Annotated in this window: 48 protein-coding genes (2 of these 48 running past the window's edge); 20 read left to right on the top strand and 28 right to left on the bottom strand. The window is 53.1% G+C overall.

The annotated features are described in order from the left end of the window. The 9 genes from kduI to araA all read left to right on the top strand — a co-directional run. On the top strand, positions 1-619 hold the 3' portion of the coding sequence (gene kduI, locus C0081_RS18655; protein WP_101535366.1) for a 5-dehydro-4-deoxy-D-glucuronate isomerase. It extends 206 nt beyond the left edge of the window; the window shows 619 of its 825 coding nt (coding positions 207-825); the start codon falls outside the window, past its left edge; its stop codon occupies positions 617-619. A 287-nt stretch (positions 620-906) separates the two neighbouring features. Then, on the top strand, positions 907-1,665 hold the full coding sequence (kduD, locus tag C0081_RS18660) for a 2-dehydro-3-deoxy-D-gluconate 5-dehydrogenase KduD (RefSeq protein WP_101535367.1): 759 nt from the start codon (positions 907-909) through the stop codon (positions 1,663-1,665). A gap of 150 nt (positions 1,666-1,815) precedes the next feature. Further along, positions 1,816-1,950, top strand: coding sequence for a hypothetical protein (locus C0081_RS23725; RefSeq protein WP_280952894.1), 135 nt, complete (start codon positions 1,816-1,818; stop codon positions 1,948-1,950). Positions 1,951-2,269: 319 nt separating this feature from the next. After that, positions 2,270-2,902 (top strand): bifunctional 4-hydroxy-2-oxoglutarate aldolase/2-dehydro-3-deoxy-phosphogluconate aldolase, encoded by a 633-nt coding sequence (gene eda / locus C0081_RS18675; protein ID WP_101535370.1) that lies wholly within the window; start codon positions 2,270-2,272, stop codon positions 2,900-2,902. Between the two features lie 906 nt (positions 2,903-3,808). After that, positions 3,809-4,858, top strand: coding sequence for a multiple monosaccharide ABC transporter substrate-binding protein (chvE, locus tag C0081_RS18680; RefSeq protein ID WP_101535449.1), 1,050 nt, complete (start codon positions 3,809-3,811; stop codon positions 4,856-4,858). Between the two features lie 88 nt (positions 4,859-4,946). Continuing rightward, positions 4,947-6,473, top strand: a complete 1,527-nt coding sequence (gene mmsA / locus C0081_RS18685; protein ID WP_101535371.1) for a multiple monosaccharide ABC transporter ATP-binding protein — start codon at positions 4,947-4,949, stop codon at positions 6,471-6,473. A gap of 13 nt (positions 6,474-6,486) precedes the next feature. Continuing rightward, positions 6,487-7,695, top strand: a complete 1,209-nt coding sequence (gene mmsB, locus C0081_RS18690) for a multiple monosaccharide ABC transporter permease (RefSeq protein WP_101535450.1) — start codon at positions 6,487-6,489, stop codon at positions 7,693-7,695. Between the two features lie 362 nt (positions 7,696-8,057). Next, complete coding sequence (gene araD, locus C0081_RS18695; RefSeq protein ID WP_101535372.1) at positions 8,058-8,747, top strand: L-ribulose-5-phosphate 4-epimerase AraD; 690 nt, start codon at positions 8,058-8,060, stop codon at positions 8,745-8,747. A 150-nt stretch (positions 8,748-8,897) separates the two neighbouring features. After that, the gene (gene araA, locus C0081_RS18700) at positions 8,898-10,406 is read left to right on the top strand and encodes an L-arabinose isomerase (protein WP_101535373.1); all 1,509 of its coding nucleotides are present in this window, start codon (positions 8,898-8,900) and stop codon (positions 10,404-10,406) included. Between the two features lie 113 nt (positions 10,407-10,519). Here the strand turns inward: araA and araC are convergent, their stop codons facing one another. Beyond that, positions 10,520-11,557 carry an arabinose operon transcriptional regulator AraC gene (araC, locus tag C0081_RS18705; RefSeq protein WP_180966962.1) on the bottom strand — a complete coding sequence of 346 codons (1,038 nt, stop codon included), beginning with the start codon at positions 11,555-11,557 and terminating at the stop codon, positions 10,520-10,522. 164 nt (positions 11,558-11,721) lie between these two features. On the opposite strand from araC, the gene C0081_RS18710 reads away from it, so the two are divergent. From C0081_RS18710 to lacZ, 4 genes are all read left to right on the top strand, one after another. Next, positions 11,722-13,359, top strand: coding sequence for a ribulokinase (locus C0081_RS18710; RefSeq protein WP_101535375.1), 1,638 nt, complete (start codon positions 11,722-11,724; stop codon positions 13,357-13,359). 236 nt (positions 13,360-13,595) lie between these two features. Next, on the top strand, positions 13,596-14,585 hold the full coding sequence (pyrC, locus tag C0081_RS18715) for a dihydroorotase (RefSeq protein WP_210200567.1): 990 nt from the start codon (positions 13,596-13,598) through the stop codon (positions 14,583-14,585). A gap of 38 nt (positions 14,586-14,623) precedes the next feature. Beyond that, positions 14,624-15,334 carry an orotate phosphoribosyltransferase gene (locus tag C0081_RS18720; RefSeq protein ID WP_101535377.1) on the top strand — a complete coding sequence of 237 codons (711 nt, stop codon included), beginning with the start codon at positions 14,624-14,626 and terminating at the stop codon, positions 15,332-15,334. 271 nt (positions 15,335-15,605) lie between these two features. Continuing rightward, positions 15,606-18,641: a beta-galactosidase, LacZ type gene (lacZ, locus tag C0081_RS18725; RefSeq protein ID WP_210200562.1), complete on the top strand. Its 3,036-nt coding sequence runs from the start codon at positions 15,606-15,608 to the stop codon at positions 18,639-18,641. An 88-nt stretch (positions 18,642-18,729) separates the two neighbouring features. Here the strand turns inward: lacZ and atzF are convergent, their stop codons facing one another. The 9 genes from atzF to C0081_RS18770 are packed head-to-tail and all read right to left on the bottom strand — an operon-like array spanning position 18,730 to position 28,001. Beyond that, complete coding sequence (atzF, locus tag C0081_RS18730; RefSeq protein WP_101535378.1) at positions 18,730-20,538, bottom strand: allophanate hydrolase; 1,809 nt, start codon at positions 20,536-20,538, stop codon at positions 18,730-18,732. A gap of 36 nt (positions 20,539-20,574) precedes the next feature. Then, positions 20,575-20,922 (bottom strand): cupin domain-containing protein, encoded by a 348-nt coding sequence (locus tag C0081_RS18735; RefSeq protein WP_101535379.1) that lies wholly within the window; start codon positions 20,920-20,922, stop codon positions 20,575-20,577. Beyond that, the gene (locus C0081_RS18740; protein ID WP_101535380.1) at positions 20,915-21,580 is read right to left on the bottom strand and encodes a cysteine hydrolase family protein; all 666 of its coding nucleotides are present in this window, start codon (positions 21,578-21,580) and stop codon (positions 20,915-20,917) included. The genes C0081_RS18735 and C0081_RS18740 overlap by 8 nt, the downstream gene beginning before the upstream one ends. Then, the gene (locus C0081_RS18745) at positions 21,577-23,106 is read right to left on the bottom strand and encodes an ABC transporter ATP-binding protein (RefSeq protein ID WP_101535381.1); all 1,530 of its coding nucleotides are present in this window, start codon (positions 23,104-23,106) and stop codon (positions 21,577-21,579) included. Before C0081_RS18745 ends, C0081_RS18740 begins: the two co-directional genes overlap by 4 nt. Next, a complete protein-coding gene (gene biuH, locus C0081_RS18750) occupies positions 23,103-23,783 on the bottom strand; it encodes a biuret amidohydrolase (protein WP_101535382.1) in 681 nt (226 codons plus the stop codon). Before biuH ends, C0081_RS18745 begins: the two co-directional genes overlap by 4 nt. Beyond that, positions 23,780-24,796 carry a formamidase gene (locus C0081_RS18755; protein ID WP_101535383.1) on the bottom strand — a complete coding sequence of 339 codons (1,017 nt, stop codon included), beginning with the start codon at positions 24,794-24,796 and terminating at the stop codon, positions 23,780-23,782. The genes biuH and C0081_RS18755 overlap by 4 nt, the downstream gene beginning before the upstream one ends. Before the next feature lie 10 nt (positions 24,797-24,806). Further along, the gene (locus C0081_RS18760) at positions 24,807-25,733 is read right to left on the bottom strand and encodes an ABC transporter permease (RefSeq protein WP_101535384.1); all 927 of its coding nucleotides are present in this window, start codon (positions 25,731-25,733) and stop codon (positions 24,807-24,809) included. Beyond that, positions 25,730-26,869: an ABC transporter permease gene (locus C0081_RS18765; RefSeq protein WP_101535385.1), complete on the bottom strand. Its 1,140-nt coding sequence runs from the start codon at positions 26,867-26,869 to the stop codon at positions 25,730-25,732. The genes C0081_RS18760 and C0081_RS18765 overlap by 4 nt, the downstream gene beginning before the upstream one ends. 7 nt (positions 26,870-26,876) lie before the next feature. After that, positions 26,877-28,001: a BMP family ABC transporter substrate-binding protein gene (locus C0081_RS18770; protein ID WP_101535386.1), complete on the bottom strand. Its 1,125-nt coding sequence runs from the start codon at positions 27,999-28,001 to the stop codon at positions 26,877-26,879. A 174-nt stretch (positions 28,002-28,175) separates the two neighbouring features. Here C0081_RS18770 and C0081_RS18775 point away from each other — a divergent pair, with 174 nt between their 5' ends. After that, complete coding sequence (locus tag C0081_RS18775; RefSeq protein WP_101535387.1) at positions 28,176-29,084, top strand: LysR family transcriptional regulator; 909 nt, start codon at positions 28,176-28,178, stop codon at positions 29,082-29,084. An 87-nt stretch (positions 29,085-29,171) separates the two neighbouring features. Here C0081_RS18775 and C0081_RS18780 read toward each other — a convergent pair whose 3' ends face one another. The 8 genes from C0081_RS18780 to hutI all read right to left on the bottom strand — a co-directional run bounded on the left by C0081_RS18780 (position 29,172) and on the right by hutI (position 37,521). Continuing rightward, positions 29,172-29,999: an amino acid ABC transporter ATP-binding protein gene (locus C0081_RS18780; protein WP_101535388.1), complete on the bottom strand. Its 828-nt coding sequence runs from the start codon at positions 29,997-29,999 to the stop codon at positions 29,172-29,174. A 31-nt stretch (positions 30,000-30,030) separates the two neighbouring features. Then, positions 30,031-30,690, bottom strand: a complete 660-nt coding sequence (locus C0081_RS18785) for an amino acid ABC transporter permease (protein WP_101535389.1) — start codon at positions 30,688-30,690, stop codon at positions 30,031-30,033. A 7-nt stretch (positions 30,691-30,697) separates the two neighbouring features. After that, positions 30,698-31,351 (bottom strand): amino acid ABC transporter permease, encoded by a 654-nt coding sequence (locus C0081_RS18790; protein ID WP_101535390.1) that lies wholly within the window; start codon positions 31,349-31,351, stop codon positions 30,698-30,700. An 81-nt stretch (positions 31,352-31,432) separates the two neighbouring features. Continuing rightward, complete coding sequence (locus C0081_RS18795; RefSeq protein WP_101535391.1) at positions 31,433-32,251, bottom strand: transporter substrate-binding domain-containing protein; 819 nt, start codon at positions 32,249-32,251, stop codon at positions 31,433-31,435. A gap of 59 nt (positions 32,252-32,310) precedes the next feature. Then, positions 32,311-33,987: a urocanate hydratase gene (gene hutU, locus C0081_RS18800; protein WP_101535392.1), complete on the bottom strand. Its 1,677-nt coding sequence runs from the start codon at positions 33,985-33,987 to the stop codon at positions 32,311-32,313. Between the two features lie 9 nt (positions 33,988-33,996). Continuing rightward, positions 33,997-34,815, bottom strand: a complete 819-nt coding sequence (gene hutG / locus C0081_RS18805) for an N-formylglutamate deformylase (RefSeq protein WP_101535393.1) — start codon at positions 34,813-34,815, stop codon at positions 33,997-33,999. Then, positions 34,802-36,358 (bottom strand): histidine ammonia-lyase, encoded by a 1,557-nt coding sequence (hutH, locus tag C0081_RS18810; RefSeq protein ID WP_101535394.1) that lies wholly within the window; start codon positions 36,356-36,358, stop codon positions 34,802-34,804. Before hutH ends, hutG begins: the two co-directional genes overlap by 14 nt. Next, positions 36,355-37,521 (bottom strand): imidazolonepropionase, encoded by a 1,167-nt coding sequence (gene hutI / locus C0081_RS18815; RefSeq protein ID WP_210200568.1) that lies wholly within the window; start codon positions 37,519-37,521, stop codon positions 36,355-36,357. The genes hutH and hutI overlap by 4 nt, the downstream gene beginning before the upstream one ends. Positions 37,522-37,697: 176 nt before the next feature. Here hutI and C0081_RS18820 point away from each other — a divergent pair, with 176 nt between their 5' ends. Together C0081_RS18820 and C0081_RS18825 are read left to right on the top strand one after the other, a co-directional pair. Continuing rightward, positions 37,698-39,077 carry a formimidoylglutamate deiminase gene (locus C0081_RS18820; RefSeq protein WP_101535396.1) on the top strand — a complete coding sequence of 460 codons (1,380 nt, stop codon included), beginning with the start codon at positions 37,698-37,700 and terminating at the stop codon, positions 39,075-39,077. Next, on the top strand, positions 39,074-39,775 hold the full coding sequence (locus C0081_RS18825) for a histidine utilization transcriptional repressor HutC (RefSeq protein WP_101535397.1): 702 nt from the start codon (positions 39,074-39,076) through the stop codon (positions 39,773-39,775). The genes C0081_RS18820 and C0081_RS18825 overlap by 4 nt, the downstream gene beginning before the upstream one ends. Positions 39,776-39,848: 73 nt before the next feature. Here the strand turns inward: C0081_RS18825 and C0081_RS18830 are convergent, their stop codons facing one another. The 8 genes from C0081_RS18830 to C0081_RS18865 form a co-directional block, all read right to left on the bottom strand. Next, positions 39,849-40,256 (bottom strand): universal stress protein, encoded by a 408-nt coding sequence (locus C0081_RS18830; protein WP_101535398.1) that lies wholly within the window; start codon positions 40,254-40,256, stop codon positions 39,849-39,851. Between the two features lie 164 nt (positions 40,257-40,420). Then, a complete protein-coding gene (locus tag C0081_RS18835) occupies positions 40,421-41,566 on the bottom strand; it encodes an iron-containing alcohol dehydrogenase (RefSeq protein ID WP_101535399.1) in 1,146 nt (381 codons plus the stop codon). Continuing rightward, positions 41,563-42,945 carry an aldehyde dehydrogenase family protein gene (locus C0081_RS18840; RefSeq protein ID WP_101535400.1) on the bottom strand — a complete coding sequence of 461 codons (1,383 nt, stop codon included), beginning with the start codon at positions 42,943-42,945 and terminating at the stop codon, positions 41,563-41,565. The genes C0081_RS18835 and C0081_RS18840 overlap by 4 nt, the downstream gene beginning before the upstream one ends. A gap of 12 nt (positions 42,946-42,957) precedes the next feature. Continuing rightward, a complete protein-coding gene (locus tag C0081_RS18845) occupies positions 42,958-44,319 on the bottom strand; it encodes a glutamine synthetase family protein (RefSeq protein WP_210200563.1) in 1,362 nt (453 codons plus the stop codon). Between the two features lie 54 nt (positions 44,320-44,373). Continuing rightward, positions 44,374-45,411, bottom strand: a complete 1,038-nt coding sequence (locus C0081_RS18850) for a TRAP transporter substrate-binding protein (protein ID WP_101535401.1) — start codon at positions 45,409-45,411, stop codon at positions 44,374-44,376. A 52-nt stretch (positions 45,412-45,463) separates the two neighbouring features. Beyond that, a complete protein-coding gene (locus tag C0081_RS18855) occupies positions 45,464-46,780 on the bottom strand; it encodes a TRAP transporter large permease (RefSeq protein WP_101535402.1) in 1,317 nt (438 codons plus the stop codon). After that, positions 46,777-47,358, bottom strand: coding sequence for a TRAP transporter small permease subunit (locus C0081_RS18860; protein ID WP_101535403.1), 582 nt, complete (start codon positions 47,356-47,358; stop codon positions 46,777-46,779). The genes C0081_RS18855 and C0081_RS18860 overlap by 4 nt, the downstream gene beginning before the upstream one ends. Then, on the bottom strand, positions 47,355-48,140 hold the full coding sequence (locus tag C0081_RS18865) for an N-formylglutamate amidohydrolase (protein WP_101535404.1): 786 nt from the start codon (positions 48,138-48,140) through the stop codon (positions 47,355-47,357). Before C0081_RS18865 ends, C0081_RS18860 begins: the two co-directional genes overlap by 4 nt. Before the next feature lie 102 nt (positions 48,141-48,242). Here C0081_RS18865 and C0081_RS18870 point away from each other — a divergent pair, with 102 nt between their 5' ends. Next, positions 48,243-49,124 (top strand): MurR/RpiR family transcriptional regulator, encoded by an 882-nt coding sequence (locus C0081_RS18870; protein ID WP_101535405.1) that lies wholly within the window; start codon positions 48,243-48,245, stop codon positions 49,122-49,124. A 24-nt stretch (positions 49,125-49,148) separates the two neighbouring features. Here C0081_RS18870 and C0081_RS18875 read toward each other — a convergent pair whose 3' ends face one another. Continuing rightward, complete coding sequence (locus C0081_RS18875; RefSeq protein ID WP_180966963.1) at positions 49,149-49,814, bottom strand: HAD-IA family hydrolase; 666 nt, start codon at positions 49,812-49,814, stop codon at positions 49,149-49,151. Between the two features lie 342 nt (positions 49,815-50,156). On the opposite strand from C0081_RS18875, the gene C0081_RS18880 reads away from it, so the two are divergent. The 3 genes from C0081_RS18880 to C0081_RS18890 all read left to right on the top strand — a co-directional run bounded on the left by C0081_RS18880 (position 50,157) and on the right by C0081_RS18890 (position 57,049). Next, entirely contained in the window at positions 50,157-51,425 is a 1,269-nt protein-coding gene (locus C0081_RS18880) for an exonuclease SbcCD subunit D (RefSeq protein ID WP_210200564.1), read from the top strand. Positions 51,426-51,428: 3 nt separating this feature from the next. Then, entirely contained in the window at positions 51,429-55,157 is a 3,729-nt protein-coding gene (locus tag C0081_RS18885) for an AAA family ATPase (RefSeq protein WP_101535407.1), read from the top strand. A 350-nt stretch (positions 55,158-55,507) separates the two neighbouring features. Beyond that, complete coding sequence (locus C0081_RS18890) at positions 55,508-57,049, top strand: bifunctional GNAT family N-acetyltransferase/carbon-nitrogen hydrolase family protein (RefSeq protein WP_101535408.1); 1,542 nt, start codon at positions 55,508-55,510, stop codon at positions 57,047-57,049. 126 nt (positions 57,050-57,175) lie between these two features. Here the strand turns inward: C0081_RS18890 and C0081_RS18895 are convergent, their stop codons facing one another. Then, a protein-coding gene (locus tag C0081_RS18895; protein WP_101535409.1) for a serine aminopeptidase domain-containing protein crosses the window boundary here: on the bottom strand, positions 57,176-57,671 show its end. The gene runs 1,280 nt beyond the window's last position; only the last 496 of its 1,776 coding nucleotides appear in the window; its start codon lies beyond the right edge, outside the window — the gene reads right to left on this strand; it ends in the stop codon at positions 57,176-57,178.

Here is a 57,671-nt window from a genome sequence, read left to right on the forward strand (position 1 = left end):
TACTCCTAGCATTCTGGATCGTCGCGAAATGGGTGTTGTCAATATTGGTGAAGCTGGCACAGTGTCTGCTGCTGGTACGGACTATGCCCTCAACCGTGGCGATGTTTTGTATCTGCCAAAAGGCGCTGGCGCCGTTACGTTCTCCGGTAAGGGGCGTTTTTACATCACCTCCGCTCCCGCGCACACCGCGTTGGCAGCAAAGCTGATTAAAATTGAAGATGCTGCCTGTGTTAAATTGGGTGCGCCAGAGACTGCCAACGAGCGCACTATCTATCAGTTCATTCATCCGTTGGTGATGGAATCCTGTCAGCTGGTTCTTGGGTATACCCAATTGCATGACGGTTCTATCTGGAACACAATGCCTGCCCATACGCACGACCGTCGCATGGAAGCTTATTGCTACTTTAATTTGGGTGACGATTCCCGTGTGTTCCACTTTATGGGTGATCCTGCCGAGACACGTCATTTGGTTGCCAAAAATGAAGACGTTGTTGTGTCTCCACCATGGTCTATCCATTGCGGTGCTGGCACCTCCAACTACACCTTTATCTGGGCAATGGCTGGTGACAATGTTGATTATACCGACATGGACTTTGTCGCCATGAAGGACCTGCGTTAGGCGGAATCAATAGCCTAGAGATGGGCTCGGAAGCTGGCTGTGCTTTAGCCAGCTCTCACTGAATTGGGTTGCCGGCAAATGATATCGTCGCGGTTTTGCCGGCAATACCTGTTCATACAGGGTGAGTCATTCCTCGTATGCCTGACTTGGCCGAGGTTTTGAAGCGTGATCCCCTTTGCTCAGGCCGACGAATTCCTAACCCATTCTCAAAGCGGTGAACCATTCTCCTTCGATCACCTTGATCAAGGGATTGCCGAATACTCAATTCTTTAAATGGAGCCAATGCTATGAATGAACAGTTTGATCTTACGGGCAAAATTGCCATCGTTACTGGTTGTGATACCGGACTTGGGCAGGGTATGGCTGTCGGCCTTGCCAAAGCTGGCTGTGATATTGCTGCTGTCAATATTGTTGAACCTGCCGAAACCAAAGCGCTCATCGAGGGCTTGGGACGCAAGTTTCTCGATATTCGTGCCAACCTGATGAAAATGGATGATATCCCTGATATCGTATCCAAAACTGTCGCTGAATATGGCCGCATTGATATTCTGGTCAATAACGCGGGCATTATTCGCCGTGAAGACGCCATTGAATTCTCAGAAAAGAACTGGGACGATGTGATGAACATCAACATTAAATCGTTGTTCTTCCTGTCTCAGGCGGTAGCCAAACAATTTGTGGCTCAGGGTGAAGGCGGCAATATTGTCAATATCGCTTCCATGCTTTCCTTCCAGGGCGGTATTCGTGTTCCTTCCTACACAGCCTCCAAAAGCGCTGTGATGGGTGTCACCAAATTGCTGGCCAATGAGTGGGCCAAGCATAACATCAATGTGAATGCGCTCGCTCCTGGTTACATGGCAACCAACAACACCGAGGCCCTGCGTGCGGATGCTGCGCGTAGTGCAGAAATTCTTGGCCGTATTCCTGCCGACCGTTGGGGACTGCCTGAAGATTTGGCTGGCCCTGTTGTCTTCTTGTGCTCGCCTGCATCGTCCTACGTCAATGGTTACACCATTGCGGTCGATGGCGGCTGGCTGGCTCGCTAAGTCACGACGCTTTAAATGTATCCCGGCGGCTCTTAGGCCGCCGGAGTGCTTTCGGTACAGGTTTTTGAGCCTTTGCCGCACCGACGCTGCTGCCAAGCAGGTGTTTGCCAGCCTGCCTTCTCGCAAACTGCATATTTGTGTGATTTTGCTTTGGCTACCCTTGATGATTTTGTGGCCGTTTGGCAAAATGCCGCTGCGCTGGACGTTGCCAAGCAATGGAAAGCTTATGGTGCCGGTGAAGTTGTTGACAAGGGGTGGTGTAAACCGTCTTTTGTTGACGGATAATGGTGTTCAGAATGTGCCGTCAGCTGCTAGGTTGAAACCCAAGGGAACCATCTGAGCCGGTGATTCCTTTGCTGCGGGATATTTCAATCGTCGCGCTTTTGGCGATCCACATGAAGGCGTTGCTTTGACAGCACATGGTGTTGCCGATCAGGTCATTATGCATCCGGGTGCTATAATCGACAAATCCGTCTGGACCCAAAGGAAATAGGGTGCTCTTTCTTCAACTTGGACCACCAAGGTGATGAGCTGACGTTTTGTCTCAATGGTTTGTTGCAATTCCTGCACTGACTGGAATTGCTTTTAGAAAAAAGGATTGATCATGCGTGATCAGATTTCCAGCATTTGTAAGGGTGTGAAGGTCATTCCCGTTGTTGTCATCGACGATGTTGAAGACGCTGTGCCATTGGCACGCTGCTTGGTCGACAATGGTCTGCCGGTTGTTGAAGTGACGCTGCGGACAGATGCTGCTCTGGACGCAATCAAGGCGATTGCTAAAGAGGTCAAGGATTGCATCATCGGGGTTGGTTCTATTGGTTCTCCTGAACAGTTGAATGCGGCTATCGAGGCTGGTGGGCATTTTGGTGTTTCTCCCGGCACATCTCCCAAGTTGCTGCGGGCACTGGAAAAAAGCGATTGGCCGTTTTTGCCCGGTTCTGGTTCCTTGAGCGAAATGATGGGGTTGCGCGAAGCAGGCTTCACCGAGCTCAAATTGTTTCCTGCTGAGATTGTGGGTGGTGTCGGCATGCTCAAGTCTGTTGCTGGGCCTGTTTCGGATATTTCTTTCTGCCCAACCGGTGGAGTGAAACCTGAAAATGCTGAAGAATATCTTGGGTTGGGCAACGTATTTGCCATTGGCGGCACGTGGATTGCTCCATTGCAAGATGTCAAAGACAAAAAATGGGACGTCATTGCCGCCCGCGCCAAAGCCGCGAGCACGCTTGGACAGGGTTGATAACCAGCCAATCTGGTAAAATAACACAATTCTGTAGGTCTTAAAGTGAGCCGAGATCGCCATATGTGCGGTCTCGGCTTTTTATTGTCCAGGTTTCAAATGGGCTCTATCCAAGTCAGAGCTTGTTGGGGCCTGTTACCCGTAAATAGATGAATCTAATCATAAGTGACCCATACAGGCAACTCGCCTATCCATGTTTGTGATGGCATAGCATGCCATGGCTGAGCAGGAGAATTTCGGCGAAACTTCACTCTTGGAAAGGGAGCCTCAAGGGCTTTGAGCCCTGCAGGAATAGGGTGGCATTGGTGGCTGGGCACAAATGTCGTTGATTTTTTGCGGTTGTTTTGCCGTCATTCGATCGCAAAATGAAATTTGGCTTGTTGTTCCGAGTGTGGGGCATGGGCCGAATAAAAAGCAATATCGTCCATATTTTTAACCAAATCCCGCCTTCCTTCTTGGTCCTATTCGATTGAGTATAGAAGGCGGAGGATTGGAAGAAACGCAAGGATCATTGTCGATGGTTCAGCGTTTTTGGGAGGAATGCTGGCTATTTAGCTGGTGCGGTGTTGTTTTGTCCGCTTCTTATTGCTCGATATTATGTCGGGGTTCCCCTTTGTTAGAGCGCTCGTTTTGTGCAGCTTCTTTCGATCTATATGGTGCGCTTAATGCGGTATCAACGCGCCATTTTTATTTTATCGCCCAAAATAAATGTCGCATTTGTTTTGGTTCTAAATCGATATTTCGCTGGCAAGGCATTGGAGAGGACTGCGCCGGTTTTGCAAAATTGGCGTTGTGTTTGGCTTGGAATTTGTCGTTGCGGGTGATGCGATCAACATCTTTTGGATGCTCATACAAGCAAGGGAGGACATCATGCTTGGACTTGGAAGATTCTTCAATACGGTAACAATGGGGGCTATGGCTTTGGCTCTTGGCGCTGCGTTTACCACGACGCCAACTGTCGCTGCAGACAAAGGCTTTGTCGGGATCGCGATGCCGACACAATCATCGGCCCGTTGGATTTCTGATGGTAGCAGTATGGTCAAGCAGTTCGAAGACGCTGGCTATAAGACTGATCTGCAATATGCAGAAGATGATATTGCCAATCAGCTGCGTCAGGTTGAAACCATGATCTTGAAAGGCGTTAACGTGCTCGTTATCGCGGCGATCGACGGCACGACCCTATCCAGCGCTTTGGACTTGGCTGCGGAAAGTGACATCAAGGTTATCGCTTATGACCGACTGATCCGCGACTCCGGCAACGTCAACTATTACGCAACATTCGACAATTTCCAGGTTGGTGTTCTTCAAGCAACGTCGTTGGTCACCGGTCTTGATCTTGAAAATGCAAAAGCGCCATTGAACATCGAATTGTTCGGTGGATCTCCTGATGATAACAACGCCTATTTCTTCTACAACGGCGCAATGTCTGTGCTGCAGCCATTGATTGACGACGGCAAGCTTATTGTTCAGTCTGGCCAAATGGGCATGGATCAAGTGGGTACCTTGCGTTGGGACGGTGCGGTTGCACAGGCGCGCATGGATAATCTGCTGAGCGCTTTCTACACCGACAAACGTCTCGATGGTGTGCTTGCTCCTTATGATGGTTTGTCCATCGGTATCCTGTCTTCGCTTAAAGGGGTTGGCTACGGTTCTGGCGATATGAAAATGCCCATCGTAACCGGTCAGGACGCTGAAATTCAGTCCATCAAGTCGATGATTGCCGGTGAGCAATATTCAACGGTCTTTAAAGACACCCGCGAGTTGGCGCGTGTGACTGTGGGTATGGTCTCTGCACTTCTGGAAGGCACAGAGCCTGAAATCAACGACACCAAAACATATGACAATGGCGTGAAAGTGATCCCTTCCTATCTGCTCAAACCAGTGGATGTGAACATTAGCAACTGGGAAAAAATCGTGATCGATAGTGGTTACTACACTATGGATCAGGTCAAATAATTTCCTCCAGAAGGAGGGGAGGAGGTTGTTGTCTTCTCCCCTCACTCTCCAAAATTGGGGTAGAGGCTGGATTGTTCCAGAGACAGATATGAGCATCATTCTTGAAATGCGAGGAATCACCAAGACCTTTCCCGGTGTGAAAGCCCTTAGTGATGTGAACATGGCCGTTGAGGAGGGAGAAATCCACGCACTCGTCGGTGAAAACGGTGCAGGTAAGTCAACTTTAATGAAAGTCCTTAGTGGCGTTTATCCGCACGGGGATTATGACGGCGAGATTGTTTATAAGGGAGACGTGCAGCGGTTTTCGGGCATCACTGACAGTGAAGAAAAAGGCATTATCATCATCCACCAGGAGTTGGCCTTGGTTCCTTTGCTTTCCATTGCAGAGAATATCTTTCTGGGCAATGAACGCGCCAAAAACGGTGTCATCAATTGGTCAATGGCACATGCAGAGTCAGAACAATTGCTCAAAATTGTTGGTTTGAAAGAGCCAACCAGCACGCTGATCACCAATCTGGGCGTAGGCCAGCAGCAATTGATCGAAATTGCCAAGGCTTTGTCCAAAGAAGTGAAATTGCTCATACTTGATGAGCCGACATCGTCTCTGAATGAGCAGGACAGTGCCGCTCTTCTTGAGTTGCTGCTGGAGTTCAAGCGGCAGGGAATTGCATCCATCCTCATTTCACACAAGCTGAATGAAGTGGTTAAAGTCGCGGACCGTATCACGGTTTTGCGCGACGGCCAGACCGTCAGCACGCTTGAGTGTGACAAAACTGAAGCGATGGAGAATAAGATCATTAAGGACATGGTCGGTCGTGAGCTGACCAATCGTTTTCCACCCCGCAAAGCCGAGATCGGCGAGCGCTTGATGGAGGTGACTGACTGGAATGTTCACCACCATATTCATGCAGACAAACATTTGATCAAAGATGTTAATTTCAATGTGCGCGCTGGAGAAATCGTCGGTATTGCGGGCCTGATGGGTGCAGGTCGGACCGAATTAGCAATGAGTATTTTTGGTCGCTCCTACGGCAAAAAAATCTCTGGAAATGTCAAATTGCACGGTCAGGCTATTGACGTCAGTACGATCAACAAAGCGGTAGAACAGGGCATTGCTTATGTCACCGAAGACCGTAAGCAATATGGCTTGGTGTTAGACAATACCATTAAATTCAACACCACCCTTTCAAATCTTGAAGCGGTGTCAAACGGTGTTGTCCTTGATGACAATGCCGAAATACGTGTGGGGCTGGACTATAAAGAAAAGCTCAATACGCGTTGCTCCGGTCTGCATCAAAAAGTGGTCAACCTGTCTGGCGGTAATCAGCAGAAGGTTGTTTTGAGTAAGTGGCTTTTCGCCAATCCGGAAGTGTTGATCCTCGACGAGCCGACCCGCGGCATCGATGTGAACGCGAAATACGAGATTTATACAATCATCAACCAGCTGGCCGAAGAAGGCAAAGGCGTTGTGTTTATTTCGTCCGAGATGCCGGAGTTGCTTGGCATGTGTGATCGCATCTACGTCATGAATGAGGGCAAGCTGGTTGGCGAGCTTCCTGCCGCCGAAGCCTCTCAGGAAAAGATCATGCGGATGATCATCAAGAACAATGGGTGATAAAATGGATAAGATGGTAAAATCCGCTTCGTCGGATGATACGCAATCGTCTGAAGGCAAAAGCAAAATTGGCGATTATTTCAAGGCTAACCTTCGTGAATACGGCCTTCTGCTTGCCTTGATTGTCGTGATGGTCTCGTTCCAGATCATGACAGGCGGCATTCTTATGAAGCCGCTGAATTTGACCAATCTGGTTTTGCAAAACAGCTATGTTGTCATCATGGCAATTGGCATGTTGCTGGTTATTGTTGCGGGGCATATTGACCTCTCGGTTGGTTCGGTCGTCGGCTTCATTGGCGCACTGGCCGCTGTGATGATCGTGAATTATGATATCAACTATATGGTCACGATTGTGGTGTGTTTGATTGTCGGCACAGCCATCGGTGCTGCTCAGGGGTTTTGGGTCGCCTATTACAAAATTCCGGCTTTTATCGTGACGTTGGCGGGCATGTTGGTGTTTCGCGGCCTGACGCTTGCTTTGTTGCAAGGGCAGTCGGTTGGCCCATTTCCTGTTCCCTTCCAGAAAATGAGCTCTGGCTTCATTCCCGATCTATTGGGCTCCGGTCGCCCGCATATTTTGACCATTGCTTTGAGCGTGGCTCTCAGTCTTTTTATTCTTTACTCAGCCTTCAAGAAGCGTCGGGAGCAGGCCAAATTCGGCACCGTTGATGAGCCTTATGCATTTTTCCTTGGTAAAAATATCCTGATCGTTTTTGCGATCAACTATCTGTCTTATGTGATGGCCGGTTACAAGGGGTACCCCAACGTTTTGATCGTGATGGCTGTCTTGATCAGCATCTACAGCTTTGTCACCACACGCACCACTATTGGTCGCCGCATCTATGCTCTGGGTGGGAATGAGAAAGCCGCCAAGCTGTCGGGTGTGAATACAGCAAAGCTGACATTTCTCACCTTTGCCAACATGGGCATGTTGGCGGCATTCGCTGGGCTGGTTTTTGCGGCCCGATTGAACACGGCGACCCCCAAAGGCGGGTTCACCTTTGAACTTGACGTGATTGCAGCGGTGTTCATCGGTGGGGCATCCATGTCGGGTGGGGTCGGTACGGTGATCGGTGCTGTGATTGGGGCGTTCCTGATGGGCGTTATGAACAATGGCATGTCGATTATGTCCATCGGTATCGATTATCAGCAGGTGATTAAGGGGCTCGTTTTGCTCGCTGCTGTGATTTTCGATGTCTACAACAAAAACAAAGCGCAGTAATCATCCGCGCTATCGCTCCCCTGTTGCTATAGGAGCGGGGCTGTGTCGGGGGCAGGATCTATCTGCCCCCGCTTTTCAGCAAAGTCATGAGCAGTGCCAGTTTTGATGTGCGCGTTAGAAATGCCGCAACAGCGTCGGCCTGTTTGGGCAAGAGAAAAATACATATGCGGTCAGGTGTTCGGGTTTTCATGATTAGCATTATTATCCATGTAATCGACCCGATAATCTCTAACTTTTTGCCGGCGATTAGCCAAATATCAGACACTACCGGCGGGGTCCCATGCGGCCCGTACCGAAGAAACAATGCCCTGTAAGAGCTATCAGATGCATCTCTATCGGGGCCAGTTTGGGAGGGTTCTGTCTTGCTGTCACACTTGCGAGAAGCGGTCTATCGGGCCAATATCGAACTGAATGACAGGGGCGTTGTCCTCTACACATGGGGCAATGTGAGCGCGATTGACCGTGAGCGAGGCCTTGTCGTGATCAAGCCTTCCGGTGTGCCTTACGAGACCATGACGGCCGACGATATGGTTGTTGTCGATCTGGAAAATAACGTGGTGTGGGGTGACAAGAAACCGTCATCCGACACCAAGACCCATACGGTTTTGTACAAAGCATTTTCCCAGATTGGTGGCATATCTCATACCCATTCTCGCCATGCGGTTGCATGGGCTCAAGCGCGCCGCGAAATTCCCTGTTTGGGAACCACGCAGGCTGACTATTGCGCCGGTGTTGTGCCCTGCACAGATCCATTGAGCATTGAGGATGTCACGCGCGATTATGAGGGCGCGACGGGCGAGGCAATTATACGCCGGTTTGAAGGCCTTGATCCTGTGGCTGTGCCGATGGTTCTTCTGGCTGGGCACGGGCCATTTGCCTGGGGCAAAGACGCGGACGAATCTGTGCGCAATGCGGTCATTTTGGAAGAGATCGCCCATATGGCGACGATTACGGCGACGGTCTCTAGTCCTTTGAAACCTCTGGAAAATTATGTGGTGGATTATCATTACCAGCGCAAACACGGGAAAGACGCTTGGTACGGCCAGCGTTGATTTTCATTTTGCATTTCGGTTCGGGAGGCACATTGGCCAACTGAAAATGCTGTTTGCACCATTGGGAGGATCTCTTGCCATGATCCACCGGTGCAGGACGCCTCGATTGCCGCGTGCAAGGCGAGGGATAGATTTAGAAAGGGCAAGACTATGTATGGATTGAAGCCGCTGAAATTTTGGTTCGTTTGCGGATCACAGCATCTTTATGGGCCGGAGGCTTTGGCGCAGGTTGGGGAGGGTGCCAAGACTGTGGCTGAAGGCTTGGCCAAGGACGGCCGATTGGTTCTTCCGGTCGAGTTTGCGGGTGTTGTTACTACATCCGATGACGTAACCGATGTTTGCCGGCGGGCGTCTGCCGACCCCGAATGTGGCGGTTTGATCATTTGGATGCATACATTCTCTCCTGCTAAAATGTGGATCCGCGGGCTCACTCAGCTGACCAAACCGTTGTTGCATTTGCATACCCAACTCAATGCGGCGCTGCCGTGGGAGTCCATTGATATGGACTATATGAATTTGCATCAGGCCGCCCATGGCGACCGTGAAGCCGGTTTCATGCACACCCGTATGCGTTTGCGACGCAAGGTTGTTGTGGGCCATTGGTCCGACAGTGATGTGCAAGACCGCATTGATGCGTGGATGCGTGCGGCGCGTGCTTGGCATGATTGGCAGGGCGCTCGTTTCTGTCGCTTCGGTGACAATATGCGCGATGTTGCGGTCACGGAAGGCGATAAAGTGGCAACCGAAATGGCCTTTGGATTTGGCGTTGACGGGTATGGTATTGGCGACTTGGTTGACCGTATGGCGGCGTTTACCGATGCAGAAGTCGAAGAGCGAGCTAATTCCTATAGTGAAGAGTATGTGCTTGTTCCAGAACTGGCTCCGGATGGAGCACAGCGCGCGGCATTGCTGGACGCAGCACGGCAAGACCTTGGCATTGAAGCATTTTTGCGTGAAGGTGGCTACAAGGGCTTTTCGCATAATTTTCAGGATTTGCACGGTCTGAATCAGCTTCCCGGTTTAGCACCACAGCGTATGATGGCGCAGGGCTTTGGTTTTGCTGGTGAAGGCGACTGGAAAACACCTGCTTTGTTGCGCGCCATGAAAGTCATGGGCCATGGTCTAACCGGCGCGTGTTCCTTCATGGAAGACTATACCTATGATATGACCCCAGGCGCAGAAGTTGTGTTGGGGTCGCATATGTTGGAGATTTGCCCAACCATTGCCGACGGTAAACCGCAACTTGAAATCCATCCTTTGGGTATTGGCGACAAGGCGGATCCTGTGCGCATGGTTTTCAATGCTCGAAAGGGTTCCGCGGTCAACGCCTGTTTCATTGATCTGGGCAACCGCTTCCGTTTGATCGCTAACACTGTAACATCGATTGATCATCCGGATCTTCCAAAGCTGCCTGTAGCGCGTGCTGTTTGGGAGTGCAATCCGGACTTTAAAACGGCCTGCACTGCTTGGATTTTGGCAGGTGGGGCGCATCATACGGCATACAGCTATGATGTGACGTCAGAAATGCTCGAAGATTTTGCCAATATCGCAGGCATGGAATTGGCGTTGATTGATGAAGAAACATCTCTTTCAAGCTTTAAACAAGATTTGCGGATGAATGAGGTCTACTGGCACTTGGCGAACGGTATCAAAGCTTAATTTGGAGCCAAATGCTTAAGCGGGTTTCGGCCCTGTCATGCAAATGGCAGGGCCGTTTTGATTGGGCAGTTGGTCTTGGGCGTCTATTCTAATTTTATCGCGCAGGCATGCACTTACGATTGGATGTCGAATTGCGGGATTTGAGCAGTGCCTTGTTGCGTCGGTTGGCTGAAACTGTCTTGCAACTTCTCGCCTTCAGCGCGGACAATCAACGCCAGACTGCGCTCGCGAAATGTGCGGGGGCTCATATTGGTGTGGCGGCGAAACACCCGGGAAAAATACAGTGGATCATCATAACCCACCATCTGCGACAGGGCTTTGATGGGCACGTTGGAAACCCGCAATACCTGCATTGCATATTGCATGCGCTGCCCGTCGCGCCATTGTACCACGCCTGTGCCGACATACTTGCGGAACAAATGAGACAAGCGGGAGGGGGAGAGGCAAACGTGGCTTGCTATTTCGTTGACGGTCAGTGGTTTGTCGAGGTTTTTTGAGATTAGCGAACAGGCCGAGAGCACGCGCTCATCAATCACCACTTCGGTTTTCTTAGATGCCCTGCTCATTCGGGCGCAGAATAGCAAAATATGTTCAAGCCGGTTAAAGGCGAGATCGACTGAAAGACCATCGGCCAGATCGGCCCATTTTTCCACCTCTACAAAGAGGCGGAACAACTCGCTAAATGGCACATCTTCACGGTGGCGCAAAATATAGACACCATTGGCTTGTTCTTCCCATTCGAGCCAAGGTTTCCAAAAAGCACGTGGCTGGAAATAGATCCATCGATGCCACCATTTGTCATGCCCCTCTTCGCGTCCATAAAGATGGCGGGCCTCGGGAGGGAAAAGGACCAGATCCCCCGGTTCGACAATGAAGGATTCGTCGCCCTCAAAGATGCGACCGGCACCATCTACTGTGAGATTGATAATCCAGCCTCGCATGCCGTTGGGGCGGTCAATGTTGAAATCGAGCGGCCCTCCGCGTTCTATGGGGGTGATGCCCGCGACAAGGCGGACGTCAAACTCAAAGCCGGGAAAGAGTGCCGCAACTTCGGTGTCGTAATTCTGAGGCGTTGTTCTGTAAGCCAGCTTGCTGAAGATCCGTTGAACTTGCGGGTCTTGCGCTGGGTCGAAATAAGAATGATCGTCCATGTCTCTAGCGGAATGCTGCATTGTGAAGTGTTAGGATCGTCCATAGTGTAGCTGATAAAATGCAGCAATGGAAGCGGTGTTAAAGGCGATGATTGAGGAGAATTATCCATAATATCCGCCTTGGTGTCGCAATGGCGTCGGCCATGAATAGGGGAGGGAATGTGATGAATGCAACGAAAGATGGCACTGTCTTAGGGCTTGATTTTGGCTCGGACAGCGTGCGTGCTGTGGTGGTCCGTGTCGTCGATGGGGAAGAGCTTTCTTCTGCCGTTGCCACCTATCCTCGCTGGGCAGAAGGTCGGTTTTGTGATGCCACACGCCAGCAATTTCGGCAGCATCCTTCAGATTATCTTGAAGCCATGACAACGGCGGTGCGTGATGCACTGGCGCAGCTTCCTTCCGATAAGGCCCCTGTTATCGGCATCGGGGTCGATACAACGGGATCGTCGCCACTACCGGTGACAGCAGACGGCACTGCCCTGGCGTTGAAAGACGGGTTCGGAACGGATCCGGACGCGATGTGTATTCTGTGGAAAGACCATACATCGGTTGCCGAGGCCAAAGAAATCAATGACCTTTGCCATTCGGGCCAGTTCCCGGATTATACCAAATATGTTGGTGGTATTTATTCGTCTGAGTGGTATTGGGCGAAAATTCTCAATGTGGGTCGCAAAAATCCAACGGTTTTCCGCGCTGCTGCCAATTGGGTTGAACTTTGCGACTGGGTGCCATCGGTTTTGTCCGGGGTCGATGATGCCGCCAAGATCGTTCGTGGCTGTTGTGCTGCTGGACATAAAGCGCTGTTTCATCCTGAATTTGATGGTCTGCCAAGCCGTGCATGGTTGCAGGCGCTTGATCCGTGTTTGGGTAACCTGACCACGCCGTTATTTTCGCAGACCCGCACCAGCGATCAGGTCGCAGGGTTTTTGACATCTGACTGGGCAGGGCGCTTTGGTCTCAATGCAGGTATTCCAATTGCCGTTGGCGCGTTTGACTGTCACATGGGGGCAGTCGGCGCGGGCATCCAGCCCTATTCGCTTGTACGCGTGATGGGGACATCCACCTGCGATATTCTGGTTGCGCCGCCTCAAGAGGTCAAAGACACCCTTGTTGGTGGCATTTGTGGGCAGGTGCCTGATAGTGTTTTACCCGGCTATACAGGGTTTGAAGCGGGACAATCATCTTTTGGCGATGTCTTTGCGTGGTTTGAACGTTTGCTTCAATGGGGTCATACGGGGCGTGGCCGGAGCGGCTCTCTGTTGTCTGAGCTGGAAAAAGAAGCCGCCGCTTTGCCGCCGGGAGCTTACGGGGAACGGGCATTGGACTGGTTGAACGGGCGTCGTACACCGGATGCAGATCAGACCGTTCGCGCCATGCTGTCCGGTTTGCATTTGGGGTCTACGGCACCGTCGATCTATCGTGCCTTGATCGAAGCGACGGCATTTGGCTCTCGGGCCATCGTTGAACGCTTTGAAGAGCAGGGCATACCGGTCAAAAGTGTCGTTGCCATTGGAGGCATCGCGCGTAAATCGGACTTTATTTCGCAGGTTTGCGCCGACGTTATGAACCGGAAAGTGGATGTGGTTCAATCGGATCAAGCCTGTGCACGTGGCGCAGCAATCTTTGCCGCGACCGCTGCTGGTGCCTATGAAGATATTCATGCGGCCAAGGATGCAATGCACAGCCCTGTTGAGAAGAGCTTTGAGCCCGATCCCGTGGCGCACGAAGCGTACAACGCCATTTATGCGGACTATCAACGCATGGGTGCTTTTGCCAATGACATTGCAGGCGGCCACGATTGAGCAACGAAACCTTGCTCAGCCGACAAGCCCGGATCGCTGTTGCGGTTCGGGTTTTGTTTGTTTGGTTGCCCCCGACTAGCAGAATGCATCCACAATGCGAACGAAGTGGGAGATTTCCTGTATGATAGCTGGTACAGATAGCCAAATCCCTACTAGATGGAGTTCGTCTCTTGAGCCTTTCAGACTTTGTCATCCGTCGTCCGGATGACTGGCATTTGCATCTCCGCGACGGCGAGATGTTAAAAGCTGTTTTGCCGCATACCAGTGCTGATTTTGCCCGTGCGATCATTATGCCTAATTTGGTGCCGCCCGTTGTCACATGCAGCGATGCAGAGGCTTACCGTGCGCGCATCCTTGAAGCCAAGCCTGAGTGTGATGTTTTTGAACCACTGATGACGCTGTATTTGACGGAAGGCACCGATCCTGCTGATGTGGAGCTGGGTGTAAAGTCTGGCCTCATCAAAGCGCTCAAATTATATCCCGCCGGAGCAACCACAAACTCTGACAGTGGTGTCAAAACAATCGAGAATATCTATCCGGTCTTGGAAAAAATGAGCGAGCTGGATGTGCCCTTGCTGGTGCATGGTGAAGTCACCGATGCGGACATCGATATTTTTGACCGGGAAGCTGTATTTATTGACCGTGTGCTGGACCCCATTCGCCAGCGGTTCCCCAAGTTACGCGTCGTTATGGAGCATATCACCACATCCAATGGTGTGGAGTATGTGAAAAGTGCCGGCGACAAAACGGCCGCGACGATTACCACGCATCATTTGATCATCAACCGCAATGCCTATCTGGTCGGGGGGATCAAGCCGCATTATTATTGCCTGCCTGTTGCCAAGCGCGAAAGCCACCGTTTGGCGCTGCGGGAGGCTGCGACCTCCGGCAATGGTAAGTTTTTTCTCGGTACAGACTCGGCCCCACATCCCGATACAGCCAAGGAATCCGCCTGTGGCTGTGCTGGTATTTATACGTCGATCAACACACTTAGTTGCCTTGCACATGTGTTCGAGCAGGACAATGCCCTTGATCAGTTTGAGGCTTTTGCGTCTCTCAATGGTCCGGCCTTTTATGGTCTAACTCCGAACGAACAAACCATTCGCTTCTACAAGACTGACGCGCCGTTGGACTTGCCAGCCAAGTTTGCTGTTCAAAAGGAACAGGTTTCTGTTTTTGACCCCGGTTTTGCGTTGTTTTGGCGTCATGAAGCCATTAACGCTTAGCCCGTTCGCCCGATTTTACCTTTGCAGAGGATAGCTCCATGACTCCCAGTTCTTTTCCTGATCGCGCTTTGATGGCCGAATTGACCGCAAAAATGCTGTTGGAAATCAAAGCCGTGCATTTCCGCACGGACGAGCCTTTCATGCTGGCGTCTGGATTGGCAAGTCCGGTCTATATTGATTGCCGCAAGCTGATCTCGTATCCGCGCATCCGCAACACCTTGATGGATTTTTGTGCGGCGACCATTATGCGCGACATTGGCTTTGAGAAGGTTGAGACGGTTGTGGGCGGGGAGACCGCCGGTATTCCTTTTGCTGCATGGATTGCGGACAAGCTTAGCCTGCCGATGAATTATGTGCGCAAAAAACCCAAAGGCTATGGCCGTGATGCACAGATCGAAGGCGCCCCAATTGCGGGCAAACGCGCTCTGCTGGTCGAAGATCTGACCACGGATGGTGGCAGTAAAATCACCTTTGTGGAAGCCATGCGCAAGGCTGAAGCCGAGGTGACGGACACCATCGTATTATTCTATTATGACATTTTCCCTGAAGCGTTGGAAAATCTCGCGAAGGTGGATCTCAATCTCCACTATCTGGCGACTTGGCGGGATGTGTTGGCTGTTGCCAAAGCGAACAATTATTTCGATAGCGAGACATTGGCTGGTGTTGAAAGTTTCTTGGATGATCCCCTTGCATGGTCTGGTGCCAATGGTGGCGTGACGCAGATCACGTCGGTGCCGACTAAAAGCTAAACAGTGGCTAGTCTAACTGATTGCATTGGAAGGGGCGGGGATTATTTCCTCCGCCCTTTTCTATGTCGGGTGTTAAAACTGTGCCTGAGCGCTTTGTAATTGGGCGGTAAATCCCCGTTGGCTGTCAGAAGCGTTGTTTGAACCGAATTTGCTTGAACGCAGTCGCATTCCATGAATAATTCCCATTGGAAAAACCATTGGCACGCTCATTTACTGATCGGTGGCATCGTGGGTGTTATCCGTCAGGCAGCATGATTTCGGGAGGAATAATTTGTCACAGGAACCTGATACACGCTGGCTTTCGGACCCTCGGGTTTTTGCTGTCAATCGAATGGACGCCCATTCAGATCATGTTGCGTTCCCTGATTTGCATGCCGCCAAGGCTGGTGAGCCGAGCACGTTGCGGCAAAGTCTCAATGGGCGCTGGGCGTTCCATTTGGCACAGAGCGTGGCTGCACGGCCGCAAGGCTTTTTCGCCACTGAGTATGACATGGCTGAGTGGGGTGACATCGAGGTGCCCGGCTATATGCAGCTTCAGGGGTATGGCTGCAATCAGTATGTGAATACCCAATATCCATGGGATGGCGTTGAAGAGTTGCGGCCGCCTCATATTCCTGAGGCCAATTTGGTTGGGTCATATCTTCGCGATTTTTCCTTCGAAAAATTGGACGGCACAGGACGGGTTGTGTTGACGTTCGATGGGGTGGAAACCGCCTTTTATGTCTGGCTGAACGGTGAGTTTATCGGTTTTAGTGAAGACAGCTTTACGCCAGCGCATTTCGATGTCACAGAGCAAGTGCGCGCAGGATCCAACCGATTGGCAGTACAGGTGTTCCAGCGTTCTTCGGCCAGCTGGATCGAGGATCAAGATTTTTGGCGCGCGACGGGTATTTTCCGCGATGTCTGGATTGAGCAGCAGCCCACCCTGCATGTGGAAGATCTGTTTGTCAAAACAGATTTCAATGATGATTTTTCCGCCGCTGTCCTGCGCCTTGATCTCAAGCTTTGGGGTGAGACCGCAGGGGCGACCGTCGATGTGTTTTTGGCTGATGCTTCGGGTGCGCAGATTGCTGCGCTGTCTGGTCTGAGCGCCCAAGCCGGGATGGATTTGGATCTCAAGGTTGAAGCTCCGGATTTGTGGAGCGCAGAGAAGCCCACTCTCTATGACCTGATGCTTGTGGTGCGAGACAAAGACGGAGCGGTCATCGAGGCGATCCCCCAACGGATCGGGTTTCGACATTTTGAAATCAAAGACAAACTTATGCTGCTCAATGGCAAACGCATCATCTTTAACGGTGTGAACCGGCATGAATTTGACGCGGTTCGCGGCCGGTCCGTCACCTATGAGCAGATGCTCTGGGATGTCCGTTTTTGCAAACAGAACAACATCAATGCAGTGCGGACGTCGCACTATCCCAACCAATCCACTTGGTATCGCCTCTGCGATGAATATGGATTGTATGTGATTGATGAAGCCAATCTGGAATCGCATGGTTCGTGGATGACTGATGGCAAGGTAGACCCTCGATGGCCCGTGCCGGATAGCCTGCCTGAATGGCGTGACTGTGTGTTGGATCGGGCAAAATCGATGCTTGAACGGGACAAAAACCATGCCTCCATTCTGATCTGGTCATGTGGCAACGAAAGCTATGGCGGGAAGAATATTTTCGATATGTCGGAATTTTTTCGTCAGCGAGATCCGTCTCGGCTGGTGCATTACGAGGGTATTTTCCATGACCGGCGCTACAATGATACATCGGATATGGAAAGCCAGATGTATACCAAGCCGCAGGACGTGGAGGCCTATCTGACAAATGATCCGCAGAAGCCATTCATTCTGTGTGAATATATGCATGCGATGGGCAATTCCTGCGGTGGTTTTCATCTCTATACGGACCTGATCGATAAATATGATTTGTATCAGGGGGGCTTTATTTGGGATTATATCGATCAGGCACTTGCCATCGATCCTGATAGTGGTAGCCGCGCTGTGGCCTATGGTGGCCAGTTTGGTGATCGTCCTCATGATGGGGAATTTTGTGGCGATGGCATCGTTACCGCTTGGCGCGAACCGTCCACCAAAGTGCAAGAAGTCAAAGGTCTTTATCAACCGTTTGATCTGTCGCCTGAGGCGGGTGGGGTTTCTATTCGCAACAAAAACCTGTTTGTCTCCAGCGCCGACTATAGGCTCGTTTATCGCCTGCTGTTGGATGGCGAGGAAATCTTGTCAGCCAGCCTCGATACCAATGTGGCGGCAGGGGACACCGCTTTCATCGCGCTTGATTTACCCAAGGCCACAAAGGCAGGAGAATATGTGCTTCAGTGCTCTTTATGCCTGAAAACGTCAACGCTTTGGGCCGATGCGGGCCATGAAATAGCCTTCGGTGAGACCGTTTGGTGCGTTGAAGGGGATGTCAAACTGGATGCGCCTGTGCCTCTGACATGTCAGAATGGTGATATCAATCTTGGTGTCGAGACCCCGCACTATCGGGCGATGTTCTCCCGTGTCTTTGGTGGATTATCTTCGATAAAGGTAGACCATAGTGATGCGTCTCTGGAGTTTATCCTTCGTCCGCCGAGATTGGTTTTCTGGCGGGCGCTGACCGACAATGATCGCGGCTGTCAGCTTGGCTTTGATCTTGCCGTCTGGAAATCAGCCAGCCATTGTTACAAACGAGCCGGTTTCGAGGTTGATGCCAACAGCGATGAACCGTCCATCACCCACCGCTTTGCGTTGCCGGGATTGAAGATTGAACCGACCGTCTCCTATCGGGTCGGGCGGGATGGTCTGATCCATGTGGAAGCAGACTTCGCCGGTGCTGAGGACTTGCCCGATTTGCCAATTTTTGGTCTGGAATTCACGGTGCCCGCCCGCCTTGATCGCTTCCGCTATTATGGCTTGGGACCGGATGAGAATTATATCGACAGGCTGAGGGGCGCACGCTTGGGTGTCTTTGAAAAGGGTGTTGAAGACAATGTTCCGGCCTATCTGGTGCCGCAAGAATGTGGCAATCGGGTCGGGGTGCGTTGGGCCGAGGTGACGGATGAAGCTGGCTTGGGGCTGCGATTTGCGTCAGAGGGTCAGCCTTTTGAATTTTCAGCTTTGCCCTACACCATGATGGAATTGGATGCAGCATATAGCCCAGAACAATTGCCTGCGGTGACACAAACTGTGGTCCGCATCGCTGCGCGGCAAATGGGGGTTGGTGGCGATGACAGCTGGGGGGCACCGGTGCATGATCGTTATCACATCAAGTCAAGCGAGGCTTTGTCGTTGAAATTCTCGCTTTGCCCGATCGGTGTTTGATCCCTTCAAGAAGGGTCAATCCTGCCAATGATAAAACCTCTAGAGAGGACCAAACGTGGATGCTCTCTAGAAGGCCGGATTGGTCGGGTTATGATTGCGCCAAAAAGGCGCGCCAATCACCCAGATCGGAGATGTCGGTGCCACCAGCTGCCCCAAATGCTTCGCAGATAAAGCCTTTGACAGAAGATCCATCTTCCAGCATGACCGAACCAATGCCCAAGGGGGATGGGATGCCAGCCATAAAACTTCCCAATTCTGACAATGGCAAGGCCCAAATTTCCAATTTTACCTTGCTGCCGCCGTCTGCTAAACGCACCATACCCGGCCGCATTGGTGGACCGCCAGCAAGAGCATAGAATTTGTAATCGGCTGCACTTTTGGCTTCGCGTAAGAAACGCCCGCCACGTGTGGTGAGCTGATGATTGAGGGGTAGGCCACTCATATGGGCGCCACAGACTGCAATCTCAATCTCGTCTTTTTGGGCTTGTGGCGCGGCCAATGGGGTCGCTTCATAGCTCCATGATGTTGCACCCAGCGTATGAGGCACCGCGCTTTCAAACACCTGTGCGATGGATGCCACTAGATCGTCTTGCCCCGCGCTCGCCAGAAGGGTAACACTACCCGGACGGCTGTCAGATCGCTTAACCGCAGGCACAGCAATGGCGCACATATCAAGCAGATTGACAAAATTTGTATAGGTACCGAAGTTTGAATTGGGCGTGACAGGATCGGCTTCCAGATCGGCAACGGTGTAGAAGGTCGGGATGGTCGGCACACATAGGATATCAACGGCCGCCATTATGGGTTCAGCGGCCCGTTTGAGGTCTTGCAAACGATACATGCCGCGGAAGGCATCCGCTGAACTGATGGTTTCTGCTTTGGAGACAATGGCTCTGGTGACAGGGTGCACCGCGTCAGGATTGGTTTTTAACAAGTCTTCAATGACGGTATAGCGCTCTGCCACCCATGCACCTTCATATAGCATTCTTGCGACGTCATAGAGGGGGGTGAAGTCGATCTCGATAATTTCTGCACCGGACTGGACCAGAATGTCGACGCTCTGTCGGAAAGAGGCTTTTTGAACGTTATCGCCGAAAAACTCAATGGAGTTTGCATCGGGAATGCCAACACGCATTTTTGACGGTGCGGCGGTCAGGGCGCCTGCTGTAAAGCGGCGGGCATAGGCGTCTTTGGCGTCATAAGCATTGGCAATTTCGAACACAGCATAAGCGTCGGAGACTGTGAGCGCGAAAATTGAGATGGTGTCCAGTGTTCTGCAGGCGGGAACAACACCGGTCGCCGAGAGCGTGCCAAGGGTTGGCTTCAGGCCGACAATATTGTTGAGCGCGGCGGGAACGCGGCCCGATCCGGCTGTGTCTGTGCCCAGCGAGAAGGTGGCGATGCCATGTCCAACCGCGACTGCCGAGCCGCTGGAAGAGCCGCCGGGGACAATGTCTGGATCAATGGAATTTTTGGGAAACCCGTAAGGTGATCGCACACCAACGAGGCCGGTGGCAAATTGATCAAGATTGGTCTTGCCAATCAACAGGGCACCAGCGGCGCGCAATTGTGCCACCACATAGGCGTCTTCAGTCGCTTCATATTCATAGGCCGGACAGGCGGCGGTGGTTGGTTTTCCGCCTGCGTCAATATTGTCCTTGATGACAAAGGGAATGCCCCAAAGAGGTTTGGCCGGATCAAAAGCCCCCAGATCTGCTGCGGCTTGACGCACTTCGGATTTGTCGAGCAAATGGATAAAAATTGCCGGATCGTTCACCTCCGCAATGCGCGCATACACCTGCTCGACGATGTCGGCCGGAGACGTGCCTGCTTGATAAGCAGCGTGTAGGCTTGGGATCGTCAGAGGTGTCTTGGATATCTGTGACATCTGGGACATGGAGGCTTTCCTTAGATTCTTTGGATAGATCAGCGATTACTTTGCGTCGATGAATTGCACAGGCTTGGACCAGATGATCAGGATGACACATCCCTCATCGGATCGGACAGAATGGGTTGTGCCGATCGGATTGATAACAAGCGCTCCCTCTTGATAGTGGCCGGTGTCATCGGTCTGGGCGCCTTCTAGCACCACGATGGTCTCAATGCCGGGGTGACTGTGGCGTGGCACGCTGGCGCCTTTAGCATAGCGCAGCAATGCAGCCGCAGAGCCATCAACTTCTTGATGGAGCCAGCATATTTCTACGCCGGGGTGGAAGGCCTCAAAGCTGCAATTGCGCCAGCCTCCAGCCATGAAGTCCGCATGCATGATAGAATTAGTCATGGATGGCCTCCACAATGGTGTCCGTTTTGGCCAACCAACCGACAATGGCACCTTGGGCTGCAATCATCTCTAGCGTGGCTTGCTTGAAGGCAGGGAAATAGCTTTCCGTTGCGTCTGTGGCGAGCAGGCAATCATAGCCGCGATCATTGGCTTCGCGCATGGTGGTTTGAACGCAGACTTCCGTGGTGACCCCTGCAAAAACCAGTTGTTTGATGCCGCGTTGTTGGAGAATGTCACCCAGATGTGTGGCGTAGAAGGCGCCCTTGCCGGGTTTGTCTATCACCACTTCGCCATTGATGGGGGCCAATGCGGGCACAATGGAAGCCCCGGGTTCACCAGCAATCAACACGCGGCCCATCGGACCAATATCGCCGATGCGCAAGGCAGGGTCGCCACGGTCGCGCTTGGCGGGCGGGCAGTCGGATAGATCGGTTTTGTGGCACTCACGGGTATGGATGACGGGCAATCCTGCCTTGCGAAACCCTGCAATTAATTTTGCAACGGTGGGTACAATGGCTTGTAGCAGGCTGACATCATTGCCAAGGCTGGCACCAAACCCGCCGGGCTCGATGAAATCACGTTGCATGTCGATGACGATGAGCGCCGTGCTTGACGGATCAAATGCAAAATCAAATGGTTCGGCTTTTATTATGTTCATGCGTGCCCTGCCATATATTGTCCGATTTCAGCTATGTCGGCGGTTCCAATAGGGGTTTCAAAAGCGACCTTGCCTTCCGACATGACGATGACGCGGTCAGAGAGTTCCAGAATTTCGTCTAGATCCTCGCTGATCAATAACACAGCGGTGCCGCCATTGCGCGCGGCCATGATACGGGCGCGAATTTCGGCAACAGCGGAGAAATCCAAACCAAAACAGGGGTTGGAAATGATCAAAAGATCAACATCGCCGGTCAGCTCTCGGGCCAATACGGCGCGCTGCACATTGCCGCCGGACAAATCTGCAATCGGGCTGTCGATTGATGTGGTTTTGACATTGTAATCGCCCACCAAATGATCGGCTTTGGCATTGATCTGTTTGTTGTTGAGCCAGAATGTCGGCTTCGCATTCTCTGCCACATCAAAATCGCGAAAGGATATATTTTGCGCCACGCTCATTTTGGGGGCGCAGGCATTGTTCAGTGGTTCTTCGGGCAAATAGCGCACGTTGGATTTTCGGGCTTCCTTGCGGGTGGCGGTGTAGGGTTCGCCTTTGACTTCAATGTTGCCGCGCTCATAAGGGCGCTGGCCGGCCAGCAATTCCATTAGCTCGGTCTGGCCGTTGCCGGATACGCCCGCAATGCCGACGATTTCACCGGCACGCACATTAAGGCGAGCGATCTGAATGGGCTTGAGGCCAGATCGGTCTATTGCCAAGATGTCGGACATGGCAAGCACCGTATCGCCCAACGCATCTTTGCGGGTGTCCTTTTTCGATAATTCTTTTTCGCCAATCATCATGGCCGCCATATCTGCATGGCTCATGTCTGCTACCTTGCCGCCGCCAACATATTGACCGCGCCGCAGCACCGATACGTCGTCGGCGTAGGCTGTCACCTCTCGGAATTTGTGGGTGATCATCAGAACGGTGAGGCCTTTGCTCAAGGTCATGTCTCGCACCATACCCAAAAGTTCGTCCGCCTCAGCTGGAGTGAGGACCGAGGTGGGCTCATCTAGGATCAGGAATTGCCTGCCCAGATATAGCTGTTTGAGCAATTCGAGTTTTTGTTTTTCCCCTGCGGCCAGGTTCTTGACCGGCACATGCAAGGGTACATCAAACGGCATGGTCTGCATGAAAGCTTCGAGTGTTTCTGCCTCTGTTGCCCAGTGAATGACCTGTGGAATATCACTGCGATTGATGACCAGATTCTCGGCACCCGTCAGCGAGGGAACGAGAGTGAAATGCTGATAGACCATGCCCAGTCCATGGGCGTGGGCGGCATTGGGATTTGGTATGGTGACCTCTCGGTCTTGGATTAGCAACTGACCGGAGGTGGGCCGATTAAAGCCCATGATGCATTTGACCAACGTTGATTTTCCGGCACCATTTTCGCCCAACAAAGCATGAAAACTGCCCGGTGTGATCTTGATCGAGACATTGTCCAGCGCAGTGAATGCGCCGAACTTCATGGTCATGCCCACGGTCTCGACGCCAAGAGGGCCTCGATCGGTTTGGGGGCGAGTCATGACAGGGCCTTTAGGACTTCGTCGCTGCTGGAAACCGAACCAAAAACCCCGCCTTGCATTTTGACCATATGGACTGCAGCATTGTGATTGCCCAGATCGGTGGCACCACAACAATCCTCTACCAACAAGCATTCAAAGCCGCGGTCGTTTGCTTCGCGCATGGTGGTATGCACGCACACGTCTGTGGTGATGCCGGTCAATAGGATGTTTTCAATGCCTTTGGTGCGCAGCAACAGCTCCAGATCGGTGGCGTAAAAGCTGCCTTTGCCAGGCTTGTCGATGATGGGCTCTCCGGGCCGTGGGTATAGCTCTTGGATGATGTCCCAGCCAGGTTCCCCGCGCACAAGGATCTTGCCGCAGGGGCCTGCGTCGCCAATGCCGGCTCCCATTTGGCGAGAGCGCCAGCGTTTGTTGGCGGGCAGGTCCGACAGGTCGGGGCGGTGGCCTTCACGGGTATGGATGATGTGATAACCTTTTTCGCGCATCACAGAGAGGACTGATTTGATCGGCTCAATGGGCGCGCGGGTCAGGCTGAGGTCATAGCCCATGCTGTCGACATACCCACCGATGCCGCAAAAATCGGTCTGCATGTCGATGATGATGAGGGCCGTGTTTTCGGGGCGCAGGTCGCCATTGTAGGGCCAATTGTAGGGATCGGCTGCAATCACTTTGCTCATTCTGCTGCACTCCGTTTTTTGTCGCCATAGCTGCGCGTCGGTTTATCAAAACCGCAGGAGGTTCCGTCCGTGATTTTGACGTCTTTTTCCCAAGGCAATTTGTAATTGCCAGCCGCCAGATCGGTCATGAATGTGTAGGGACAATCTTGCGCACCGCCTTTGACTGCGGTGAAACCACGATGCCCAAGCTGGTAAATATTGTTCTCGACACCCCAGTTTATACGGGCTTCGCGCACCAGATCGGGGCGGACTTCGGCGGTGATGATTTCGTCGGCGCGGCCACTGGTGCCGTGCGCAATGATGGAGCCGTCGAAATTGACAATCATGCCTTCACCCATGGAGTCAAAAGTACCGTCCGAGCCGCACATGCAGACATTGGCGGTAACCATCAGGTTGCAAAAGGCGTTGGATTGATTGGTGAAGCTCCAGCTTTCACGGATGGGTGCGGTGTAACCGGCGGTGCGCAGCATGATTTCTGCGCCTTTATAGGCGGCCTCGCGTGCCATTTCCGGGAACATGCCGTCATGGCAAATGATCAATGACAGCTTGCAGCCATTGGGGCCATCAATGACAGGAATTCCCAAGTCGCCCGGCTCCCAAGGCTCGACCGGCACCCACGGGTGCAGCTTGCGGTAATAGAGTTTGACCTCGCCCAGATTGTCGATGATCAGGCCGGTGTTCCACGGGTTGCCATCGGGATTATATTCCATAATGGAAAAGCATCCCCAGATGTCATTGTCGATGCACGCCTGTTTGAAGGCCGCAACTTCGGGGCCATCCATCGAGCACATGATCGCCGGATTGGTATCCATCGACAGGCCATGCAAGGCGTATTCCGGGAAAACAACCAAATCCATTGTCGCCATATTGCGACGGGCTTTGGCGACCATGTCGACGATTTTTTGTGTTTGCGCGGCCAGTTGCTCTGGCGTTTCAACGTGGGTGAGCTGTAGCTGCACCATGCCCAGAACGACGCCGTTGTCCGATTTGTTGAGACCACCCAATCCGTTCATTTTCTTGCTCCTATTTGGTAATGCTTAGCTCATCCGGCGCACCAGAGATGGCTTGCGTCGTGGAGCTTGTGGCGATCAAAAGACCCAATGTCAGCACATAGGGTGCCGCGAAAAAAAGATAATAGCCTTGCGAAATGCCTACCGATTGCAGGGCAGGCCCCAAGGCCCCCGCGCCACCAAACAATAGAGCGGCCCAGAAACAGTTGATGGGGTTCCAGCGGGCAAAAATGACCAGCGCGACGGCCATCAAACCCTGGCCGGATGAGATGCCTTCGTTCCAGCTGCCCGGATAGTACAGCGAGAGATAAGCCCCGCCGACACCGGCCAATGCGCCACCTGCCGCCGTAGACCATAGGCGGATGCGGTCGGGGTTCAGGCCCATGGCGCGGGCGGCATCGGTGCTGTCGCCGACAACGCGAATGATCAGGCCGATGCGGGTGGTTTTGAACATCCACGCCATTGCAAAGGCCAAAATGCCTCCGGCAATGAACAGCACATTGACGCGTAAGGCTGCTTCCAATTGGGGGGTATCTGTCCACCAGCCAAGCGGGATGGAGGGTAAGTCAGGGGCCACGGGCTGGATGTAGGGTTTGCCAAAGAAAAACGCTAAACCCATGCCGAACATCATCAGGGCGATGCCGACGGCGATGTCATTGACTTTTGGGAGTTTGCAAATCCAGCCATGCAACAAGCCAAACATTATACCGGCAAGAGCGGCTGCGAGCACACCCATCCATGCCGATCCGGTTTCATAAGCGATGGCATATCCAGACATGGCTCCAAAGACCAGCGTGCCTTCAAGGCCCAAATTGATGCGACCCGAGCGTTCGGTCAGGCATTCGCCAAGGGAAACAAAAATGAACGGGGTCGAGACGCGGATAGCGCCGCCAAGGATTGCGATGGGAACGCCCCAGAGTCCGATATCAGCACTGCTCATGATGGTTCCTCCTTGGTGCGAATCCATGTTTCCGGTTTAAACAGATCGATCCGCCCGACGAGGGATTCGCTAAGCAAAATGGCAACGAAAACAAACCCCTGAAGTACCAGAATGGTGGCGTCAGGTAGATCCAGACGTCTCTGCACCAAGCCGCTTGAGGCTTCAAAACCTGCCAATAGAATGGCAACGGGGATGATTGCCAGCGGATTGTGCCGTGCCAGAAAAGCAATCAGAATGCCGGTGTAACCGTAGCCAGCGATCAGGGCCGCATTGGCAGACCCATGCACGGCGCTGACTTCAATCATGCCTGCTATGCCTGCAAAAGCTCCGGCCAGAGCGGTGAATCCTACGATCAAAAGCCCCGTTGGCAGACCCTGAATTTGAGCGGCACGGACGTTGCCGCCAACAATGCGGGCGGCAAATCCCCACGTGGTGCGATCAATCAATATCCATGAGATCACACAGGCGATGATGCCGATGATCAGACCCCAATGGACGCTGAAACCTGGGATTTCGCCTAAACGGTAAGCGGCTTCCAGTGGCGCGGTGGAGGGTTTGTTGAGACTGTCAGGATCGCGAAAGACGCTCTCGACAAAATGGTTGAACAAGGCGATGGCGATATAGGCCATCAAAAGGCTGGCAATGGTTTCGTTGACGCCGCGTTTGGTGCGCAGCCACCCCACGGCACCGATCCAGAGGCCTCCAGCGACGGCGCCAGCCAAACCCATAAGGATCATGCCGAAGAGCCCGAGGCCGGGAAGCAATGCCCCCACCACACCAGCGGTCAAACCGCCAAGAACAATAGCACCTTCACCGCCAATGACCACAAGGCCAAGCCGGGCAGGCAGGGCGACGCACAATGCCGCGAGCAACAGCGGTGCGGTGCGCGACAGGGTGTTTTCCCACGAGAAAACAGACCCAAATCCTGCCTGATAAACATAGCCATAGAAGGCCAATGGTGATTTGCCGAGCATCAACAAAAAGATGCTGAAGCCGATGAGCCCAACCAGCAAGGCTGCCAGCGGCAACATTATTGCTTCAGAGCGCCGGATCAACGCACCGATGTTTGGCGGGGCAGTGGACTTTGTCCCCGCCCTGCCGACATTTGACACTATTTTACTGGTTTTTACTGTCATGGATTTATCAGATCGATCCGATCACGCCTTCAACCAGATAATTCATGCTTTCCAGTTTGACGTCATTTTCGAGATAGCTTTCGCCAGCGGCTGCAATGACATTGCCTTTGTTGTCTTTCAGCGGGCCTTTGATGGCCGAGAAGCCACCTTTCATGATGTCGGCTTTGATCGCTTCAAACTGATTGCGGGCGGTGTCGCTAACAGCTGGGCCGAGGGGGCTCATTTTCACAAAACCTTCTGCCAGTCCGCCACGCACGAAGTTATCAATGGGCTCGCCAGCCATGTGTTTCTTGACCATGTCGGTATAGACGGAAGCCCAGTTCCATTCCGCGCCGGTGAGGTATTTTTCCGGAGCCAGTGGGCTCTGGTTGGCGTGGTAGCCGCACAGATACATGTCACGACCGGCACCGGTTTCCATCACCACTTTGGGGCCATCGACATGGCAGGTGACGACATCGACGCCTTGATCGGCTAGTGCATTGGTGGCTTCGGCTTCTTTGACCGCCATCGACCATTCGCCGGTGAAGATGACCTGACAGGTGATGGACGGATCAACCGAACGAGCGCCAAGGAGGAAGGAGTTGATGTTGAGCAGAACCTGAGGGATTGGTTTGGCAGCCACAAAGCCGATTTTTTTGGTTTTGGTGGCGTGGGCTGCGGCGATGCCGTTGAGATATTGACCCATGCCGATGTAGCCAAAATAGGAACCGGCGTTGGTTGGGTGTTTGTCAGCGTTCCACAGGCCACCGCAATGCTCAAAGCGCACGTCTTTGTATTTTTTGGCAACGGTGACAACATGGGGATCAAAATAGCCAAAGGATGTTGGGAACATCAGGCCCGCACCATCAAAATTGATCATGCTTTCCATCGATTTTTGCACATCGACAGTCTCTGGCACATTCTCTTCTTCTACCACCGTCACGCCTTCGATGGTTTTGACGGCGGCGGCGCCTTCTGCATGGGCCTGATTGTAGCCGAAGTCATCTTTGGGGCCGACATAAATGAAGCCCACGGTGAGGGATGCAGCGTGGGCTATGGACATTGGCAAGAAGCTGCCCGCTGCGGCTACGCCCATCAGGCCTGCGCTGGATTTGAGGAAACTTCGGCGATTCAAGGTCCGGTCTTTGCTCATGATTTTGCTCCTGGATTGCGATTGGGATCGGCGAGCTTGATTGGTGTTGCGCCGTATCCTTGCCTGTTCGGTTAGTTCATATTGTCTTTTTGTTAGACTTTCAGATGAAAGCGGGCATGTCTTGTGCTAATAATTGGCAAGAACGATGCAAAAAATGCAGCAGTAGGAGCGGACATGCGATATCTGACGACGGCGCGTTACTTGGATATGGTGGCAAGAGCGGGTTCAATCAGGCAGGCCGCAGAGGCCCTTTCCATCACATCAACTGCTCTCAATCGGCGTATTTTGGCCTTTGAGGAGGAGCTGGGTGCCCCGATTTTTGAAAGACTGCCGAGGGGCGTGCGGCTCAATAGTGCGGGGGAAATCCTGATCCACCATATCAGAAACCAACTCAGTGATATGGATCGGGTGAAATCACAGATTGCAGATTTGTCTGGCGTTCGCCGTGGACATGTTTCGATTGCGTGCAGTCAGGCGATGGTGCCCTATTTTTTGCCTGCGCAAATATCCCAGTATCGTGTTGACCACCCCAATGTGACATTCGGGGTGAATGTGCGCGATCGGGCCGCTGCGGAGCAGGCGTTGACTGATCATATGGCCGATATTGCGATTGTATTCGAACCTGTGCGGATGGCTGAATTTCACACCATTATCAGCGTCAAACAGCCGGTGCATGCCGTGATGGCGGCGGACCATCCACTGGCGCGGCAGCAGGTTTTGCGTATGAGTGACTGTCTGGCCTATCCGATTGCGTTGCCGACATTGCCTTATGGTGTGCGGCATCTGCTTGAACATGCGGCTTTGAGCAGTTCTCAGACGTTGGTGCCGGATATCGAATCAGACAGCTTTGATTTTTTGCGCCACTATGCGGCCTCAGAGCATTTGATCTCTTTTCAAATCCCGATTGGCCTATCCGCTGAAAAAATGCAAGGCGAATTGGTGTCCTGCCCGATGGATACAAGGGATGTTCCGGCTGGGGTTTTGTATATGGGGCAACTGAAGGGCCGGACGCTGCCCGTGGCAGCAGCGCGCTTTGCGGCCCAACTGTCGAGCGCTTTTGCCGCTGAATATGAGGTGACCTAGTGGTGTGATACCGACGTTCCAATCCACTAGGTATTCTTTCTATCTTTGAGGGCCGAGATTGTTGCGGCCCTCGGTCAGCGTGAACGGTTAGACCACGTTGCGCTCGCGATAGGTCTGCAAGAAAGTTCTCACCCGAGGATCGTCAGGCTCTTGACCGAAAAGCTCGGCTGGTGGCACGCAGGTGACTAGACGGCCACTGTCCAGAAAGGCCACGCGGTCGGCCACATGGGCGGCAAAGCCCATTTCGTGGGTCACGACCACCATCGTCATGCCCTCGGCAGCCATTTCTTTCATGACGGTTAGAACTTCGCCGACCAGTTCGGGATCAAGCGCAGAAGTCGGCTCGTCAAACAACATCACACGGGGTTCCATTGCAATGGCTCGTGCTATGGCGACGCGTTGTTGCTGTCCGCCGGATAGGTTGGCGGGATAATTGTCGGCTTTATCGGACAGGTGTACTTTGGCCAAAGCCTCTCGGGCTTTGTCGCGGCCTTCGCTTCGAGACAGGCCTTTGACACTCACAAGAGCCTCGGCGACATTGTCCAGAGCGCTCATATGGGGCCAGAGATGGAAATGCTGGAACACCATGCCAATATGCTGGCGCTGGGTGCGCAATTTGTCATTCGAGAGGGGTCTGCGCGGATTGCTTATGGTGTCTTTCCAACCGATCAATTCACCATCCAGCCGGACCTCGCCGCCATCATAGGCCTCAAGGAAATTCAGACATCGTAAAAGCGTGCTTTTGCCCGAGCCGGACGGGCCTATCAGACACAAAACTTCAGAGCGGTTTACATCAAGGGTGATATTGCTCAGCGCCTCAAAGTCATCAAAGCGTTTGCTCATTTTTCGCACCGAGATGATTGCATCACTTGGCGTGTCTTCGGTGCTGCCGTTGGTTGCTTGCTGGTTGGACATCAGGTTCTCGCTTGCAATGGAATTTAAATCATCAGGCGCGTTTTAGGTGGCGTGTGACCCGAGCTTCGACCTTGGAGCCAAGCCAACTTGCGCCCACCACCATGAGCCAATAAAACAGCGACAAGACGAGAAACGGCTCCACAAAGGTGAAGGTTTCCGCTGCCATCGTTTGGGTTTCATAAAGCAGCTCAGGCACAGTCACGACTGATAAAATGGCTGTTTCCTTGGTCAGAATGATGAAGAAATTGGTGAGTGGTGCTGTGATCGGCACCAGCATTTGGGGCAGGATAACACGCCATAGAATGCGTTTTTCAGACAAGCCAACACAGCGTGCCGCTTCAATTTGGCCTTTTGGCACCGCATTGAAACCGCTGCGGAAAATTTCGGCAAAATAGGGGCTGCCATATACAATGAAGCTCAGAATGCCCGCCTGAATGGGAGACAGCACCAAGCCAACATAAGGGCCGCCATAATAGAGGATGAAGAGCTGAATCATAAAGGGAGTGCCGCGGATTACCTCGACATAGGCATAGATCAGCCAGCTCAAGGGACGTGGACCCCAGCGGTTGAGACACGCCAGCACAAAGCCAACGACGACCCCACCCATCGACCCAACAAGCCAGCATAGTATGGTGACACCAAACCCTGTCAGCAGGGCAGGGCCATAGCGAATGAATAGATCAAATTCCATAACGCACCTATCCGACCTGAAGTTTCTTTTCAACCAATCGGCCCATAACGGACAGGATCCAGTTGATGATGAAATAGATTGCGGCAGCCGCAAGGTAAATTTCCAGCGGCCGGTAGGTTTGCCCTGTGATGTTTTGAGAGATGCGGGTTAGCTCCCCAATACCAACCACAGAGGCCAGTGAAGAGACTTTGACCAGCAAGATCAACTCATTAACCAGAGACGGTAGGCCGATACGCACCGCTTGTGGCACCAGAATACGGCGCCAAAGAGAAAATCTCGGGATACCCAGAGCTTCGGCGGCTTCGGTCTGACCTGCAGGAATAGACTGGATCGCGCCTCGCAGGATTTCTGCGGTATAGGCGGCTGAACACAGGCCCACTGCAAGAATGGCAGCTTGAATGGCAGGGAGGTCAAGACCGATGAAAGGCAGCATGTAGTAGAACATCAACAGCTGTACCAGCAAAGGTACGCCGCGAAAAAAGCTGATATAGACCATCGCTGCCCGACGCGTAATCGCGCCTTGGGATAGTCTGGCTGCACACAGGAATGTGCCCCAGATCAGACTGATGGCCATGCCTGCAACTGAAATAAGGATCGTCCAGCGGGCCGCTGTCAACATATAGGGCAGATTCTGCCAAATGGTGTCGAACGAAAAGCTCATCTGTGCAATCTCCGTAGTGGGAGGAAGGCCGGAGAAGTAGGGCGCGCCCGAAAGACTCCGTCTTCGGACGCGCCTGACGCCTTACTTAACAGCAGGCATGGTGGTTGGCAATTCAGGAGCCGTACCAAGCCATTTTTCGTTGATGGCAGTCAAACGGCCATCTTCGTGCATTTTCAGGATCGCTTTGTTGATCGCAGCAACCAGAGATGCGCTGTCTTCACCCGCAGGAGCAACCCAACCGAAGTATTTGGGGTCGCCGAACGGAGGCATAACCATTTCGAACAGGCCTGGACGCTGAACAGCAGCATAGCCCATCAAAGGCATGGAGTTGGCAACAGCCTGGATGCGGCCGGCTGCCATATCGGCGAGGGCTTCGTCGATATTCACATATTCACGCACATCGGCAGGTGAAGCCAGTGTTTCGGAGAAGGCTTTCAACTGTGCCAACTGCGCGGAGCCTTTTTGGGAACCAACCGCTTTGCCTGCAATGTCTTCAGGTTTGCTGATGCTGGTGTCGCCGGCTTTTTTGGCCAGTGCTACGGTTGCATTGCCGATTGGCAAAGTGAAGCTGTAGCGCTTCATGCGTTCGGCAGTGATGGTGACGGGTGCATTGACAATATCGAATTTGCCAGCTTCCAAGCCGGGCAGAATCGACTGCCATGGCAGGTCGAGAAATTCGACTTCAACGCCTAATTCTTTAGCAACTTCGGTGAAGAGATCATAGCAAATGCCTTGATATTCACCATCCTTGAGAATGTCAAACGGCGCATAATGCATCTCGGTGGCAGCGACAATTTTGCCCTTTGCCTTGATGTCAGACAAGAGATCTGCCTGAGCCGTGCTAGCCAGACCAAGGCCGATACCAGCGGCGGCGATGAAGGATAGGATGTTGGATTTCATAGCGACTGTTCTCCGATAGATGTTGGAAAGGTGAAGGAAGGTAGTTTTTTTTATTTTATTTATTCTTTGATCAAAATTCCCGGAAGGTTCAAATGATTCTCTTTTGCACAGTCAATGGCAAGGTCATATCCGGCATCTGCGTGGCGCATTACGCCGGTTGCCGGATCATTCCACAGGACGCGACCAATGCGTTCATCTGCATCTTTCGTGCCATCAGCGCAAATAACCATGCCTGAGTGTTGTGAAAAGCCCATGCCGACCCCGCCGCCATGATGCAACGATACCCAAGTTGCTCCAGATGCGCAATTGAGCAGGGCATTGAGCAGGGGCCAATCAGACACTGCGTCCGAGCCATCTTTCATGGATTCGGTTTCGCGGTTTGGCGATGCGACAGAGCCGCTGTCCAGATGATCGCGGCCGATCACCACAGGGGCTTTTAGCTCGCCAGTGCGGACCATTTCATTGAAGGCCAGACCAAGGCGATGACGCTGGCCCAGACCAACCCAGCAAATGCGGGCAGGCAGGCCCTGAAAGGCGATGCGGTCACGGGCCATATCCAGCCATTTGTGCAGATGCGGATCATCGGGAATGAGCTCTTTGACCTTGGCGTCGGTCTTGTAAATATCTTCCGGATCGCCAGACAGCGCCGCCCAGCGGAACGGGCCGATGCCCTTGCAAAACAGGGGGCGAATGTAGGCAGGGACAAAGCCGGGGAAAGCGAAGGCATTTTCAAAACCGGCATCCTTGGCGACCTGACGAATGTTGTTGCCATAGTCCAGTGTCGGAATACCCATGTCCCAAAAGGCGACCATGGCTTCCACTTGCTCGCGCATGGAGGCACGGGCCGCTTTTTCGACGGCTTTGGGATCGCTTTCGCGTTTTTCGGTCCATTGCCCCATGGTCCAGCCCTTGGGCAGGTAGCCGTTGATAGGATCGTGGGCCGATGTCTGGTCGGTAACAATGTCAGGTTTAACACCACGTTTTACCAGCTCGGGGAAGATGTCTGCCGCATTGCCCAGCAAACCAACGGATTTTGCTTCGCCCGCTTTTGTCCAGCGGTCAATCATATCGAGCGCTTGGTCGAGCGATGTTGCTTTTTCATCGACATAGCCGGTGCGCAGACGAAAATCGATGCGGCTCTCATCGCATTCAACGGCGAGGCAACAGGCACCTGCCATGACGGCGGCCAGTGGCTGTGCGCCGCCCATGCCGCCAAGACCGCCGGTCAAGATCCATTTGCCTGTCAGGTCTCCGCCAAAATGCTGGCGACCAGCCTCGGCGAATGTTTCATAAGTGCCCTGTACAATGCCCTGTGTTCCGATATAGATCCAAGAACCAGCCGTCATCTGGCCATACATGGCCAAACCCTTTTTATCCAATTCGTTGAAATGGTCCCAATTGGCCCAGTGGGGCACGAGGTTGGAGTTGGCGATCAGAACGCGGGGGGCATCTTTGTGGGTTTTGAAGACGCCAACGGGCTTGCCGGACTGAACAAGCAGGGTTTCGGTGTCTTCCAACTGTTTCAGCGCTTCAACAATCAGATCAAAATCCTGCCATGTGCGTGCGGCGCGACCAATGCCGCCATAGACGACCAGTTCATGCGGTCGTTCTGCAACATCGGGATGCAGATTGTTCATCAGCATCCGCAAGGGTGCTTCTGTCAGCCATGATTTGGCATTCAGTTCCGTACCGGTCGGAGGGAAAATATCGCGAGTGTTGTGACGGCGGTCAACCATTACGGCCTCCTAGAAAGTGTTGTTGTCTGTTTTGGGCAAGCTTTTTGCCAAATTTTGCAAGTCACTGAGAATTGCGGCGAGATGCGCCCGCAAAGCATCGGATTTTTGTAGATCATAGGCAAAGGGTGGTGTTTCTGTGGTCAGGTGCGTGTCCTGCGCCAGTTCCATTTGGATGGCATGCACATTGTTTTGAGGCTTGCCATAGTGACGTGTGGTCCAGCCTCCTTTAAAACGGCCATTCAGTATGGCGGTATAGCCACTGGCGCGTTTGGCGCGGGCCAATACGGCTTGTTCAATGCGTGCATCGCAGGTGGTGGTGTTATTGGTGCCGATGTTGAAATCGGGCAATTTGCCTTCAAACAAAAAGGGGATATGGGACCGGATCGAATGGCAGTCATAGAGAATGGCTATGCCGTGGATGGTCTTGACGCGTTCTAACTCAGCAGCCAATGCTGCATGATAGGGGGCGTGCCATGCCAATCGTCTGGCTTCGATGTCTTGTGCTGTTGGCTCTTTGCCGTCCAGATAAATAGGGCGACCGTCAAAGTCTGTGGTTGGGCAAAGGCCGGTGGTGTTTTGGCCCGGATAGAGCGACTCGTCCGAAGGTGCCCGGTTGGCATCGATGACATAGCGATGGAAGTTAGCGCATACCATCGTGGCGCCGGGCAACAGGCCGCTGTAGAGCCGATCTACGTGCCAATCGGTGTCTGCCAAAATTTTGCCGGTGTCGTTCAGTGTCGCCAATATCTCATCGGGTATGTGGGTGCCCGTATGAGGAAGCCCCAGCACAATGGGACTGTTGCCTTGGATGATTTCAACAGGCTGCATGGGATACCTCGATGCCAACAAGATGATCGGTGGTCACTGCATCCAACAAAGCGCGGCTGGCGATCAGTTCGCAAGCTGCTTTGAGGTCTGGTGCCAAATAGCGGTCCGTTTCTAGCGCGGATACTTCTTGGCGGAGCCTTGTTATCGCATGCTGTAAGGGCTGGCTTGTTTTGAGAGGAGCGCGGTGTTCGACGCCAAGTGCTCCACACAGCAGTTCAACGCCCAGAATATTGGCGAGATTGTCTGTCATGCGTTTGAGACGGCGTGCGCCGTGGGCGGCCATAGAAACATGGTCTTCCTGATTGGCGCTGGTCGGGGTCGAGTCTGTTGAACAGGGATTGGCCAGATGTTTGTTTTCGCTCATCAAGGCAGCTGTTGTCACTTCGGCGATCATCAAGCCGGAATTGAGGCCAGGGTTTTTGGCCAAGAAGGGTGGAAGATCGTAGGACAATGTCGGGTCGACCATCAAGGCCACGCGACGCTGTGCAATGGCGCCTATTTCGGCGATGGCCAGAGCCAGCTGGTCTGCGGCAAAAGCAACCGGTTCTGCATGGAAGTTGCCGCCCGAGACAATGCGGTCTTCTTCGATCAAAACAAGCGGGTTGTCCGTGGCTGCATTGGCCTCGATTTCCAGTGTCGTTGCTGCCATGCGGATCATGTCGATACAGGCACCCACCACTTGCGGCTGGCAGCGGATGCAATAGGGATCTTGCACGCGGCTGTCGCTCTCCCGGTGGCTTTCGCGAATTTCCGAACCTTCCATCAGGCCACGCATGGCCGCTGCTGCATCAATCTGGCCGCGATGGCCGCGTAGCGCATGGATCTCTGGTAGAAGAGGGGCGGTTGAGCCCATGATGGCATCCGTGGAAAGACTGGCTGTGACCAAACATGCTTCGGCCATGCGGCGGGCTTCGAACAGACCAACCAAGGCAAAGGCAGTGGAGACCTGCGTGCCATTGATGAGGCCTAGTCCTTCTTTCGGGCCGAGCGTCACGGGTGTTAATCCCGCGCGCTGCAAGGCCTCTTTTCCGGACATACGCTCACCAGCGAAGCTTGCTTCCCCTTCTCCGATCAGTACTGCGGTCATGTGGGCCAAGGGAGCCAAATCACCGGAAGCACCAACCGAACCCTGTGCAGGAATGATGGGGGTAACGCCTTTTGCAAGGCAATTTTCAATCAATTCCAGGACGACCCAACGCACACCGGATGCCCCGCGGGCAAGGGACATGAGCTTGAGCGTCATCACCAGACGCACGGTGGCTTCATCCATTTCTTCGCCAACCCCACAACAGTGGGACAGGATGAGATTGCGCTGCAAAGTGGCGGTGTCTTCCGGCGCGATTTTGACACTGGCCAATTTTCCAAAGCCAGTGTTGACGCCGTAAACCGCTTCGCTGCCTGCGGCGGCCTGGCGGACACGGTCTTCGGCTTTATCAACGTCCGCTTTGGCCGCGCGATCAATGGTGACGGCAAGGCTGTCGCGATAAATTGCTTCAAGGGTTTTGAGGTCTACATTCCCCGGGATCAATGGCGCAAGGGTCATATTGCCCCTCCTACAATGCGTTCTTTTAAAGGATTAAAGCCGATGCGATAGGACAGCTCAGCGGGATGGTCGATAGCCCAAATGGCCAGATCCGCGCGCATGCCTTGTTGCAATATACCGCGATCTGTCAGACCCAAGGCGCGCGCTGCGTTGCATGTGACCCCTGCTAACGCTTCTTGCGGTGTCATGCGGAACAGTGTGCAGGCCATATTCATGGTCAACAGCAAAGATGTCAGTGGGGAGGTGCCGGGGTTGCAATCGGTGGCAATGGCGATGGGTACCTTGTGCGTGCGCAACAGCTTAACCGGCGGGAATTGTGTCTCATGCAGGGTATAAAAGGCGCCGGGCAGCAAAACCGCGACGGTGCCCGATTTTGCCATGGCCTCAACGCCAGCTTCGTCCAGATATTCCAGATGATCAGACGATAAAGCGTTATATTCAGCCGCCAAAACAGAGCCGCCCAGATTGGACAATTGCTCAGCGTGCAGTTTTACCGGTAGGCCGAGCGCCTTGGCTTTTTCAAACACCCTTTTGATCTGATCGGGAGAAAAGGCGATGCCCTCACAAAAGCCGTCAACGGCATCAACAAGTCCCTCAGCGTGGGCTTGCTCCAAAGTCGGCAGGCAAACTTCATCAAGATAGGCGTCGGGTTGGTCTTTATACTCGGCGGGAATGGCGTGCGCACCCAAATAGGTGGTGCGGACCGTAACATTGCGCACTTGGGCAATGCGTTTGGCCACGCGCAACATGCGCAATTCAGACGCGCCATCAAGACCATAACCGGATTTGATTTCCAGCGTCGTGACGCCTTCTGCCAACAGGGCATCGACACGGGGGAGCGCCGAGGTAAGCAAGTCTTCTTCACTTGCGGCACGGGTCGCGGTCACTGTTGAGACGATGCCTCCCCCAGCGCGGGCGATTTCTTCATAGCTGGCCCCTTGGAGGCGCATTTCAAACTCACGAGCGCGGTTGCCACCAAACACCACATGGGTGTGGCAATCTATCAGGGCGGGAGTCACCACAGCGCCGCCCAGATCACGGTCTGGCCATGTTTTGTACGCATCGGGTAGAGCATCGGCAGGGCCGCAATAGACGATCATGCCATGTTCTATGGCAAGGGCTCCATCGACAACCAAACCATAGGGCTCGGTGCCGCTTTGCATCGTTGCCAGCGTGGCATTTTTAAAAAGAAAATGTGTCACAGGGCTGATCCGCGCTTGATTAAATCGTGTTATATGGGAATATACATGCACATAATAATTGGACTGTCAACGCGAATTGGGCTAAAATTGCCGCTTAGTAAGGCAATGTTGGGGCGGATAATGTTGGAAGTAGAAGTATGATGAAAATTTATGCAGAAAAGGCGCTGATCTCACGTGGTTGGCAGGATGATGTTTTGGTGTCTGTTGATGATGCCGGTGTGATCCAAACCATTCAGGATAATGTTGATGTGGCGACGGTCGAGGGGGATGTTGCGCGCGTCGGAATTCTGTTGCCAGCACCAACCAATCTGCATAGTCATGCCTTTCAGCGCGCCATGGCGGGGATGAGCGAGCGGCGTGGACCGGAGCCGCGCGATACCTTTTGGACATGGCGACAGATCATGTATCGGTTCCTCGACATTCTGACCCCTGATGATATCGAAGCCATTGCTGCATTTGTGCAAATGGAAATGTTGGAGGCAGGGTATGCCTGTAATGCCGAGTTTCATTATGTCCACCATCAGCCATCTGGTGCTGCCTATGACAATTTGTGTGAATTATCTGATCGCATTGGTGCTGCGACAGTTACCAGCGGCATTGGCCTAACGCTGTTGCCGGTTCTTTATGAATATGGCGGGTGTGATCATCGACCGCTTGGCGCAGGTCAAATTCGCTTTGGTAACAATTTTGATCAATTTGCCCGTCTGCATGAGGGCGCAAGCGCGATGGTCGCGACATTGCCCGCGGACTGTACCATCGGTGTCGCGCCTCATTCCTTAAGGGCTGTCTCCATTGAGGCCTTGGCAGACTGTGTGGAGCTTGCCGGATCGGGGCCGTTGCACATGCATCTGGCCGAGCAAGTGAAAGAAGTGGAAGAAGTCCACGCCGCCTATGGCAAACGGCCGGTGGAATGGCTCTTGGATCGCCATCCGGTCGCTGACAATTGGTGTTTGATCCACTGTACACAGATGAATGACTTTGAGACCGATGCTTTGGCTGCGACGGGGGCGGTGGCAGGGCTCTGTCCGATTACCGAATCCAGCCTCGGGGACGGGATTTTTAATGGCGTGCGCTATTTGGGCGCCAAGGGGCGGATCGGGGTCGGCTCTGACTCCAATGTTCGTATTTCTTTAACCGAAGAATTGCGAACGCTGGAATATTCGCAACGCTTGCGGGATCGCTGTCGTGCTACGGTCGCAACGGACAGCCAGTCCACGGGGCGGGTTTTGTTTGATGCGGTTGCCCTTGGTGGTGCGCAGGCTGCAGGCAGACAGAGCGGAGTGATTGCCGAAGGGCAATTGGCCGATCTGATGGCGCTGGATAGTTCGGACGTGACGCTGGATGGCAGCAAAGGCGACGAGATCCTTGATACCTGGATTTTTGCCGGTGACGATAGAATGATAACGGATGTCTGGTCTGCGGGGCGGCATTTGGTTATACAGGGAACCCACATATCAAGTGATGCCATTCGGGCGCGCTACGGTCAGGTGATGAGAAGGCTGAGGCAAGCATTTTGACGGGAAAAGAGCCAAACAGTTGGACGCAAATCCGCGAGGAACTGCTCCGGCGGATCAATGAGCGCGTATGGCAGCCGGGCTCATTGATACCCAATGAGTCCGAATTGGCCGAAGAGTTTCAGTGTGCCAGAACGACCGTCAACCGGGCTTTGCGCGAGTTGGCCAGCGCAGGCATTGTGACGCGCAAACGCAAGGCGGGAACGCGCATTGCGATTAATCCGCCACACAAAGCCATTTTGACCATTCCGATTATCCGCGAAGAGGTGGAAGCCAAGGGCGCGCTGTATCGCCATACGATATTGCAACGGGTCAAGCGCTCGCTGCCAGCCTTTTTGTCAGGGGCCTTTCGTGTGTCAGAAGACACCACATTGCTTTATACCGAGACGATGCATTTTTCTGACAACCGTCCTTTCATCTTTGAAGAGCGGTACACTTCCCTTGCTGCTGTTCCATCCTTTGATGCTTTGGATCTGGATAGCATCAGCATCAATGAGTGGCTGGTGCAAAATGCGCCCTATTCGGGAGGGGAATTGAGCTTTTTTGCCACACAAGCCGACGCCAAACTGGCGCGGAATTTTGACATTGCTGAAGGAAGTGCGCTGTTTGCGACAGAACGCAGCACATGGAATCAGGATCAGCCCATTACGCATGTGCGCTTGGTTTATATGCCCGGCTATCGCATGCGTACCAGTTTTTGATGCATTGGGTATATTGGGATGCTTCCTGCGCTTCTAAAAGCGCAGGAGTTGGTCTCGATCTCGTAAGGCCGAATTATCGGATGACATGAACCGAACAAGGCGCGTGACGCACAACGCGTGCTGCCGTTGATCCCAGGAAATAGTCTTGCATTCCGGGACGATGGGATGCAACGACGATCAAGTCCACATCATGTTCTTCAGCATAGTCCACAATCACGGTGCCTGCGTTGCCATCGTCGGACGCCACTGTGGCGTTTGGAATGGTTTTTGCGATGGCTTCTAGCTCGTCCAATACATATTTACGGGCTTCTTTGCGGACATCGGGAGGGACTTGAGACGCAACATAGGCTGGCACAATATCAAACACATGCAAGAGAATAATATTGGCGGTGTCATCGGCCAAAGCCTTTACGGCTTCCAATGCGCCTGTTGGGCTGTGGTCATGATCAAGTGCAATGGGGACAAGGATGTTTTTATACATCTGGTACTCCTCCTACAGGACAGGCCTTAACACGGCTTGTTTGGGCACATTTGGGGCCCCTGTCCTTTGGCCGATAGTAAACAGTGCCGCGCCGATTTGATTTGAGTTTATTATACTCCAAACCGGCGCGGAAACACATGACTATTATCGGGCTGTGCCTATTTTTATAGCACTGCTTGGAAGAGCTTGCGCAGGTTGTCAGCGGTCAGCTCAATGGGGTTGCCACCACAGGACGGGTCTTTCAATGCACCTTCAACCAGCTTGTCGATGTCGGGGTTGGTGACACCCAGATCGCTCATGCGTTTTGGGATGCCCAGACTGTCATTGAAGCCATCCACAAAGGCGCAGAAGTCATCAAAGCCACCGCTCAGTCCAAGATATTGGGTGATGATATCAAAGCGTTTTTCGATAGCAGGGCGGTTGAATTGAAGTACTGCCGGCATGCAGATCGCATTGGTGGTGCCGTGGTGGGTGTGATACATCGCACCGAGTGGATGGCTCAGGGCATGGATGGCACCAAGGCCCTTTTGAAAGGCGGTAGCCCCCATTGCTCCAGCGGACATCATGTTGGCTCTGGCTTCAATGTCGGTTCCGTCTTTATAGGCGCGAGGCAGGTTCTCGACGACCAGCCGCATGCCTTCCAAGGCAATGCCCTGGCTCATAGGATGATAATGCGGGCTGCTGAAAGCTTCAACACAATGCGCAAAGGCATCAAGGCCTGTGCCTGCGGTGATCGCTGGTGGCATGCCTACAGTCAGCTCTGGGTCACAAATCACCACAGCAGGCAACACTTTGGGATGGAAGATGATTTTCTTCTCGTGAGTGACCGAATTGGTGATGACGCTGGCGCGGCCCACTTCAGAGCCGGTGCCTGCGGTGGTGGGCACTGCCACGATGGGCACAATGGCGTCGCTGTCGGCACGAGTCCACCAGTCTCCAATGTCTTCAAAATCCCAGATCGGGCGGATCTGGCCAGCCATAAAGGCAACCATTTTGCCAAGATCAAGGCCGGAACCGCCACCAAAGGCGATCACACCATCGTGGTTGCCTGCCTTGAACGCTTCAACGCCAGCGCTGAGGTTGATCTCATTGGGGTTGGGGTCAACATCGCTAAAAATAGCACGACCCAGCCCAGCAGCCTCGATGACATCCAGAGTTGAAATGGTGACGGGCAGGGATGCCAGACCACGATCGGTGACAAGCAATGGATGCTTGATACCGGCTTGGGCACATGCTGCGCCGATTTCTGCAATGCGGCCAGCGCCGAATTTAATTGCGGTCGGATAGGACCAGTTGCCTGTGAGGGTCATTGCGTCACCTTCTTGAGATGGTATGATTTTGGACGGGTCAGGTTCTGGTACCCGATAACAGACAAGCCGCCGCCGCGGCCGGTTTGCTTGCAGCCGGTCCAGCATAAGCCGGGGTCGAGATAGTCGGCACGATTCATGAAGACAGTGCCGGTTTCAATGCGGTCTCCCACAGCGATTGCACGGTCGATATCTTTGGTCCAAAGACTGGCTGTGAGGCCAAAGTCGCTGTCATTCATTAGCGCGATGGCTTCTTCGTCATCTTTCACAGACATGATGCCAACGACAGGCCCGAAGCTTTCTTCGCGCATGACCCGCATGTCATGGGTGACATTGGTCAGGATTTGTGGCGTCAGATAGGCACCGCCATCATCTTGCGCAAATGTCTCGATGTGGGCCTTGGCGCCGGCTTCAACGGCCTCGGCGATTTGGTCGCGGACTTCTTTGGCAAAGCGCACGTTGGCCATTGGACCGATGGTGGTCTCTTGGTTCAAAGGATTGCCAAGTTTGTAGCTATTGACGATGGCCACGGCTTTTTCGACAAAGGCATCGAACAGGCTCTCATGAACATAAATGCGCTCAATGCCACAACAGCACTGGCCGGAGTTGAACATGGCTCCGTCGATCAGAGTGTCGACCGCTGCGTCAAGGTCGGCGTCCGGCATAACATAACCGGGGTCTTTGCCGCCCAGCTCTGTGCTTACGCCGGTGAAGGTGCCAGCAGCCGCACGTTCCATCGTTTGGCCCCCACCGACCGAGCCGGTGAAATTGATAAAATCAAAGGCGTTGTCAGCGATGAGTGCAGAGGTGGTGTCATGGCTTAGGAACAGATTCTGGAAAACATCCTCAGGCACACCAGCGGCTTGGAAGGCTTTGACCATACGCTCGCCGACGAGAAGCGTTTGCGTGGAATGCTTCAACATCACTGTGTTGCCTGCGATCAGGGCAGGGGCCACAGTGTTGATGGCGGTCATATAGGGGTAATTCCATGGCGCAACCACCAAGACGACCCCATGCGGCAGGCGCTTGATGTAGCGTTTGAAGGTGGCGTCCTCACCGACCATGATATCGGCCAATGCTTCTTGCGCAATGGAGGCCATGTGGCTGGCCCGCTCGTTGAAGCCACCAAATTCACCGCCGTAGCGCACGGGGCGTCCCATCATTTGGGCTAGCTCTGGCACTATTTCATTGTTCATCTCGCCCACTTTGGCGACCCCGGCCATGACGAGCGCAATCCGCTCTTGCAGGGGCCTTGCAGCCCAAGCAGCCTGCGCTTTGCGTGCCGTCTTGGCGGCAGACTTGGCGTCTTGCAAAGACAGAACAGGGCGCTCTGCAAAAACCGACCCATCAATGGGGGAGATACATTTCAGCATCTGTGACATGGGAGTTCCTTATTATGCGCGCTCTAAACCGCGCGCGACTTCATAGTCGGTCACTATTTTGTTGAATTCGTCAATTTCCCACTCGGCCGCGCGGGCATAGTGGTCGATCACATCATCGCCCATGGCTTCGCGCAGCATGGAAGAATCTATCAGTGCCGCGCGCGCATCGCGCAAGGTCCGCGGAACGTGATGTTGGTCGTCATTTGCATATGCGTCCCCTGAATAGGCTTCAGGCAGGGGGAGCTTTTCTTCGATGCCTTTGAGGCCCGCTGCCAACAGTGCAGCTTGTGCCAGATAGGGGTTCATATCGGCGCCAGGGGTGCGGCATTCGATACGCACCGCTTTTGAACCTTCACCGCAAAGCCGATAGGCGGCGGTACGATTGTCGACCGACCAGACGATCTGGGTCGGTGCAAAGGTGCCTTTGGCAAAGCGTTTGTAGCTGTTGATATAGGGGGCCAAGAAATAGGTGTAATCGGCGGCATATTTCATCAGGCCTGCAACATAATGATCCATCAATTCTGATTTGCCCAGCGGCCTGTCCGGGTCGAAGAAAGCGTTTGTGTCGTCTTTCCAGAGTGATTGATGCACGTGGGAGGCGCTGCCGACACGGTCTTTGTGCCATTTGGGCAAAAAGGACGCGGCCAAACCATGCTGATGGGCAATTTCCTTGATGCCATGTTTGGCAAGCGTGTGGTGATCAGCGGTGGCCAGAGCATCTGAATATTTGATATTCAGCTCTTCCTGACCGGCTTCAGCTTCGCCTTTGGAGCCTTCAATCGGGATGCCCATTTCGCGCAAATGATTGCGGATCGGACGCATCACATATTCTTCCTTGGACGTTTGGAAGATGTGATAATCCTCGTTGTAGTTGGAAATAGGCTCCAGTTTGAAACCGCTTTTGGCGATGTCGTCATGGGTGCCTTTGAAGAGGAAAAATTCCAGCTCGGTCGCCATGATGGCTGTCAGGCCCAGAGCATTTGCGCGTGCGATCTGTTTTTTCAGCATCTCACGCGGGGAATGGGGAACAGGCGCGTGTGTGTGATGGTCCAGAACGTCGCACAGAACCATGGCCGTGCCTTCCAGCCATGGCACAGGCCGCAGGGTGGTCAGGTCTGGCTTCATGACATAATCGCCATAGCCGCTTTGCCAGCTGGTCGAGGCATAGCCCTCGGGCGTTGCCATCGTCAAATCGGTTGCAAGCAGATAGTTGCAGCAGTGGGTTTCGTCTTGTGCAATCTCAAGAAATGCTTCGGCATGAAAGCGCTTGCCCATGAGGCGCCCTTGCATGTCGATCATGCAAACCAGAACTGTGTCAATCAGTTTGCTGGCAATGGATTTTTTGAGAGTATCAACGGTCATGGCTTGGTTCATGGCGTATTTTCCAAAGAGGGCTGGAGACGGGAAACCCGCCTCCGGCTATCTGTATCAAGAGTAACGATATGGGCGACCTGCTTTTTGCATGTCGGCATTGTATTTCTTGATGATTTCGACAACTTTTGCTTTTGTCTCGGACTCTGCTGCCACTTCATCCCAGAAGACAACTGCTGCGTCTTCTACCTGTTTCCATTCCTCATCAGGAATAGATGTCAGTTTCATTTTGGTGCCGTCAACGCGCAGGCTGGCTTCTCCACCCCAATACCACCACTGGCGATAATAATGGGACTGATCACAACAAACGCGGAACAGCGCTTGCAGATCTTCAGGCAACTCGTTCCAGCGGCCCATATTAGCAAAGAAAGAGCCTGCCCATGCGCCGGAGATGTTGTTGGTGAGGAAGTAGTTGGTCACATCTGCCCAACCGACGGTGTAATCTTCGGTGATGCCGGACCATGCGACGCCGTCCAGCTCGCCGGTTTGCATGGCAACTTCAATGTCTTCCCATGGCAGGGTGACAGGCACAACGCCGAACTGGCTGAGGAAGCGACCAGCGGTTGGGAAGGTGAAGACTTTTTTGCCCTTCAGGTCGGCCAAAGAGTTGATCGGGTCTTTGGTGGCAAAGTGGCATGGATCCCAAGATCCGGCTGAGATGTGTTTGACGCCGACTTTGGAATATTCTTCATCCCAGATTTCATTCAGACCATATTGGTTGAACAGCACTGGTACATCGAGGGAATAACGGGAGGCAAACGGGAAGTAGCCACCGAAGACGGTGACATCGGTCGGAGATGCCATTGAATCGTCATCGGACTGAACCGCATCAATCGTGCCTTTTTGCAAGGCGCGGAACAACTCACCTGTTGGGACCAGCTGATCGGCATAAAACAGCTCGATCTGCATGCGATCACCTGCAATCTGGTTAAACAGTTTGATTGCAGGATCAATGACATGGGCGGCCAGAGCCGGGCCAGCATAAGTTTGCATGCGCCACTTGATGGTGCTTTGTGCAAGGGCTGGGGTCGCCAGAGGTGCAGCAGCAGCGCCAATCGCTGCTGTCTTTAAAAAATTACGTCTCGAAGTTGTCATTTGTGTTCTCCATTTGAGTGATTGCCGGTTTCTTTTGAAACTCTTGCATTTATTAATTGTAGATCGCTTCTGGAAGCCAAAGTGCGATCTGAGGAAAAAGCATAATGATGATCAATGTCAGAACCATCACACCAACGAAGGGCACGATGGATCGGTAGATATCACGCAAGCCGATTTCCGGAGGAGCCATGGCGCGCATGAGGAACAGATTGTAGCCAAAAGGCGGTGTCATATAGGCGATCTGGGTGGTGATGGTGTACAGCACGCCATACCAGATTAGATCGAAACCAAGAGCGCCGACAAGGGGAACATAGAGCGGAGCGACAATAACAAGCATCGCCGTATCATCCAGAAAGGTTCCCATGATGATGAAGCTGAGCTGCATCAGAATCAGGATCATCCATGGGGACAGTCCCATTTGCTCGGTGAAGAGATTTTCCATCGCCTTGACGGCACCCAGTCCATCAAACACAGCACCAAAGCCCAACGCCGCGACAATGATCCACATGAACATGCAAGAGATGCCCAGAGTCTGGCGGGTGCAGGTTTGAAAGATTTTCCAAGTCATTCGCCGTTTGAGAATCGACGCAGCAAGAGCTGTAAGGGCGCCAATGGCTGAACTTTCGACCAGAGATGTCCAGCCGTTGACAAACGGCACCATCATGGTTGCGAAAATGGCCAATGGCAGGATGCCTGCGCCCAATAGGCGGATTTTCTCTGAGCGTGGCACGTTTCCAGCTTCGTGGAGTGCAGGCCCCAATTTGGGGTTGATGCGACAGCGGATCCAGATGTAGAGAATGAACATGGCGGCCATCAGCAGGCCGGGAACGATACCAGCCAGCCAAAGCTGTCCAACGGGCTGACGGGCAATCATGGCATAGAGCACCAGAACCACCGATGGCGGCACCAGAATGCCAAGCGAAGACCCCGCCTGAATGACGCCGGTCACCATTATTTTGTCATAGCCACGTTTGAGCAGCTCGGGCAGGGCAATGGTGGCGCCAATCGCCATTCCGGCAACGGACAAGCCGTTCATCGCCGATATCAACACCATAAGGCCAATGGTGCCCATGGCAAGGCCGCCGCTGACATCGCCAAACCAGACATGGAACATGCGATAAAGATCATCGGCCAAACGGCTTTCGGACAATACATATCCCATGAAAATAAACATTGGCAGAGTGAGCAGAGGGTACCATTTCATGAGTTTCATGGCCGCAGAAAACGGAATGTCCTGCCCGCCTGTTCCCCATAAGGCCATGGCCGCAATGGCCGCAATGGCGCCAATTGCACCAAAGACCCGCTGACCTGAAAACAGCATCAGCATCATTGAGGCGAACATAAAGATTGCAATGTGCTCTTGGCTCATTCTTTCACCTCTGGAATGGAGTGGCCGGCAAGTCGGGCGATGTCTTTGCCCAACTCTGCGAGGGCCTGCAACAGCATCATCAGGACGCCTGTTACCATGATGGCTTTGATGGGCCAGACATAGGGTCGCCATGCGGTTGAAGACCGTTCTAACCGTCCCACTTCTTCGCTGCCGATGATTAGGCCAACAAAATAGCTGATAGGGTCAGATCCCCAGTATCCCAATGAGTAGGCCGTTGAACTAAGGCCGCCATAAAGCAGAACACCCAGATAATAGACCAAGAAAAGAACGGTGAAACAATCGACGGCTGCTTTTCGTCTTTTCGACCAGTCGCCATAAAATAGGTCCATGCGTACATTGGACCCCATCAGGAGCGAATAGGGACCACCAAGCATATAATAGGCGACCATGGCGAACTGGGCCATTTCCAAGGTCCACAGGGATGGGCTGAAGAATGTTTTGGAGACGGAAGACCACAGCAGGATCGCCATAAGCACAAATAGGCCATACATTACGACGCGTCCTACGCGAAGATTGAAGCCGTCAACCAAATCGATGAAGCGCAAAAGGGCCTTCATGAAGCGTTCGCCTTTCTCTGCCTATCTTGATGCAGGGTCTCGTGTGCCTGCAAAATGGATTGAGCGAGATGGTCGGCCATTTCTTTGGCTTTGTCCTGTGTGTTTATGAGGTCATTGCGAATTTCGATCATGGTCGCGTCCAGATCGAGATCTTCAGCGTGCTTTCGAAGGCTGTAGGTGACGCCGTCTGTCGCGTCATAAGGTTCGTTCAGCGCTGATTTGAAACGACCGCGCTCCTGCTCGATGGTCTGGATTGCGTCGCTGAAGCCTGAGTTTTTGTCAAATAGAAATCCAAGTTCAACCAGCCGTTGGCCACCATTGTAAACAGGGGTAAAGCTGTGAATTGTCAGGACGGTGACAGGCGTTTTGGATCTTTTGATTTGGGCGCGGATCAGGTCTTGGGCTGCGGAATGAAAGGGTTCGTGAACAAGTGCAAAGCGCAATTGTCTCTCATCATCGGTGAGATCTTTGTTGCCTGGAATCGAGAAGACCTCGCTCTTCACTGGCATGCAATCGGGGGCCTGAAGAGGGCGGTTGCAATCATAAACGAGGCGCGATACGCCGCCCGCAACCAAAGGCGCGTCTAGAAGCTGCGACAGTCCGGTTGCGACGTCCAATGCGCCAATGTCCCACGCCGCATGCGAAGCGCGCGCTTCGGGATCAAGTCCCAAGTTGCCCAACTCTTGCGGGATGTCTTTGGCCGCATGTTCACATAACAGCACAAACGGTGCTTTTCCGCTTGTTCCGTGAAATTGAATTGGGGACCATGTCCGTATGGTCATATTTTATTCTCCCCGGTTGCCTTTGTAAAGAAAACTACAGGCAGGGATGAAAAGTCAATTTTTTTCTGTATTTTTTTCTACATTATTCTTTATGGTGTAATTATGAAGCAAGGAATTGACAATGAAAAAATGCTTGTTCGCGATTTGATTGAACAGCATAAATCGGCCTTTACACCTGCTGAACGCCGGTTGGTCCCTTATTTGAAAGACGATTCACTGGCGATCGAATTGAAGTCGATTACCGAGCTGGCGATTGCTGCCGACGTGTCGACCCCCACGGTCATTCGGTTTGCACGTAAGCTGGGGTTTCACGGCTTTCCCGATATGCAGGGGGCGGTCCGTGCCGAGTTGGCTGAACGCATCAAACAGCCGTTGGCAAAAATTGATGGACATGTGTCTTCTGCCCACAATGACCACGTGGCCAATCGTTTTTCGTTTCAGGTGGTCGAGAATATCAATCGCACGATGAGTCAGTTGGACTATCGGATGTTTGATGATGTGGCGAACATGTTGGGCGATCCGAAAAACAAGGTCTATCTCCGCGGCGGTAAAATCTCGCAGTCGAGTGCCTATCATTTCTTCAATCACTTACAGATCATACGCCCCAACGTCTCCATGTTGGGGGCGTCTCCCAGTGTTTGGCCCCAAACCCTGCTGGATTTGGATTCGTCTTCCGTTTTGATCCTGTTTGATATCCGCCGCTATGAAAAAGAGCTTGAGAAACTGGCGCTGCTGGCAGCTTCTCAAGGTGCCAAAATTGTATTGTTTACCGACCAGTGGGGATCGCCCATTGAACGTATTGCCGACAATTGTTTTCGGGCGATGGTGGAAGCGCCTTCAAGCTGGGATTCGACAATCGCCATCAATCTGCTTGTTGAATGCATGATCGCCCATATTCAAAATTCAAATCCTGAACGAAGTGCCGATCGTATCAAAGAGATGGAAAAGATGATCGGCGTTGCTGAGATCTTCCGGAAGAGTTGATACAAGCCCTTGATGCTAGTGGGGCTATTGCGTGATTTCCAGATAGAATCCCTCATCCGATTGACGGATGGTCAGATGATCATAATTGTTGATGGACGGGACGCGTTCCGTGGGTGTGAAACCGGCTGCCGCACTGATGGCAATAACCGTGCTTTGTGCGGCGAGACCTGCAGTGATGCCCGCTGGAGCATCTTCAAAGACGATGCATTTTTGGGGATCGATTTTGATTTGCGCCGCACCCAGAAGATAGGGTTCGGGGTCGGGTTTGCCCTTTTTAATTTCATTTGCGGTGACAAGCACATCCGGCATGGGAATTCCGGCAGCTTTTATGCGTGGCCGCGCGATGGGCTGAGTGCCGGAGGTTACAATTCCCCACGGGATTTGCAAGGCGTCCAAACGCGCAAGAAAGCCAAGTGCGCCTGCAATGGGAATGACCCCATCGGTATCGGTGGCTTCCAGATTTTCAAGCCAGAGAAACTCTTCTTGAAGCGCTTCCTCATCCATAAAACTTAGGAGTTCTTTCAGGGATTCCGAAGCTGGTCTGCCATGAATGACATGAAGAACGTGTTCAGGGTCCTGACCGTGACGCAGAGCCAGTTTGGACCAGGCGCGCGTGACCGCTGCGATTGAATCGACCAACGTACCGTCCAGATCAAACAGGCAGGCTTCAAAAGGAAAAGATTTTGACAAGGGGATGCTCCAGACGGAATGAAAGAAGAGGCGCGTAGAAATCGGGACAGGCTTTGTGCAATCTATAACAAGGTAGCCCAAAAGACATGGCCTAAACTTGCATAGCGGGTCTGTTGTTGCATGGGTATACACCCTAAGGGAAACGGATCTCAATCCTATGTCGGTGTGGTATCGTCAAAAGTCTTCTCGAATGCGCGTATTTGAGTGAAACGGGATTGCTTGCAGCTGCCGCTTGTTCTCGCAACGGGGGTACATTAGTCTTGAGAATAACCGAAAAAAGCGTGGTGAGTTTTCTGTTTGGCCACGAGGATATAGAATGACCGAGCATTGGCGGATCAGAAAATGACAGGCGTGGACAACGGTGAAGATGTAGGCGCCAAAGGCAACGCTCTGCGTGTGCTTCATACTGCTGACTGGCACATTGGTCAGACCCTTAATGGCTGGTCGCGGCATGAAGAGCATCGGATCTGGTTTGAGCGGCTGGGGGATGTGATTGAACAGCAAGCGGTGGATGTGCTGATTGTCGCAGGCGACATATATGACGGCATCAACCCATCTGGCGAGTCGCAAAAATTGCTCTATTCTGCCTTGCGATCGTTCAAAGATCGCCGTCCGGAATTGTGCACCGTGATTACCTCTGGCAACCATGACCCAACCGTGCGGCTCGAAGCGCCCGGACCCATTCTTGCCAGTCTCGATGTGCATGTCATCGCAACCATGCGCCACATCGCAGATGCCATCGACTATGCACAGCATATGATACCGCTGTGCGATGCGTCCGGTACTGTGCGGGCTTGGGTTTGTGCTATTCCCTTTTTGCGGGCTGCCGATCTGCCCGGTTTGAGCTTTGCTGCTGATGAGAAGCGCGGATCTCCCATTGTTGAGGCGGCACGCCGGTTTCATGCTGATATGGCCGAGGCAGCCCTCGCTCATGCCGGTGGCTTGCCAATCCTTGCTATGGGGCATTTGCATTGCCATGGAGCCACGGAAAGCGAAGGGGCCGAACGTCGCATTCTGATCGGTGGCGAACATGCCTTGTCTGAAGATGTTTTCCCCGAGGCATTTGATTATGTGGCGCTTGGCCATTTGCACCGCCCTCAAAATCTGGATGGTGGACGTATCCGGTATTCTGGCTCTTGCTTTCCATTGTCGGCGGCTGAAATCAGCTATGATCACGGTGTGACCTTGATCGACATTGATGCGGAAGGCTTGCGCAAACACCATCTGTCCATTGAGCGCCCCGTCGAAATGATCCGATTGCCTGCGCAAGGGGCCATGACATTTGAGGCTTTCGAGGTGGCGCTTGAACAGATTGCACTTCAAGAAGATCTGCCTAAATCCTTGCGGCCCTTTGTCTATGTTAATCTGCAAGCCACTGGCCCTGCTTCGGTTCTACTGGCCGATGTTGAAAAGCTACTGGCCAAATATCCGCTGCGCACCGCCGGTGTGCGTGTGCAACGGCTCACCGAGCAGAGCGAACAGACTGCCCCGATTTCTCTTGCGGAAACCACGCCGGAGGAACTGTTTCGCAAGGCATTTGAGAGCGTCAATGCGACCACACCTGATGAACAGCATATTTCGGCTTTTCGCGATGCCGCCACGGGGGCTTGATTCATGCAGATTTTGACAATTCGGGGCGGCAACCTTGCCAGTCTCTCAAAGCCATTCGAGATTGATCTGACACAGGAGCCGCTGCGCTCAACTGGCCTGTTTGCCATCACGGGTGAGACCGGCGCAGGCAAGTCCACCATTCTGGATGCCATGTGCCTTGCGCTTTATGGCAATTGTCCGCGGCTTTCTGGTGTTGGTGTCAATGACGATGTACCCGATGTCGCGGGTGAGACCATCAAATCCAGTGATCCGCGTGCCATTCTGCGCAGAGGGGCCAGTCAGGGGTTTGCTGAAGTGACATTTCTGGCGCCGGATGGGCTGGCCTATAGGGCGTCCTGGACAGCGCGACGGGCGCGAGGACGGGCCGAGGGCAAGTTGCAAAATGTCGACCGGTCGCTGACCCGTCTTGAGGATGATGTGGTTCTGGAAAGCCAGATCAAAGCGGTGACCCAAAAAGTGACCGAGATCACTGGTCTGACCTATGATGAATTCCGCCGCACGGTTTTGTTGGCGCAAGGGGATTTTGACGCATTTCTTCGCGCCAACACGTCCGAGCGTGCAGCTCTGTTGGAAAAAGTGACCGGAACCGAGATTTATCGTTCCATTTCCAAGCGGGTTTATGCGCGGTTTTTGGAGGCGCAATCGGCCTTGGGTGTTTTGGAAACCCGACGGGCGGCCACGCCGGTTTTGTCAGATGAGGACCGGTCGCGCTTGAAGGAAGAGAGTGATCAACTGACCGGCGAGATTTCGCTGCTCACCATTGAATTGGAGGCGATTGCGCAGAAAATCCGCAAGCATGAGGCCGTGATAGCTGGGCAGGCACAGGTGCATGCTGCCCAAGAGGCTGAGCAGGCTGCCCATGCTGCAAAAATCGGGGCTGCTGCAGAACGGGCTCAGCTGGAAAAAATAGAAAGGGCGCTTGGACTGAAAGCCGAACATGCGCGTTTGGTGGCGGCTGACAAGGCATTTGTGCAGCTGACCAAAGATGAAGGATTGGCGCGCCAAGAGCAACTAACCCGCCGCGAGGTTCTTGAAAACTGCCAAAAAGCCAGTAACCTTGCTGAAAAGAACCATGATGAAGCTGAACGTCTCTTTAAAGAACTTGGGCCCGTTTGGACCGAGGCGGCGCGGCTGGATAGCATCATTCACACCGCCAAAGAAGAAGTGGCAGAAGCCGAAGCGCTGCACCTCAAACAATCCGAACAAAAAGCCGAGCTGACATTGGCTCTGGCCGCCTTGAAACACAAACAGCAACAAAGTACCGCGCTGCATGATGCGGCCATCGAACAGTTGGACCGTGCGCCCGAGACTCATTTGCTTGCGGATCGCTGGGCAGATATTGACCTTTTGATTAAAGAGCGGAGCGTGGTTCGCAAAACCGAAAGCCTTGCCCGCAACGCAGCCAATGCTGAACGACAACGTGGGCAAGAGCTTCTAGCTAGTTTGAACGCTTTGTCACAAGCTGATGAAGTGGACCGGAAGGCTACTCAAACTCTGGAAGCGGCTATTACAACGGCGAAACAGCGCCTGCAAGACATTGACAACAATGATCCGCAGCAACGCATGAACCGGTTGCTTGAAGGGGCACAAGCGCTCAAGGATATGAGGCGCGCAGCTGATGATTTTGGCCGTGCCAAAACCACCCTGTCGCGTGCGGTCGAGGATCAGTCATTGGCCCGCCAAAAACAGGATAGAGAGACAGCAGCGCTGCGCGTTTGTGATAACCAAATACTGACCCTTTCCGGCAAGGTCGAGGCGCTGCAGACTCCTGCGGATCAGGCCGAGGCGGCGGTTTCCGAGCAAGCGGCCCGTTTGCGTCAGCATTTGCAGTCTGGTGAACCATGCCCGGTTTGTGGCTCGCTTGAGCATCCCGTGCATGATGATGCATCGCTGATGTCCGTCGCACAAACTCTAAGGCAGACTTTGCAAGATGCCCGCGCCGATCTGGCTGAAGAACAGAAAAAACATACTGCATTAGAGCGCGCAATCGACGCCGCCACGTTGAGGTTCACCGCAGCGCGAGAGACCGCCGAGCAGGCAACAACGCTCATTGATGCCAGCCAGACGGCTTTTGTGAGTGCGCGAGAAGCTGCGATAAAGGCAGGACTGACACAGGTTCCAGAGCAAGCTGAAGGAGCTTTGGTGATTCTTGATGTGTTGCAGGATAAGCTCAATACCCGACAGACCGAGATCGAGGTCTTAATCGTAGAGCAGAGCAAGGTGCGTCAGCAATTCGAATCGGGCAGCGATCAGCTCAAACGCCTCGCTAGCAAGCGCGAAGAACGCAGCGAACAACGAGAACTGACAGCGGCGCAAAGCGCGGATGCCCACTCCAAAGCCTCTTTGAAAGAACAGGAAACAGAGCAAGCGATTGCTCGCATTGAACAGATTGATCGATCCCTTGCCGCACCGCTCGCTGCGGCATCCCAATCCCTTGACGGGCTGGATGATGATCCTGTTGCTGCTCACAAAACCCTCGAGGCTGTGGTGCAATGGTGGAAGACCCAGATCACGGGACGGGATCAGGCCGCGGCGCACTTGCAAGATTTGGCACCCAAGGTCGCCGCAGCCGAGGCAAATTTAAAGGGGGCGGTCACCAAGCTCGTAGAGGCGGAACAGTCGCAAAAGGTACGGCAAGAGCGTTTTGAAGGCTTGCTTTTGGACCGGTCCAAACTTTTGGATGGCGAAGAGACCGATGTCCATCGCTCCCGACATAATGATGCGAGGCTGGCAGCAAGCCGCAAGCGACAACAGGCTGCAACGGCGCTTTCCAACGCCAAAAGTGATCAATCGAGCGTCGATGCGCGGCTTCAGGCTTGTCTCAATGCATTGGCCCCCGCGCAGCAGGAAGCCCAAGACGCGCGGGCTGATCTTGATCAAAAACTTGCGGCGGCAGGGTTGGATCAATCAGGGCTGGATGCTTTGTTGGTGCAAGGGGCATCAGAAGCGACGCGGTTGCGCAGCTTGCTCAAAGTGCTTGACGATAACCTGACGGGTGCGAGTTCAAACCTCAGAGAACGTCAAGGGGATTTGCAAAAACTGATCAATGACGGCCTACCTGACGAGCCAGAGGTCGATCTTCGCGCAGCCAAAATGCAACAAGAAACACTGAGGGATGAAAAACGAAAGCGGACCGGCTTTATTGATGGTCAATTCAAGTCAGATGATGCGCTGCGTGCCACACAGAAAGATCTGGATGCCCAGATTAAGGCGGCGAAAGCCGTGTGTGATACATGGGCGGCGGTGAACGCGGCTGTCGGGTCCAAGCAGGGGGATCGTTTTGCAAAGATTGCCCAAAGTGTGACGCTGTCGATGCTTGTGGAGCGCGCGAACCAACATTTGGCTGATCTGAAACCGCGTTATCAATTATCGGGTGGTGAAGAGCTGGCTCTTCATATTGTCGACAAAGATATGGGCAATGAAGTGCGGTCTACTCGATCCTTGTCTGGTGGCGAGCGGTTTCTCGTTTCGCTGTCACTGGCGCTGGCATTGTCTGGCATGGGCGGTCGAGGCGGTTTGGCCGAGACGCTGTTTATCGACGAGGGGTTTGGCTCATTGGATGCAGAGAGCCTTGATGTGGCTATGGATGCACTGGAAACGTTGCAAGCGCAGGGACGCACGATCGGTGTCATTTCTCATGTCGAGGCCATGAAGGACCGCATACCGGTGCAATTGCGGGTTCTTCGCCATGGATCGGGCGCAAGCTCGGTGGAATTGGTGGTTTCAGCCTGAGCAACTGTGACCGCCGAATATTCAAGCAGATGGTGATGTGTGGCTTAAAGATCGGTGGCGGTTAAATCTGCGTGTTGGCCACGAAAACGGATTTCCATCTCGCAATTTTTATGAAATAGATCGCGCGGAGACAATCAGCAGCAACCCTTGAAACGCGGCCATCGCTTACCAAATTCTCGGTCTTGCTGGCGCTTTGGTCTTATCAGAAAATCCGTGTTTTCTTTCTGGTTGATCTTTGCGGGAAATTGCGCGTCAATTGTATCAACTATCAAACCGATCAGCTTCCGATAGACCATTGCTGGAATTCCGGTCAAACATGGCCTTCGATCAACCAAAATGTGATGAATTAAATGAGCCAGAAGATCAAAAACCAGAAGCTTTTTGTCAGAAAAGCCACGATGGACGACCTCGACGGAATTTGCGCCTTGAGCACAAAGGTTTATGGCGCTTCGGAAGCCTATAGCAAGAAAATGATCCGGTCCCAGATCGCGCGTTTTCCTGACGGACAATTCATTGCCCTGTTTGGTGACCAGATCGTGGGGCACGCGGCGACTTTTATTATCGATAGCAAGATCGCAACCAAACCGCATACTTGGAAAGAAATTACCGCCGGTGGGTATGCCTCGCGGCATAACCCGAACGGGGATATTCTTTACGGAATGGAAGTGAGCGTTGACCCCGAAACCCGTGGTCTGCGGATTGGTCAACGCCTTTACAATATGCGCAAAAAGCTTTGTGTTGCCATGAAGTTGCGCGGCATTGTTTTTGGTGGACGACTTCCTGGTTATGCAAAGCAAGCCCGCAAGAACGGTCTTGCCGCAGAAGAATATATCGAGGCAGTCAGTGCCAAAAAGCTAAAAGACAATGTATTGGGCTTTCAGCTTCGTAACGGCTTTGAAATTATCGGCTTATTGAAAAATTACCTGCCCAGTGACACCGAGTCGATGGGGTATGCCACCCACATGCAGTGGCATAATGCTCTGTTTGCAGAAGATACAACCAAACAACGGCGCGGGCGGTCTATTGGGTCTGTGCGTGTGGCGTGCGTTCAGTTTCAGGTGCGCAAGGTCAATTCCTTCGAAGATTTCATGAAGCAAGTGGAATATTTCGTCGATATTGCCTCCGACTATAAAGCCGACTTTGTTGTTTTTCCCGAGCTCTTTACGCTGTCACTGTTGTCTGCCGAAAATAAAAAGCACACGCCGGATGAAGCCATTCTGGACATTACCAAATATACCAGCCGCTATGTCGAGGCCATGAACAAGATGGCGATCTCGTATAATATCAATATCATTGGCGGATCGCATCCTTCGCTCGTTGGCGACAGAGTCAGAAATATTTCCTATGTTTTCTTGCGAGGTGGGGAAGTCCATCAGCAAGAAAAAATTCATCCAACGCCGAATGAAAAATATTGGTGGAATATGGAAGGCGGCGAAGATCTCAACGTCATCCAGACCGATTGCGGCCCGATTGGGGTTTTGGTTTGTTATGATGCCGAATTCCCTGAATTGGCACGCCATTTGGCAGATCAGGGCGCCTTGATGCTGTTCGTCCCTTTTTGTACGGATGAACGGCAGGGCTACCTGCGTGTGAGATATTGCTCACAGGCACGGGCCATTGAAAACCAGATGTATGTGGCAACCGCCGGGGTTGTGGGCAATATACCTGATGTAGAGAATATGGATATTCACTATGCCACAAGCCATATAATGACCCCATGCGACTTTCCTTTCGCACGGGACGGCATCGCGGCAGAAGCCTCTGCAAACACAGAGACGATCATCTTTGCAGATCTGAACCTCAATGACCTGCATGTCGCAAGAAAGCAAGGCTCTGTGCAAAACTTCGGAGATCGGCGGTTTGATCTTTATGAGGTGAAATGGTTGAAATAATCATTCACCGCCGGTCCGCTTGATCTTCGATGCAGACCTCGGTCTGTGCATATCTTGATGAAGGGGGGCTGCTATGTAGGCCCCCTTTCAGTTTGTCTTGGTAGACAGTGCCGACATATCCAATCCTTAGTGGTTCGGCTCTGCCGCGTCCCATTCGATCAGTAAAGTCGCTAAGGACTGGCGGGCATGCAGCGGGGTCAGGGAGTGATCGGCTGCGTGAAGGGTATGGATGACGACATTTTGCATGGCACGCAATTGCATCGCGTCGGGGCCAAAATGGCGATCAATCTCTTCAATCGACAAATCTCCGTCTGTGCAAATCATCATCACTTTGGTGCCGCGCGCCGTAAGTTTTTGCATCCAGCGTTTGACCTGATTGCCTTGGGAAAGGGCCGATGGTGTCAAATGCGCAAGGCCTGATTTACCCAATTCAATTGACCGCCGCACCAAGACGCGGGCTCGTTTTGACAATTTGCCGCGAAGAGGGGAAAGGGCGCCGTCTGGCTTGTTGTCCTTGGGGGTGGCCATGCTTTGTCCCATCATGACCTTGCTGCTCTCATAGGTTTTCCAGATCGCCAGATCCAGCGCATAGGAGGCATTCCACGAAAAGCACAGCGGATTG

Source organism: Cohaesibacter celericrescens (genome assembly GCF_002866925.1).
In the GTDB taxonomy this organism is placed as follows: Bacteria; Pseudomonadota; Alphaproteobacteria; order Rhizobiales; family Cohaesibacteraceae; genus Cohaesibacter; species Cohaesibacter celericrescens.

What these genes read in the sequence shown, in the direction of transcription:
- hutG (WP_101535393.1), bottom strand. Translation starts at nt 34,815, where the DNA reads ATGCAGCCTGTTGAAATCATCCAAGGCAACAGTCCCATTGTGCTGGGG.
- pyrC (WP_210200567.1), top strand. Translation starts at nt 13,596, where the DNA reads ATGTTAAAAGCTGTTTTGCCGCATACCAGTGCTGATTTTGCCCGTGCG.
- eda (WP_101535370.1), top strand. Translation starts at nt 2,270, where the DNA reads ATGCGTGATCAGATTTCCAGCATTTGTAAGGGTGTGAAGGTCATTCCC.
- C0081_RS18755 (WP_101535383.1), bottom strand. Translation starts at nt 24,796, where the DNA reads ATGAACGGATTGGGTGGTCTCAACAAATCGGACAACGGCGTCGTTCTG.
- hutH (WP_101535394.1), bottom strand. Translation starts at nt 36,358, where the DNA reads ATGACCCTTGCGCCATTGATCCCGGGGAATGTAGACCTCAAAACCCTT.
- biuH (WP_101535382.1), bottom strand. Translation starts at nt 23,783, where the DNA reads ATGAGCAAAGTGATTGCAGCCGATCCCTACAATTGGCCCTACAATGGC.
- C0081_RS18860 (WP_101535403.1), bottom strand. Translation starts at nt 47,358, where the DNA reads ATGAAGGCCCTTTTGCGCTTCATCGATTTGGTTGACGGCTTCAATCTT.
- C0081_RS18795 (WP_101535391.1), bottom strand. Translation starts at nt 32,251, where the DNA reads ATGAAATCCAACATCCTATCCTTCATCGCCGCCGCTGGTATCGGCCTT.
- C0081_RS18745 (WP_101535381.1), bottom strand. Translation starts at nt 23,106, where the DNA reads ATGACTCGCCCCCAAACCGATCGAGGCCCTCTTGGCGTCGAGACCGTG.
- C0081_RS18890 (WP_101535408.1), top strand. Translation starts at nt 55,508, where the DNA reads ATGAGCCAGAAGATCAAAAACCAGAAGCTTTTTGTCAGAAAAGCCACG.
- C0081_RS18735 (WP_101535379.1), bottom strand. Translation starts at nt 20,922, where the DNA reads ATGACTAATTCTATCATGCATGCGGACTTCATGGCTGGAGGCTGGCGC.
- C0081_RS18870 (WP_101535405.1), top strand. Translation starts at nt 48,243, where the DNA reads ATGAAGCAAGGAATTGACAATGAAAAAATGCTTGTTCGCGATTTGATT.
- C0081_RS18835 (WP_101535399.1), bottom strand. Translation starts at nt 41,566, where the DNA reads ATGACCCTCACAGGCAACTGGTCCTATCCGACCGCAATTAAATTCGGC.
- chvE (WP_101535449.1), top strand. Translation starts at nt 3,809, where the DNA reads ATGGGGGCTATGGCTTTGGCTCTTGGCGCTGCGTTTACCACGACGCCA.
- C0081_RS18710 (WP_101535375.1), top strand. Translation starts at nt 11,722, where the DNA reads ATGAATGCAACGAAAGATGGCACTGTCTTAGGGCTTGATTTTGGCTCG.
- hutU (WP_101535392.1), bottom strand. Translation starts at nt 33,987, where the DNA reads ATGGTTGACCGCCGTCACAACACTCGCGATATTTTCCCTCCGACCGGT.
- C0081_RS18765 (WP_101535385.1), bottom strand. Translation starts at nt 26,869, where the DNA reads ATGACAGTAAAAACCAGTAAAATAGTGTCAAATGTCGGCAGGGCGGGG.
- hutI (WP_210200568.1), bottom strand. Translation starts at nt 37,521, where the DNA reads ATGCAAAGCGGCACCGAGCCCTATGGTTTGGTTGTCGATGGAGCCCTT.
- C0081_RS18740 (WP_101535380.1), bottom strand. Translation starts at nt 21,580, where the DNA reads ATGAACATAATAAAAGCCGAACCATTTGATTTTGCATTTGATCCGTCA.
- C0081_RS18850 (WP_101535401.1), bottom strand. Translation starts at nt 45,411, where the DNA reads ATGACAACTTCGAGACGTAATTTTTTAAAGACAGCAGCGATTGGCGCT.
- C0081_RS18790 (WP_101535390.1), bottom strand. Translation starts at nt 31,351, where the DNA reads ATGAGCTTTTCGTTCGACACCATTTGGCAGAATCTGCCCTATATGTTG.
- C0081_RS18720 (WP_101535377.1), top strand. Translation starts at nt 14,624, where the DNA reads ATGACTCCCAGTTCTTTTCCTGATCGCGCTTTGATGGCCGAATTGACC.
- C0081_RS18775 (WP_101535387.1), top strand. Translation starts at nt 28,176, where the DNA reads ATGCGATATCTGACGACGGCGCGTTACTTGGATATGGTGGCAAGAGCG.
- kduD (WP_101535367.1), top strand. Translation starts at nt 907, where the DNA reads ATGAATGAACAGTTTGATCTTACGGGCAAAATTGCCATCGTTACTGGT.
- C0081_RS18760 (WP_101535384.1), bottom strand. Translation starts at nt 25,733, where the DNA reads ATGAGCAGTGCTGATATCGGACTCTGGGGCGTTCCCATCGCAATCCTT.
- C0081_RS18880 (WP_210200564.1), top strand. Translation starts at nt 50,157, where the DNA reads ATGACAGGCGTGGACAACGGTGAAGATGTAGGCGCCAAAGGCAACGCT.
- mmsB (WP_101535450.1), top strand. Translation starts at nt 6,487, where the DNA reads ATGGTAAAATCCGCTTCGTCGGATGATACGCAATCGTCTGAAGGCAAA.
- C0081_RS18840 (WP_101535400.1), bottom strand. Translation starts at nt 42,945, where the DNA reads ATGTCACAGATGCTGAAATGTATCTCCCCCATTGATGGGTCGGTTTTT.
- C0081_RS18830 (WP_101535398.1), bottom strand. Translation starts at nt 40,256, where the DNA reads ATGTATAAAAACATCCTTGTCCCCATTGCACTTGATCATGACCACAGC.
- C0081_RS18845 (WP_210200563.1), bottom strand. Translation starts at nt 44,319, where the DNA reads ATGAACCAAGCCATGACCGTTGATACTCTCAAAAAATCCATTGCCAGC.
- araA (WP_101535373.1), top strand. Translation starts at nt 8,898, where the DNA reads ATGTATGGATTGAAGCCGCTGAAATTTTGGTTCGTTTGCGGATCACAG.
- C0081_RS18785 (WP_101535389.1), bottom strand. Translation starts at nt 30,690, where the DNA reads ATGGAATTTGATCTATTCATTCGCTATGGCCCTGCCCTGCTGACAGGG.
- atzF (WP_101535378.1), bottom strand. Translation starts at nt 20,538, where the DNA reads ATGTCCCAGATGTCACAGATATCCAAGACACCTCTGACGATCCCAAGC.
- C0081_RS18780 (WP_101535388.1), bottom strand. Translation starts at nt 29,999, where the DNA reads ATGTCCAACCAGCAAGCAACCAACGGCAGCACCGAAGACACGCCAAGT.
- mmsA (WP_101535371.1), top strand. Translation starts at nt 4,947, where the DNA reads ATGAGCATCATTCTTGAAATGCGAGGAATCACCAAGACCTTTCCCGGT.
- C0081_RS18770 (WP_101535386.1), bottom strand. Translation starts at nt 28,001, where the DNA reads ATGAGCAAAGACCGGACCTTGAATCGCCGAAGTTTCCTCAAATCCAGC.
- C0081_RS18885 (WP_101535407.1), top strand. Translation starts at nt 51,429, where the DNA reads ATGCAGATTTTGACAATTCGGGGCGGCAACCTTGCCAGTCTCTCAAAG.
- C0081_RS18855 (WP_101535402.1), bottom strand. Translation starts at nt 46,780, where the DNA reads ATGAGCCAAGAGCACATTGCAATCTTTATGTTCGCCTCAATGATGCTG.
- C0081_RS18865 (WP_101535404.1), bottom strand. Translation starts at nt 48,140, where the DNA reads ATGACCATACGGACATGGTCCCCAATTCAATTTCACGGAACAAGCGGA.
- araC (WP_180966962.1), bottom strand. Translation starts at nt 11,557, where the DNA reads ATGGACGATCATTCTTATTTCGACCCAGCGCAAGACCCGCAAGTTCAA.
- C0081_RS18820 (WP_101535396.1), top strand. Translation starts at nt 37,698, where the DNA reads ATGATGAAAATTTATGCAGAAAAGGCGCTGATCTCACGTGGTTGGCAG.